The sequence below is a fragment of the Enterobacter wuhouensis genome (assembly GCF_004331265.1).
Lineage (GTDB): Bacteria > Pseudomonadota > Gammaproteobacteria > Enterobacterales > Enterobacteriaceae > Enterobacter > Enterobacter wuhouensis.
The window spans coordinates 1-55,822 of record NZ_SJOO01000009.1 but is presented as its reverse complement, the minus strand read 5'-3'; the positions used below and the strand labels follow the sequence as shown (position 1 = coordinate 55,822).

59 protein-coding genes (1 of these 59 cut by a window edge) are annotated in these 55,822 nt (G+C 57.1%); 40 read left to right on the top strand and 19 right to left on the bottom strand.

The window, feature by feature from the left end; genetic code table 11:
• From pckA to E0L20_RS17950, 5 genes are all read right to left on the bottom strand, one after another.
• On the bottom strand, positions 1-370 hold the 5' end (the start) of the coding sequence (pckA, locus tag E0L20_RS17970; RefSeq protein WP_131635140.1) for a phosphoenolpyruvate carboxykinase (ATP). It extends 1,247 nt beyond the left edge of the window; the window shows 370 of its 1,617 coding nt (coding positions 1-370); the start codon lies at positions 368-370; its stop codon lies off the left edge, out of view.
• Positions 371-762: 392 nt separating this feature from the next.
• Positions 763-1,641 (bottom strand): Hsp33 family molecular chaperone HslO, encoded by an 879-nt coding sequence (hslO, locus tag E0L20_RS17965; protein WP_131635139.1) that lies wholly within the window; start codon positions 1,639-1,641, stop codon positions 763-765.
• Between the two features lie 23 nt (positions 1,642-1,664).
• Entirely contained in the window at positions 1,665-2,066 is a 402-nt protein-coding gene (gene hslR / locus E0L20_RS17960) for a ribosome-associated heat shock protein Hsp15 (RefSeq protein WP_131635138.1), read from the bottom strand.
• Positions 2,063-2,749 carry a GMP/IMP nucleotidase gene (gene yrfG / locus E0L20_RS17955; RefSeq protein WP_131635137.1) on the bottom strand — a complete coding sequence of 229 codons (687 nt, stop codon included), beginning with the start codon at positions 2,747-2,749 and terminating at the stop codon, positions 2,063-2,065. The genes hslR and yrfG overlap by 4 nt, the downstream gene beginning before the upstream one ends.
• Positions 2,750-2,814: 65 nt before the next feature.
• Positions 2,815-4,953, bottom strand: a complete 2,139-nt coding sequence (locus tag E0L20_RS17950) for an intracellular growth attenuator family protein (RefSeq protein WP_131635136.1) — start codon at positions 4,951-4,953, stop codon at positions 2,815-2,817.
• A gap of 322 nt (positions 4,954-5,275) precedes the next feature.
• Between E0L20_RS17950 and nudE the strand changes: the two genes are divergently transcribed.
• Entirely contained in the window at positions 5,276-5,836 is a 561-nt protein-coding gene (nudE, locus tag E0L20_RS17940; RefSeq protein WP_131635134.1) for an ADP compounds hydrolase NudE, read from the top strand.
• Between the two features lie 79 nt (positions 5,837-5,915).
• Here nudE and mrcA read toward each other — a convergent pair whose 3' ends face one another.
• Complete coding sequence (gene mrcA / locus E0L20_RS17935) at positions 5,916-8,468, bottom strand: peptidoglycan glycosyltransferase/peptidoglycan DD-transpeptidase MrcA (protein ID WP_165500726.1); 2,553 nt, start codon at positions 8,466-8,468, stop codon at positions 5,916-5,918.
• 120 nt (positions 8,469-8,588) lie between these two features.
• Between mrcA and E0L20_RS17930 the strand changes: the two genes are divergently transcribed.
• From E0L20_RS17930 to trpS, 12 genes are all read left to right on the top strand, one after another.
• Positions 8,589-9,371: a type IV pilus biogenesis protein PilM gene (locus E0L20_RS17930; protein WP_131635132.1), complete on the top strand. Its 783-nt coding sequence runs from the start codon at positions 8,589-8,591 to the stop codon at positions 9,369-9,371.
• On the top strand, positions 9,362-9,856 hold the full coding sequence (locus E0L20_RS17925) for a PilN domain-containing protein (protein ID WP_131635131.1): 495 nt from the start codon (positions 9,362-9,364) through the stop codon (positions 9,854-9,856). The genes E0L20_RS17930 and E0L20_RS17925 overlap by 10 nt, the downstream gene beginning before the upstream one ends.
• A 3-nt stretch (positions 9,857-9,859) precedes the next feature.
• Positions 9,860-10,321, top strand: a complete 462-nt coding sequence (locus E0L20_RS17920; RefSeq protein WP_131635130.1) for a HofO family protein — start codon at positions 9,860-9,862, stop codon at positions 10,319-10,321.
• The gene (locus E0L20_RS17915; protein ID WP_131635129.1) at positions 10,311-10,712 is read left to right on the top strand and encodes a HofP DNA utilization family protein; all 402 of its coding nucleotides are present in this window, start codon (positions 10,311-10,313) and stop codon (positions 10,710-10,712) included. The genes E0L20_RS17920 and E0L20_RS17915 overlap by 11 nt, the downstream gene beginning before the upstream one ends.
• Positions 10,627-11,862, top strand: a complete 1,236-nt coding sequence (gene hofQ / locus E0L20_RS17910) for a DNA uptake porin HofQ (protein WP_131635128.1) — start codon at positions 10,627-10,629, stop codon at positions 11,860-11,862. The genes E0L20_RS17915 and hofQ overlap by 86 nt, the downstream gene beginning before the upstream one ends.
• A gap of 288 nt (positions 11,863-12,150) precedes the next feature.
• Complete coding sequence (gene aroK / locus E0L20_RS17900) at positions 12,151-12,672, top strand: shikimate kinase AroK (protein ID WP_010436374.1); 522 nt, start codon at positions 12,151-12,153, stop codon at positions 12,670-12,672.
• Positions 12,673-12,729: 57 nt separating this feature from the next.
• On the top strand, positions 12,730-13,818 hold the full coding sequence (gene aroB, locus E0L20_RS17895; RefSeq protein WP_131635127.1) for a 3-dehydroquinate synthase: 1,089 nt from the start codon (positions 12,730-12,732) through the stop codon (positions 13,816-13,818).
• A 91-nt stretch (positions 13,819-13,909) separates the two neighbouring features.
• Positions 13,910-15,208: a cell division protein DamX gene (damX, locus tag E0L20_RS17890; RefSeq protein ID WP_131635126.1), complete on the top strand. Its 1,299-nt coding sequence runs from the start codon at positions 13,910-13,912 to the stop codon at positions 15,206-15,208.
• Positions 15,209-15,274: 66 nt separating this feature from the next.
• The gene (gene dam, locus E0L20_RS17885; protein ID WP_131635125.1) at positions 15,275-16,087 is read left to right on the top strand and encodes an adenine-specific DNA-methyltransferase; all 813 of its coding nucleotides are present in this window, start codon (positions 15,275-15,277) and stop codon (positions 16,085-16,087) included.
• Positions 16,088-16,128: 41 nt separating this feature from the next.
• Positions 16,129-16,806: a ribulose-phosphate 3-epimerase gene (rpe, locus tag E0L20_RS17880; protein ID WP_131635124.1), complete on the top strand. Its 678-nt coding sequence runs from the start codon at positions 16,129-16,131 to the stop codon at positions 16,804-16,806.
• A complete protein-coding gene (gene gph, locus E0L20_RS17875) occupies positions 16,799-17,560 on the top strand; it encodes a phosphoglycolate phosphatase (protein WP_131635123.1) in 762 nt (253 codons plus the stop codon). Before rpe ends, gph begins: the two co-directional genes overlap by 8 nt.
• Entirely contained in the window at positions 17,553-18,557 is a 1,005-nt protein-coding gene (gene trpS / locus E0L20_RS17870; protein WP_131635122.1) for a tryptophan--tRNA ligase, read from the top strand. The genes gph and trpS overlap by 8 nt, the downstream gene beginning before the upstream one ends.
• 143 nt (positions 18,558-18,700) lie before the next feature.
• Here the strand turns inward: trpS and E0L20_RS17865 are convergent, their stop codons facing one another.
• From E0L20_RS17865 to nirB, 4 genes are all read right to left on the bottom strand, one after another.
• Positions 18,701-18,871: a YhfL family protein gene (locus E0L20_RS17865; protein WP_008503029.1), complete on the bottom strand. Its 171-nt coding sequence runs from the start codon at positions 18,869-18,871 to the stop codon at positions 18,701-18,703.
• Positions 18,872-19,013: 142 nt separating this feature from the next.
• Positions 19,014-20,387, bottom strand: coding sequence for a siroheme synthase CysG (gene cysG / locus E0L20_RS17860; RefSeq protein ID WP_131635121.1), 1,374 nt, complete (start codon positions 20,385-20,387; stop codon positions 19,014-19,016).
• A gap of 134 nt (positions 20,388-20,521) precedes the next feature.
• Positions 20,522-20,848: a nitrite reductase small subunit NirD gene (gene nirD, locus E0L20_RS17855; protein ID WP_131635120.1), complete on the bottom strand. Its 327-nt coding sequence runs from the start codon at positions 20,846-20,848 to the stop codon at positions 20,522-20,524.
• Positions 20,845-23,388 carry a nitrite reductase large subunit NirB gene (gene nirB, locus E0L20_RS17850; protein WP_131635119.1) on the bottom strand — a complete coding sequence of 848 codons (2,544 nt, stop codon included), beginning with the start codon at positions 23,386-23,388 and terminating at the stop codon, positions 20,845-20,847. The genes nirD and nirB overlap by 4 nt, the downstream gene beginning before the upstream one ends.
• 238 nt (positions 23,389-23,626) lie before the next feature.
• Between nirB and E0L20_RS17845 the strand changes: the two genes are divergently transcribed.
• On the top strand, positions 23,627-24,943 hold the full coding sequence (locus E0L20_RS17845) for a cytosine deaminase (protein ID WP_131635118.1): 1,317 nt from the start codon (positions 23,627-23,629) through the stop codon (positions 24,941-24,943).
• A gap of 3 nt (positions 24,944-24,946) precedes the next feature.
• On the opposite strand, the gene tsgA is transcribed toward E0L20_RS17845, so the two are convergent.
• The gene (tsgA, locus tag E0L20_RS17840; protein WP_131635117.1) at positions 24,947-26,131 is read right to left on the bottom strand and encodes an MFS transporter TsgA; all 1,185 of its coding nucleotides are present in this window, start codon (positions 26,129-26,131) and stop codon (positions 24,947-24,949) included.
• Positions 26,132-26,409: 278 nt separating this feature from the next.
• Between tsgA and ppiA the strand changes: the two genes are divergently transcribed.
• From ppiA to argD, 4 genes are all read left to right on the top strand, one after another.
• Complete coding sequence (gene ppiA, locus E0L20_RS17835; RefSeq protein WP_023309471.1) at positions 26,410-26,982, top strand: peptidylprolyl isomerase A; 573 nt, start codon at positions 26,410-26,412, stop codon at positions 26,980-26,982.
• Between the two features lie 107 nt (positions 26,983-27,089).
• Positions 27,090-27,674 (top strand): putative adenosine monophosphate-protein transferase Fic, encoded by a 585-nt coding sequence (locus E0L20_RS17830; RefSeq protein WP_131635116.1) that lies wholly within the window; start codon positions 27,090-27,092, stop codon positions 27,672-27,674.
• Between the two features lie 30 nt (positions 27,675-27,704).
• Positions 27,705-28,268 (top strand): aminodeoxychorismate synthase component 2, encoded by a 564-nt coding sequence (gene pabA / locus E0L20_RS17825; protein ID WP_131635115.1) that lies wholly within the window; start codon positions 27,705-27,707, stop codon positions 28,266-28,268.
• A gap of 87 nt (positions 28,269-28,355) precedes the next feature.
• Positions 28,356-29,576 carry a bifunctional acetylornithine/succinyldiaminopimelate transaminase gene (gene argD / locus E0L20_RS17820; protein WP_207389457.1) on the top strand — a complete coding sequence of 407 codons (1,221 nt, stop codon included), beginning with the start codon at positions 28,356-28,358 and terminating at the stop codon, positions 29,574-29,576.
• Here the strand turns inward: argD and E0L20_RS17815 are convergent.
• Complete coding sequence (locus tag E0L20_RS17815; RefSeq protein ID WP_131635237.1) at positions 29,573-31,660, bottom strand: YccS/YhfK family putative transporter; 2,088 nt, start codon at positions 31,658-31,660, stop codon at positions 29,573-29,575. The two genes, argD and E0L20_RS17815, sit on opposite strands and share 4 nt — an antisense overlap.
• A gap of 56 nt (positions 31,661-31,716) precedes the next feature.
• Positions 31,717-32,349, bottom strand: coding sequence for a cAMP-activated global transcriptional regulator CRP (gene crp, locus E0L20_RS17810; protein WP_000242758.1), 633 nt, complete (start codon positions 32,347-32,349; stop codon positions 31,717-31,719).
• Between the two features lie 310 nt (positions 32,350-32,659).
• Here crp and E0L20_RS17805 point away from each other — a divergent pair, with 310 nt between their 5' ends.
• Positions 32,660-33,064 carry an OsmC family protein gene (locus E0L20_RS17805; RefSeq protein WP_010436331.1) on the top strand — a complete coding sequence of 135 codons (405 nt, stop codon included), beginning with the start codon at positions 32,660-32,662 and terminating at the stop codon, positions 33,062-33,064.
• Positions 33,065-33,150: 86 nt separating this feature from the next.
• Here E0L20_RS17805 and E0L20_RS17800 read toward each other — a convergent pair whose 3' ends face one another.
• From E0L20_RS17800 to E0L20_RS17790, 3 genes are read right to left on the bottom strand one after another with little or no spacing between them, the layout of a single operon-like run.
• The gene (locus tag E0L20_RS17800; protein ID WP_131635113.1) at positions 33,151-34,020 is read right to left on the bottom strand and encodes a phosphoribulokinase; all 870 of its coding nucleotides are present in this window, start codon (positions 34,018-34,020) and stop codon (positions 33,151-33,153) included.
• A 30-nt stretch (positions 34,021-34,050) separates the two neighbouring features.
• A complete protein-coding gene (locus tag E0L20_RS17795; RefSeq protein ID WP_131635112.1) occupies positions 34,051-34,269 on the bottom strand; it encodes a YheU family protein in 219 nt (72 codons plus the stop codon).
• Positions 34,266-35,288, bottom strand: a complete 1,023-nt coding sequence (locus E0L20_RS17790; protein WP_131635111.1) for a hydrolase — start codon at positions 35,286-35,288, stop codon at positions 34,266-34,268. The genes E0L20_RS17795 and E0L20_RS17790 overlap by 4 nt, the downstream gene beginning before the upstream one ends.
• A 228-nt stretch (positions 35,289-35,516) precedes the next feature.
• Here E0L20_RS17790 and mdcA point away from each other — a divergent pair, with 228 nt between their 5' ends.
• From mdcA to mdcH, 8 genes are all read left to right on the top strand, one after another.
• Complete coding sequence (gene mdcA, locus E0L20_RS17785) at positions 35,517-37,172, top strand: malonate decarboxylase subunit alpha (protein WP_010436323.1); 1,656 nt, start codon at positions 35,517-35,519, stop codon at positions 37,170-37,172.
• The gene (locus E0L20_RS17780; protein WP_131635110.1) at positions 37,172-38,029 is read left to right on the top strand and encodes a triphosphoribosyl-dephospho-CoA synthase; all 858 of its coding nucleotides are present in this window, start codon (positions 37,172-37,174) and stop codon (positions 38,027-38,029) included. The genes mdcA and E0L20_RS17780 overlap by 1 nt, the downstream gene beginning before the upstream one ends.
• Before the next feature lie 9 nt (positions 38,030-38,038).
• Complete coding sequence (gene mdcC / locus E0L20_RS17775) at positions 38,039-38,338, top strand: malonate decarboxylase acyl carrier protein (protein ID WP_119937631.1); 300 nt, start codon at positions 38,039-38,041, stop codon at positions 38,336-38,338.
• Entirely contained in the window at positions 38,331-39,164 is an 834-nt protein-coding gene (locus tag E0L20_RS17770) for a biotin-independent malonate decarboxylase subunit beta (RefSeq protein ID WP_131635109.1), read from the top strand. The genes mdcC and E0L20_RS17770 overlap by 8 nt, the downstream gene beginning before the upstream one ends.
• Positions 39,164-39,964, top strand: coding sequence for a biotin-independent malonate decarboxylase subunit gamma (mdcE, locus tag E0L20_RS17765; RefSeq protein ID WP_131635236.1), 801 nt, complete (start codon positions 39,164-39,166; stop codon positions 39,962-39,964). Before E0L20_RS17770 ends, mdcE begins: the two co-directional genes overlap by 1 nt.
• A 125-nt stretch (positions 39,965-40,089) precedes the next feature.
• Positions 40,090-41,049 carry an AEC family transporter gene (locus tag E0L20_RS17760; RefSeq protein ID WP_006177842.1) on the top strand — a complete coding sequence of 320 codons (960 nt, stop codon included), beginning with the start codon at positions 40,090-40,092 and terminating at the stop codon, positions 41,047-41,049.
• Positions 41,050-41,051: 2 nt separating this feature from the next.
• Positions 41,052-41,669, top strand: a complete 618-nt coding sequence (locus E0L20_RS17755) for a malonate decarboxylase holo-ACP synthase (protein WP_131635108.1) — start codon at positions 41,052-41,054, stop codon at positions 41,667-41,669.
• Positions 41,669-42,565 carry a malonate decarboxylase subunit epsilon gene (gene mdcH, locus E0L20_RS17750; RefSeq protein WP_131635107.1) on the top strand — a complete coding sequence of 299 codons (897 nt, stop codon included), beginning with the start codon at positions 41,669-41,671 and terminating at the stop codon, positions 42,563-42,565. The genes E0L20_RS17755 and mdcH overlap by 1 nt, the downstream gene beginning before the upstream one ends.
• 61 nt (positions 42,566-42,626) lie before the next feature.
• On the opposite strand, the gene E0L20_RS17745 is transcribed toward mdcH, so the two are convergent.
• Both E0L20_RS17745 and E0L20_RS17740 read right to left on the bottom strand, forming a co-directional pair.
• Complete coding sequence (locus tag E0L20_RS17745; RefSeq protein ID WP_131635106.1) at positions 42,627-43,559, bottom strand: LysR substrate-binding domain-containing protein; 933 nt, start codon at positions 43,557-43,559, stop codon at positions 42,627-42,629.
• Positions 43,560-43,574: 15 nt separating this feature from the next.
• Positions 43,575-45,479 carry an ABC transporter ATP-binding protein gene (locus E0L20_RS17740; RefSeq protein ID WP_131635105.1) on the bottom strand — a complete coding sequence of 635 codons (1,905 nt, stop codon included), beginning with the start codon at positions 45,477-45,479 and terminating at the stop codon, positions 43,575-43,577.
• A 132-nt stretch (positions 45,480-45,611) separates the two neighbouring features.
• On the opposite strand from E0L20_RS17740, the gene kefG reads away from it, so the two are divergent.
• The 4 genes from kefG to slyD all read left to right on the top strand — a co-directional run bounded on the left by kefG (position 45,612) and on the right by slyD (position 48,867).
• A complete protein-coding gene (gene kefG, locus E0L20_RS17735) occupies positions 45,612-46,163 on the top strand; it encodes a glutathione-regulated potassium-efflux system ancillary protein KefG (protein WP_074160922.1) in 552 nt (183 codons plus the stop codon).
• Positions 46,163-47,968 carry a glutathione-regulated potassium-efflux system protein KefB gene (gene kefB / locus E0L20_RS17730; protein ID WP_131635104.1) on the top strand — a complete coding sequence of 602 codons (1,806 nt, stop codon included), beginning with the start codon at positions 46,163-46,165 and terminating at the stop codon, positions 47,966-47,968. The genes kefG and kefB overlap by 1 nt, the downstream gene beginning before the upstream one ends.
• 13 nt (positions 47,969-47,981) lie before the next feature.
• On the top strand, positions 47,982-48,182 hold the full coding sequence (locus E0L20_RS17725; protein ID WP_010436300.1) for a YheV family putative zinc ribbon protein: 201 nt from the start codon (positions 47,982-47,984) through the stop codon (positions 48,180-48,182).
• A gap of 94 nt (positions 48,183-48,276) precedes the next feature.
• Positions 48,277-48,867, top strand: a complete 591-nt coding sequence (gene slyD, locus E0L20_RS17720; protein WP_119937639.1) for a peptidylprolyl isomerase — start codon at positions 48,277-48,279, stop codon at positions 48,865-48,867.
• A gap of 124 nt (positions 48,868-48,991) precedes the next feature.
• Here the strand turns inward: slyD and E0L20_RS17715 are convergent, their stop codons facing one another.
• On the bottom strand, positions 48,992-49,210 hold the full coding sequence (locus E0L20_RS17715; protein ID WP_131635235.1) for a protein SlyX: 219 nt from the start codon (positions 49,208-49,210) through the stop codon (positions 48,992-48,994).
• 238 nt (positions 49,211-49,448) lie between these two features.
• On the opposite strand from E0L20_RS17715, the gene fkpA reads away from it, so the two are divergent.
• From fkpA to E0L20_RS17670, 9 genes are all read left to right on the top strand, one after another.
• Positions 49,449-50,267 carry an FKBP-type peptidyl-prolyl cis-trans isomerase gene (fkpA, locus tag E0L20_RS17710; protein ID WP_080329016.1) on the top strand — a complete coding sequence of 273 codons (819 nt, stop codon included), beginning with the start codon at positions 49,449-49,451 and terminating at the stop codon, positions 50,265-50,267.
• A gap of 167 nt (positions 50,268-50,434) precedes the next feature.
• Complete coding sequence (locus tag E0L20_RS17705; protein WP_014171909.1) at positions 50,435-51,157, top strand: helix-turn-helix transcriptional regulator; 723 nt, start codon at positions 50,435-50,437, stop codon at positions 51,155-51,157.
• Entirely contained in the window at positions 51,157-51,543 is a 387-nt protein-coding gene (tusD, locus tag E0L20_RS17700) for a sulfurtransferase complex subunit TusD (protein ID WP_131635103.1), read from the top strand. The genes E0L20_RS17705 and tusD overlap by 1 nt, the downstream gene beginning before the upstream one ends.
• A complete protein-coding gene (gene tusC, locus E0L20_RS17695; protein ID WP_131635102.1) occupies positions 51,543-51,902 on the top strand; it encodes a sulfurtransferase complex subunit TusC in 360 nt (119 codons plus the stop codon). Before tusD ends, tusC begins: the two co-directional genes overlap by 1 nt.
• A gap of 7 nt (positions 51,903-51,909) precedes the next feature.
• Positions 51,910-52,197, top strand: a complete 288-nt coding sequence (tusB, locus tag E0L20_RS17690) for a sulfurtransferase complex subunit TusB (protein ID WP_131635101.1) — start codon at positions 51,910-51,912, stop codon at positions 52,195-52,197.
• A gap of 124 nt (positions 52,198-52,321) precedes the next feature.
• Positions 52,322-52,696, top strand: coding sequence for a 30S ribosomal protein S12 (rpsL, locus tag E0L20_RS17685; RefSeq protein ID WP_000246815.1), 375 nt, complete (start codon positions 52,322-52,324; stop codon positions 52,694-52,696).
• 96 nt (positions 52,697-52,792) lie between these two features.
• A complete protein-coding gene (gene rpsG, locus E0L20_RS17680) occupies positions 52,793-53,263 on the top strand; it encodes a 30S ribosomal protein S7 (RefSeq protein WP_004106370.1) in 471 nt (156 codons plus the stop codon).
• Between the two features lie 96 nt (positions 53,264-53,359).
• Entirely contained in the window at positions 53,360-55,474 is a 2,115-nt protein-coding gene (gene fusA / locus E0L20_RS17675) for an elongation factor G (protein WP_131635100.1), read from the top strand.
• A 69-nt stretch (positions 55,475-55,543) separates the two neighbouring features.
• Positions 55,544-55,822, top strand: a 279-nt coding sequence (locus E0L20_RS17670; RefSeq protein ID WP_000031681.1) for a GTP-binding protein, incomplete at its 3' end; no start/stop codon positions are given.

The window sequence follows — 55,822 nt, the reverse complement described above, 5'->3', positions numbered from 1 at the left end:
AGAAAGCGTCGACAATGAACAGACGCTTGCCGGAAAGTTGATGGGTGACGAGCCCTTTCAGGTGCTGCCAGGTTTCCGGGGAGAGCGGTTTGTTGTCATTCTTCCCTTTGCCCTTGTCAGCCCACCACAGCGTATCGCGGGTGGTTTCGTCTCGGACGATATACTTATCTTTCGGCGAACGACCGGTAAAGATACCGGTATCGACGGCGATAGCACCAAGGTTCGTCAACACACCTCGCTCGTATCCTTCCAGTGCTGGATTGAGCTCTTCCTGATACAGCGTATCGTAATCGGGGTTGTAGACGACTTCCTGGACGTCGTGAATACCATAAGCCTTGAGATCTTGCGGGGTTAAACCAGTAACACGCATATCACTGCTCCTTAGCCAATATGTACTGCCTGAAATTGTAGGGTTTTTCTGAGGTTGTTAACCGCGACGGGGCTCATAGATTTACGTATCTGGACAAAACCCTTGCTAACGGAAAACGCTGCGACTCCAGTCACAGGGCAGGCGGATTATCGCAGGATTCGCTTTTTGGTTGGGGAAAATGTTCCGAAAAGGTTAAGGGCTGGTGAATTTAACCGAAGGAATGTGAATGTAATCGCATACACGTAAGAAAATTACGTAAGGGTTACATTATGAAAACGATTCAGCTTGGGGGGAGTTTTTTACCCCTCACCCCAGCCCTCTCCCCAAAGGGGAGAGGGGGTTCACGTTCCCTCTCCCCTTTGGGGAGAGGGTTAGGGTGAGGGGAAAGAAGTTTAGTGAACCTGCGGGTCCGCCGGAGAGGCGTTATTGCGGATCTCGGCGATATCCATCGAATTGAACACGTAGTGCGTACCGCAGTAGTCACAGTTCATATCGATTTCACCGTCTTCCGCCATGATGCTGTCGATCTCTTCATCCGGCAGGGTTTTCAGTGCGCCTGCGCAACGCTCGCGGGAGCAGGTGCACTTGAATTCCACCGCCTGCGGATCGTAGACCGTCACTTCTTCTTCATGGTACAGACGCCACAGCACGTCGGTTGCCGACAGGTTGAACAGCTCTTCCGCCTTGACGGTTTCCGTCAGCGTCGCCAGATGCTCGAAATCGTTGGTCTGCGCGTCCTGAGCTGGCAGAACCTGCAGCAGCATACCGCCCGCGGCAGGCTGACCGTCCACTTCACCGGTACGGATGAACAGACGCGTAGGCAGTTGCTCAGAGCGCATGAAGTAATCTTCCAGGCAGGCCGCCAGGGTATCGCCCTCCAGACCGACCACGCCCTGATAGCGCTCGCCCTCTTCCGGAGAAATGGTGATCACCAGGTAACCATTGCCCACCAGCGTTTTGAGATCTGCGTTTTCAGGCACGTCGCCCTGAACGCGCGCGACGCCGCGCATCTGCTGCTGGTTGTTGCCGTTGATCACCGCCAGCGTCATCGGACCGTCACCCTGCAGCTGCACGGTGATATCGCCAGCGAACTTCAGCGTGGCGGTCAGCAGGCTGGTGGCAACCAGCAGCTCGCCCAACAGGTTTTTCACCGGCAGCGGGTAGTTGTGGTTTTCCAGAATCTGTTTCCAGGTTTCGGATACGGTGACCAGCTCGCCGCGCACGGCGAATTGTTCAAACAGATAGCGGTGTAATTGGTCGTGTTGGGCCATTTTCATCTCTCGTGCGGGTGAGGTTACTCGGTCTCACCGTGTTTAAATTTCATCAGATCGCGGCGCTCTTTTTTATCCGGCCGCCGGTCCGGGTGTGGCATTGTCAGCGCATTCATTTTGCGCGCCAGCGCGGTCTTCTCGCGCTTTTCAATGCTTTCAGCCGTCTCTTCATAAAGCAAAACGGCTTCGGTTGCGGGCCGCCGCTGTTCGGTAATGGCTCTCACCACTACCGTTTTTTCATCGTTGCCCTGGCGCAGCGTGAGCGTGGCATTCAGCTCAACCAGCTTGCTCGGCTTGCTGCGCTGGCCGTTGTAATGCACCTTTCCGCCGTCAACCATTTCGCGGGCAAGGGCGCGCGTTTTATAAAAACGGGCGGCCCACAGCCATTTATCCAGTCTTACCCCATCAGCGGGTTTTTCTTTCATGGCGTCTCCTTCACGGTGGCGAGTGAGGGGATCATCCGGCGATAGTCGTTAAGCCCCGGATGGCGCAGATAGCTTTTTTCCGCCAGGCCAGAATCAGGGTTGGTCACGCCCAGGCAATAGCGAATGCCAAACGTCGCGGCGGAGTCCAGAATCGGTTCGCTGTCGTCGATAAACAGCGTGCGTTCCGGCTGCAGGCCGGTCTCTTCCGCCACCGCGTGCCACAACCGCTGATCTTCTTTCGGATAACCAAATGTGTGGGTGGAAAGTAATAAATCAAGGTGTGACGCCAGACCCGTATGTTCCAGCTTCACGGCCAGGTTATGCGGATGCGCGTTGGTCAGCAAAATACGGCGCTTGCCGCTGGCCTTCAGGGCATCCAGGAACGGCACCGTATCATCACGCAGCACGGCGCGTGGCCCCTGGGCGGTGGTCATGGCACAAATATCCAGCCCGAGTCGCTCGCTCCAGTAGTCGAGACAGTACCAGTTTAGCGTATGCTGCACCGCGCTATATTGCGAGCGAATGAATTCCTGCGCTTCTGCCGGGGAGATACCCTGTTGTTCACCATAGGTTTCTGGCACCAGTTTTTGCCAGAAATAGTTATCAAAGGCGAGATCGAGCAGCGTGCCGTCCATATCCAGCAGGACGGTATCAACCTCCTGCCAGGCGATATCAAGATGCATAAAGGGGGAACTCCAGCCAGAAGAAACGTGCGCGACAGGGTAGCACAACTTGTCGCGCAGTGAGGTTATCCGATCAGGCTTTCCGGGGCGGAGATCAGCTTAGGATTGAGACAGTTTTCGTAATACTGCTGGATGTCGGCCAGGCGCGTACGTGAACGCTGGTAGCGGCGCAGGGCCATAAATCCATTCCAGAAAATGCACGCCAGCATCGCAATCATCAGCAGGGAGGTGCCGATATAACGCCACAGCCCTGCGCTATCCGGCATCCGGTGCAGGTCGATATGGCGGGTGCCGTTGGCGTCGGTAAAGATCCCGGTCACAATCCCTTCTGCGCTGAATGGCGTTTGCATCAGCATCTGCGCCAGGCGCTGGAACTCTCCCCATTGCTCCTGAGCAGGGTAGTCATACAGCGCAACCTGCGGATAAGGCTGATCGACCAGATCGCTACCCTCATCGCTGACGATCACAAACCCGCCCGGTGCCGGGCTGTTCAGCGCCTGCGCCGCCCGCGTGGTTTCGCGCATCACGAACGGTGCGGTCGAGGTGGAGACCAGGTTATCCAGCGATTCGGCGCTCACCGGGCGCAGCAGCACGTTGACGCCGTCCAGCCGGCCCGCTTCCGCACGCTTAACCAGCGCTTCCCAGTCTTTACTGTTACCGAGATTCACCAGCGCGTTTTTAAGACGCACGCATTCATCCTGGGCAGAACACAGGTCCTGGGTCTTCATGACGATCTCGCCAAAGTCGTCCAGCAGGACCATGCCGGATTTCTGAATAGCCGAGCGCAGGGCAGGGCTGACGCGTGAATCATCGTCCGGTTTAGGGTGCAGCTGACGGTTGACCGTCTGGGTCAGCGCCGTGGCTTTGGCGACCACCTCTGATTCCGGTAGCGGCAGCGGTGGCGCATCGTTCCAGATGATTTGGGAACAGTCGAATGGCGTGAACGGTGAATTCTGGCGCGTGTTCCAGGCACCCGGCGTATGGATATTACACATCCCGGTTCCCTTCAGACGCAGCGTATCACCGACTCGCACACCGGCTTCGTCCAGCTGTTTGACGCTGGTAGCTTCCACGGTTTGCGCGCCCTTAATCCACGACAGGGTGAACTTGATTGGCATATCCAGCGGCACGAACAGCAGCAGCATGGCAAAGACCAGCGCGGCGCCGCCGGCGATAACCGTACTGCGCAACCAGTGCTGAAGCGGGAAGTTTTTCACTTCATCGTGGAGTGACAGATAGCGTCCCTGACGCACAACGTGGCGGTCAAGGTAGATATCGATATCGGTTTTATGCCCTAAGTCCTGCGCAATCCACGGCTGCCAGTGGCGCGGGTAAATAAGATCGATAATGCCCAGAGAGATATTGTTGAGATGTTCCTGATCGTTCTCACCGAACAAACCCCAGCGTTTGGGGGTGCCGCGCAGGCAGTGAATTTCACGCAGCGAGGTTTTCGCCGGCGGCGCAAACAGACCCCATAGCCCGGCCGCCAGCAGCAGAACGCCGCCGCCAGCCAGCCAGGGAACAAAGACGTCTGGCGTCAGGAGGCAGAAGAAAAAGAGCAGAAACGCGGCGACGATCAGCACGGCCTCGCGGATACCGTCCGGGCGGCTCAGGGCGTACTCTTCATGCGTCTCCTGACGGATATTCAGCAGCTCGATCTGCTCGGTCTCTTCACCGCGAATGGACGCCTGAGTAGAACTCGCACGTTCCAGCGCAAAACGCGGTGCTTCCTGAACGTATTCACTCAGGGTATGCCCGTTTAGGGAAATGACCAGCGGCAGGGAGTCGGTATGGATAAGCTCTACGCTGTTTTCATCATTGATGTACTGCTCCCAGAACGGCGGGAGATGGACCTCAACAGAATCAAGATAGTAGCGCCATTTGTTTGGATCGTCGGTGGTAATGCCGTAGCGGGTGATGGACCGCGTTACGCAGAGTACGGTGTCGCTCTGCGCATTCAAACTGAGTGAGACAGGGGCAGCGCTGGCTCCCGTTGGCCCAGGCGTGAGCTGAGAACGGTTTAAGGTGTCGAGATAGTGTTCAACCGCGCTCTGTTCTTCCGGCGTGAGCTTGCGCGTAGTCGCGCCAGCAAATGCATTCAAAAAGGGCAGCCGATATCGCCGCTGTACGCGACGCCTGTACGCCCACCCTGCAAGCAGCGCGGCGGCCAGCATAGCAGCGAGAACAATCAAAATGGTGCTCATGCTTTCCCCATCTTACTTATCTTTTCAGGTGTAGTCAGTTGCACCTTAAACATGAATGAGAGTCTGTGGTTGGCTATCGGCAAGTATGGAGTCGAACTTGAGCATTTTGAAGCGCATCCCAGTGACCGCTGATGATAGCAAAGCCTGACATGGCGCGATATCAGCAAATTCCTGGAAACATTTCAACCTCTTGACATTTGTTTTGAATTGATGATTGATTCCTGTTACGTTGCACAAATGTAAATACAGCGCAATTGACATTGCCGAAACCGTGCGGCATATCGCACAATAAAGCCAGTTCACACAGCAAAGACCCATCAAGATGAGCAAACCACTACAAAAACCCACCATTCTGAATGTTGAAACAGTCGCTAAATCGCGCCTGTTTAATGTCGAAAGCGTGGATCTGGAGTTCAGCAACGGTGTGCGTCGCGTTTATGAACGTATGCGCCCCTCTTCGCGCGAAGCGGTGATGATTGTTCCGATTGTCGATGAACATCTGATCCTGATCCGTGAATATGCCGTCGGCACGGAGTCTTATGAGCTTGGGTTCTCTAAAGGGCTGATTGACCCAGGTGAAACGGTGTTTGAAGCGGCCAACCGCGAGCTGAAGGAAGAGGTCGGGTTTGGTGCGAACGAACTGTCGTTCCTGAAAAAGCTGAGCATGGCGCCGTCCTATTTTTCCAGCAAAATGAACATTGTGGTGGCGGAAGACCTCTATCCTGAATGGCTGGAAGGGGACGAACCAGAGCCTTTGCCGCAGGTGCGCTGGCCGCTGGCACATCTGATGGATTTGCTGGAAGAGCCTGATTTTAACGAAGCGCGCAACGTCAGCGCGCTGTTCCTGGTCCGCGAGTGGCTGAAAGGGCAGGGGCGACTGTAGGCCATAAAAAAGCCGGGTGGCGGCTTCGCCTTACCCGGCCTGCAGTTCTTTGCCCGGTTTTTACCGGGCATTTTTATGCTTAAAACAGCTCGTGCGTCTCGCCGTTATCAATCAGCTCAGTACCCACCTCATGCACCGCCTGTGTGGTTGGCTGCGTGCCCTCGATGAAATACTCTTCACGGCTGTTTCCGCCGTTAGCGAGCTGCCCTGTGCTGCGGTCGATATTGACCGTCACCACGCCCGGCGGTGGCGTCAGCGGCTGCTCCGGCACGCCCTCCAGAACAGATTTCATATAGGCATCCCAGGCCGGTTGCGCACTCTTCGCGCCGCCTTCATAGCCGGAGATCTGATCCTTAATCGCGCCAGAAGCCGTCGTGCGGCCCAAATCACGGCGGTGATCGTCAAAGCCAATCCAGACCGACGTCACGACGCCCGGGCCGTAGCCGGAGAACCAGGCATCCTTCGAGCTGTTGGTTGTCCCGGTTTTACCGCCGATGTCATGGCGCTGTAAATCGCGACCCGCACGCCAGCCCGTACCCTGCCAGCCCGGCTCACCGAAGATATTGGTGTTCAGCGCGCTTTTGATCAGGAAGGAGAGCGGCGTGTTAATCACGTGTGGGGCATACTCCTGCGCGCCGCTCTGGGCTACCAGCGCCTGGTTCGCCTGCTCGAGCTGAGGCTGAGGAGCCACGGTGTTCGGCTGCTCCTGAGATATCGCCACGTCTTCCATATCCTTGTTCTCAAGGACGTTGGATTTCTGCGTATCGCCGTAAATCACCGGAATATCGCAGTCAGGACAGGCAATTTTTGGCTTCGCTTCAAACAGCACGCCGCCCTGGTCATTCTCGATTTTACTGATGTAGTACGGATCGATCAGGAACCCGCCGTTGGCCATGACCGAGTACCCACGCGCGACCTGCAGCGGCGTGAATGACGCGGATCCAAGCGCCAGCGACTCCGTGTGAACAATATTCTGCGCCGGGAAACCGAAACGCTGCAGGTACTCTGCCGCATAGTCGACGCCCATCGCACGCATCGCACGCACCATCACGACGTTTTTCGACTGTCCAAGACCCTGACGAAGACGGATCGGACCGGCATATTGCGCAGGGGAGTTCTTCGGCTGCCAGTCTGAGCCCGCGCCGGCATCCCAGCGAGAAATCGGGACGTCGTTAAGAATACTGGCGAGCGTCAAACCCTTATCCATCGCGGCGGTGTAGAGGAACGGCTTGATGTTCGAGCCAACCTGACGAAGCGCCTGGGTGGCACGGTTAAATTTGCTCTGGTTGAAATCGAACCCGCCAACCAGCGCCATCACCGCGCCGTTTTGCGGATTGATAGACACCAGCGCAGAGTTAACGTCCGGCACCTGCGCGAGCCACCAGGCATCGCCCACTTTGCGCACCCAGATTTGTTGTCCGGTCTGCACGGCATCGGTCACTTTGCGCGGCGTTGGACCTTGCAGCGTATCCGAGCGATAAGGACGCGCCCAGCGGATACCGTCCATGCGCAGAGATACCGACGTGCCATCGGCCATCATCACCACGGCTTCCTGGGGATCGGCCTGGGTCACGACGGCAGGCAGCAGCGGGCCATAGGTTGGCAGCGACTTCAGCGAGCCGGTGATTTTTTTGCTGTCCCATGCGCTTTCGCCCACTTTCCACAGCACGTTTGACGGGCCGCGATAGCCGTGACGCATGTCGTAGTCCATCACGTTATTGCGCACCGCGTCCTGCGCCGCCTGCTGCACCTTGCGGGTCACGGTGGTGTAAACGCGGTAGCCATCTTCATAGGCCTTTTCACCGTAGCGGCTCACCATGTCCTGGCGAACCATTTCCGTGAGGTACGGTGCAGAGAAGGCGATCTCAGGCGCATGGTAGTTCGCGTCAATGACAGCGTTACGCGCCTGGTCGTACTCGGTCTGGCTGATGTAGCCTTCGCTGAGCATGCGTGACAGGACAACGTTACGACGCGCGGTGGCGCGATCGAGCGAGTAGAGCGGGTTAAACGTGGATGGCGCTTTTGGCAGACCGGCGATGGTTGCCATTTCGCTGAGCGTCAGCTGTTCAACGGGCTTACCAAAGTACACCTGGGCAGCAGCCCCCACGCCATAGGCGCGGTAGCCGAGATAAATCTTGTTGAGATAAAGCTCGAGGATCTCGTCTTTGCTCAGCAGCTGCTCGATGCGGATCGCGAGGAACACCTCTTTGATCTTACGCATCAGCGTCTTTTCAGGACTGAGGAAGAAGTTACGCGCCAGCTGCTGCGTAATGGTACTCGCCCCCTGAGAAGCATGGCCAGAGAACAGCGCAACGCTTGCGGCACGGAAAATCCCCACCGGGTCGACACCGTGATGTTCGTAGAAACGACTATCCTCGGTAGCGATAAAGGCTTTCACCATAACGGGTGGAATTTGATTTAAGGTCAAGGGGATACGACGTTTTTCGCCGTATTGCGCCATCAATTCACCATCGGCGCTGTAGACCTGCATAGGGATCTGAAGCCGCACATCACGAAGCGTGGCGACATCGGGTAGCTGTGGCTCAATGAATTTGTACAAACCATAAATCGAGCCTGCTCCCAGCAGAATGCAACAGACTGCAAGGATTAATAAATACTTTACGAACTTCACCGGAGATTTCCCATTTGGTTTCACTTGGGCAGTTTCTAAACAATCGCGCGGTAGTATAAAGGCAAGCCTGATTCATTGATATAGCCGTCACCGTGACGGGCGATAAGGAGATCGTGAAGCATGGCTTTCAAAACATGGCAAACGGGCGTTCATATTCAACAAGATAGGGTGCTGGCCGTTTCGCTAACGCGCGAGAAATCGGCCTGGTGCCTGCGCCGGTGGTGGGCTATTCCGCTGGCTGACGGTATCATCCGTGACGGTAAGATTTGTCAACCAGAACAGCTGGTTAACGCCCTGCGCGACTGGCGAAGAACGTTACCCCATCATCACCGCGTCTTCCTCTCTTTCCCGGCGGCACGCACGCTGCAACGTTCGCTCCCGCGCCCGGCAATCGCGCTGCGCGACAGCGAACAGCTCTCCTGGCTGGGTGCCGCCCTCTCGCGTGAGCTGGAAATGCCTGCGAACGCACTGTGCTTCGATTACGCACAAGATACGTTTAGCAACACATTTCACGTCACCGCCGCGCAAAACAAAGAGGTTGAAACGCTTTTGCTGCTGGCTGAAACGCTACGTTTGCGGCTGGTGGCCATCACCCCGGATGCCGGCGCGCTGGCGAACCTGCTTCCCGCGGTAAAGCCCGCGCAGTGTGTGGCCTGGCGGGATGAGAACCAGTGGCTGTGGGCGATGCGTCATCAGTGGGGAAGGCGTTTCACCACCGAGGCGGAGAGTGTCGGGGAACTGGCCGCCCTGCTTGCCCTGGCGCCGGATGAGATTGCCCTGTTTGATTCCCGGCGCGATCTGTGGGAAATCCTACATCGCTGCCAGCCACCGCTGCCTGAATGCGGGGCTGACTATACCGTCGCGCTGGCACTGGCGATGAGCGAGGTGGGGGAATGCGTATGATTAATCTTCTCCCCTGGCGTCAGCAACGACGCGCGCGATGCCTGCGTTTCTGGGGAACGCTGTCTCTTGCTGCGTGGATGCTGGTCATCATCACGGCGTACGCGCTCAGGATAAACAATGCGGTGATGTTGCCGGGCCTTCAAACCCAGCTGTCGGGAATACAGTCCGTGCGGCAGGTTCTCGCGGCTCGCCAGAGACCGGCCACGCCTGCAGAGATGCCCGCGCCTGCGCCTCAACGACGCGCATGGCAACCCCTGCTGGAATCGCTTTCGAGGATCATTCCCGCGCAGGCCTGGCTGACAGAGCTGCGCTATCAGCCCCCTTCGTTAGTATTTATCGGATATGCAACTGCGCTTCCGGCCCTCTCGTCATTGCGCGATGCGCTGAAGGAGATTGCCGGTTTTACGCCTGGCCCCGCGGGCGAATTACAGCAGGACCCTCAGGGGCGATGGATGTTCACTTTACAGCTTAAAAGCCAGGGGTAACGCGTGGATACCGTGTTTGAACGTTGGTGCGAATGCCGAAGCGGGTATCGGGTGCTGTGCTGGTTTCAGAGCATTGTCCTTGTGGTGGGGATTGCGTGGGGCGTGCTGCTCCGGCCGATAAATACGCAGCTGGCTGGTTTGCAGCGGGAGATAGCCCATGCCACGCGGACGAATGCATCGCTATGGCCCTCCGCCAGGCGCCTGCCGGGCCAGGTAATTACGCCAGACGAACGCGTCGTCACACCCTTTTCGCCGCTGGATTTTCAGGGTAACGGCAGCAGGCTGGTTCACTGGAAACCACTTCAGCGCGGTGGAGAGCTGGCGCTGGACGCCGACTGGCAGGCCGTCCCGTCCGTCTTTTCCATGCTGCTTGAGCGGGACGTGTTGATTACTGCGTTTTCCCTTACTCCGCAGGGGACAACGTTACGCCTGCGCGTGCAGCTGGAGCATGAGTATGCGAAATAGCGCGCGATACCTGCTGGTGTGCTCCGCGCTGCTGTTGACGGGAATGCGCGATCCGTTTCAGCCGCCGGTAGATCCCTGCGCCATCGGCGAGCTGGCGCAGTGGCACTACCGCGGGATAGTGGAAGGCACTCTGAATGTGGGCATGTTACAGGACGGGCAAAAGCGCTGGCATCGCCTGAAAGCGGAGGATCGTTTCCCGGCGGGCTGGCGAGTGATAACCCTGAATGAAAGCGAATTGGTTGTTGAGCTGGGCGAAGTGTGTGAGCCCAAACAATGGACATGGCAACGAGAAGGAACGAATAAACATGAAAACAGGGATAGCGCTGCTGCTGTTGATTTGCAGCACCCAACCGATCGCCGGGATGAAACCCGTCACGCTGATGGTGGATGATGTACCGGTGGTACAGGTGCTGCAGGCGCTGATGAGTCAGGAAAATCGAAATCTGGTGGTATCGCCTGATGTCAGCGGTTCGCTGTCGCTCAACCTTACGCGCGTCCCCTGGCGCCAGGCGCTACAGACCGTCGTGACCAGTGCAGGACTCATTCTGCGAGAGGAGCGTGGCATTTTTTATGTTCATACGGCTGCCTGGCAGCAAGCGCAGCAGACGCGCAAGGATCAGGAGCTGGCGCGTCGGCAGCTTGACGCTCCCCTGATATCGCACAGCATTCCCTTTTCGTACGCCGATGCCGGGGAGCTGCAAAAGGCGGCGGAAAAACTGCTTAGCCCGAAGGGCAGTTTATCCGTCGATAAGCGCACCAACCGCCTGCTGATCCGCGATAGCCAGGCGGTACTGGATGCCTTACAGCACTGGGCGGCGCAAATGGACATCCCTGTAGAGCAGGTTGAGCTGGCTGCGCACATCGTAACCATTAATGAAAAAAGCCTGCGCGAGCTGGGCGTGAAATGGAACCTTGCCGACGCGACGCAGGCTGGGAAGGTCGGGCAGGTGACGACGCTGGGTAGCGACCTTTCCGTTGCCAGCGCCACCACGCATGTGGGTTTTAACATTGGGCGTATCAACGGCAGGCTGCTCGATCTGGAGCTGTCGGCGCTGGAGCAAAAGCAGAAGGTGGATATTATCGCCAGCCCCCGTTTGTTGGCCTCGCACATGCAGCCCGCCAGCATCAAGCAGGGCAGCGAAATCCCATATCAGGTCTCCAGCGGAGAGAGCGGGGCAACATCGGTAGAGTTTAAAGAGGCGGTGCTTGGGATGGAGGTTACGCCGGTGGTACTGCCGGGTGGGCGCGTGCGCCTGAAATTACATATCAGCGAAAATATGCCAGGCCAGGTCCTGCAGCAGGCCGACGGTGAAACGCTGGCGATCGATAAGCAAGAAATAGAAACGCAGGTGGAGGTTAAAAGCGGAGAAACGCTGGCATTAGGCGGTATTTTCTCGCAAAAGAATAAAACGGGTAGCGATGGCGTCCCAGGGCTCGGCAATATTCCCTGGCTTGGACAACTGTTTCGCCATGACGGGAAAGACAACGAACGACGCGAGCTGGTGGTATTTATCACGCCAAGGCTGGTGGGTATTCACTAATGGGGTCACGATCCCCGCAATGATTTTGCATTCAGTTTGTTGCAGATGTTTGACGTGGGGCATGAATTAGCATACAAGGAGTACCGATTCGAGTTGGACTTACGCTCTTGTTGTCTTATGCGCCTGTAACGGTGATTTAATCAGTTGCCAAACAAGCTCGAGTATTGAGATAATTTTTAGTCTGACTCTCGCTCTATTGCATATGAGGTTTCAGTTCATGTCCTGCCACGCTGGGTGTCTGCGTAGCGGGGATTACCATTAACGAATAGTCTTAGTAGTACCGAAAAAATGGCAGAGAAACGCAATATCTTTCTGGTTGGGCCTATGGGTGCCGGCAAAAGCACTATTGGGCGTCAGTTAGCTCAACAACTCAATATGGAATTTTACGATTCTGATCAAGAGATTGAGAAACGAACCGGAGCTGATGTGGGCTGGGTCTTCGACGTAGAAGGCGAAGAAGGTTTCCGTGACCGAGAAGAAAAAGTGATCAACGAACTCACGGAAAAACAGGGCATTGTGCTGGCAACTGGCGGCGGCTCTGTGAAATCTCGCGAAACCCGCAACCGTCTCTCCGCCCGTGGCGTAGTGGTCTATCTTGAGACGACCATCGAGAAACAGCTGGCACGTACGCAGCGCGATAAAAAGCGCCCGCTGCTGCAGGTTGAAACGCCGCCGCGCGAAGTTCTGGAAGCCCTGGCCGGTGAACGCAATCCTCTGTACGAAGAGATTGCAGATGTGACCATTCGTACTGACGATCAGAGCGCTAAGGTGGTTGCAAACCAGATTATTCATATGCTGGAAAGCAACTGATTCTGGCTTTATATACACTCGCCTGCGGGTAAAAGCATTTAAGGTGGATGTCGCGTCATGGAGAGGATTACAGTTACTCTCGGGGAACGTAGTTACCCTATCACCATCGCGGCTGGTTTGTTTAACGATCCAGCTTCCTTCTTACCACTGAAAGCGGGTGATCAGGCGATGCTGGTCACCAATGAGACGCTGGCTCCGCTTTATCTCGACCGCGTGCGTCACCTGCTTGAGCAGGCTGGCGTGAAAGTCGACAGTGTGATTCTGCCCGATGGCGAGCAGTACAAAAGCCTGACGGTGCTCGACACCGTCTTTACCGCATTACTGCAAAAACCGCATGGTCGCGATACGACGCTGCTCGCCCTGGGCGGCGGTGTTGTGGGCGATCTGACGGGGTTTGCCGCCGCCAGCTACCAGCGTGGCGTGCGCTTTATTCAAATTCCTACGACGTTGCTGTCACAGGTCGACTCTTCCGTCGGCGGCAAAACGGCAGTCAACCATCCGCTCGGCAAAAACATGATTGGCGCGTTCTACCAGCCCGCATCGGTGGTGGTGGATCTCGACTGTCTGAAAACCCTGCCAAAACGCGAGCTGGCCTCCGGCCTTGCTGAAGTGATCAAATACGGCATTATCCTCGACGGTGAGTTCTTTACCTGGCTGGAAGAGAATATGGATGCCCTGCTGCGCCTCGATGGCCCGGCACTGGCGTACTGTATTCGTCGTTGCTGTGAGCTGAAGGCGGAAGTTGTCGCCGCAGACGAGCGTGAAACCGGCTTACGTGCTTTACTGAATCTGGGGCATACGTTCGGTCACGCCATTGAAGCCGAAATGGGCTACGGCAACTGGCTGCACGGTGAAGCCGTTGCTGCCGGTATGGTCATGGCAGCGCGTGCGTCTGAACGTTTGGGTCAGTTCAACGCGGAAGACACCGCGCGCATCATTGCGCTGCTGGAACGTGCGGGCCTCCCGGTAACAGGACCGCAGGCGATGTCTGCCCAGGCGTATCTCCCCCACATGTTGCGCGATAAAAAAGTATTGGCAGGTGAGATGCGTCTTGTACTCCCGCTTGCAATAGGGAAGAGTGAAGTGCGCGGTGGAGTACCGCACGATATTGTTCTTGGCGCTATCGCTGACTGTCAGCAGGCGTAACAACTAGAAAGGTCAGGCCACTTTAACGGGTGGTCGTTTAGCTTCAGGCAAAATGCAAGTCGTTGGCATGAGCCTTTGAGTGGGGTGTTAAATGGATGAATTCAAACCAGAAGACGAGCTGAAACCCGATCCCAGCGATCGTCGCACTGGTCGTTCTCGTCAATCTTCAGAACGTGATAACGAGCCGCAGATCAACTTTGACGATGTTGATCTGGATGCAGACGATCGTCGCCCTTCACGCAGCCGCAGCGCGCGAGAAGAGCGAGAAGAAGAAGAGAGTTATGAGTCCGAAGAAGATTCAATGGACGAAGAGCCTGTAGAACGTCGCCCGCGTAAACGTAAAAAAGCGGCCGCGCAAAAACCCGCTTCCCGACAGTACATAATGATGGGGCTTGGCGTTCTGGTGCTGGTGCTGCTGATTGTCGGCATTGGCTCTGCGCTGAAAGCACCGTCAACGACCTCAACTGAGCAAACTGCCTCCACCGAGAAGAGCATCAACCTTTCCGGCACTGATGCATCCGATCAGGCGAATGGCGCGCAGCCAGCGCCGGGAACCACTTCTGCAGAGCAGACTGCTGGAAACACAACGACGCCGCAGGATGTGTCTCTGCCGCCCGTTTCCTCATATCCGGATCAGGGCCAGGCACCTGCTACGCCAGAAGGCCAGCAGCGCGTTGAGGTTCAGGGCGACCTGAACAATGCGCTGACGCAGCCGCAAAATCAGGAACAGGTGAACAACGTTGTTGTTAACTCTACGCTGCCTACAGAGCCTGCAACCGTCGCGCCGATTCGCGGTGGCAATGCTCAGCAGCAAACCGCTGCAACGGAAACCAAACCGCGCCAGACGCAGACTGCTCCCCGTCCGGAACGCAAGCAGGCGGTGATTGAACCTAAGCGTGAAACCAAACCTCAGGCAGTCGTCAAAGCGCCTGAAGCGAAGGCGACGGCTCAGCCAAAACGCACTGAAACGGCTGCGGTAAGCGAACCTGCCAAAGCGCCAGTCACGCAGACTGCACCGAAAGCCACGGCGACCACGGCTGCGCCCGCCGCAACAGCAGCACCTGCTGCAGCTGCGACTGCATCCAGCGCCGCAGGCAAAACGGCCGGTAACGTAGGTTCTCTGAAATCTGCGCCATCCAGCAACTACACCCTGCAGCTGAGCAGCTCGTCTAACTACGACAACCTCAACGGTTGGGCGAAAAAATCGAATCTGAAAAACTACGTGGTTTATCAGACGACCCGTAACGGGCAGCCGTGGTACGTGCTGGTGAGCGGTGTGTATGCTTCCAAAGATGAAGCGAAACGCGCCGTAGCAACACTGCCAGCCGATGTTCAGGCGAAAAACCCGTGGGCGAAGCCGATTCATCAGGTGCAGGCCGATCTGAAGTAATGTTAAAGCGCAGGATGCTGTCGGAGCTTTCTCCACAGCCGGAGAAGGTGTAATCAGTTAGTCAGCATGAAAAAAAATCGCGCTTTTCTGAAATGGGCAGGGGGCAAATACCCCCTGCTCGACGATATAAAAAAACACCTGCCGAAAGGCGAGTGTCTTATCGAGCCCTTTGTGGGTGCTGGATCGGTGTTCCTGAATACCGATTTTTCTCGTTATATCCTGGCGGATATTAACAGCGACCTCATCAGCCTCTATAACATCGTAAAATCGCGTACCGACGAGTACGTGGATGAGGCGCGCAAGCTGTTTACGCCAGAAAACAACAACCCGGACGTTTACTATCAGTTCCGCGCTGAGTTCAATCAGAGCCGGGACCCGTTCCGTCGTGCGCTGTTGTTCCTTTACCTCAACCGCCACGGCTACAACGGCCTGTGTCGCTATAATCTGCGCGGGGAGTTTAACGTGCCGTTTGGTCGCTACAAGCGCCCTTACTTCCCCCAGGCTGAGCTGTATCACTTTGCTGAAAAAGCGCAGAATGCAGAGTTCCACTGCCTCTCATATGAAGAGTGCATGGAGCAGGCAGACGCAAATTCGGTGGTCTACTGCGATCCGCCATACGCGCCGCTGTCTGCAACAGCGAACTTCACCGCTTATCACACCAACAGCTTCAGCCCGGCCGAGCAGGCCCGTCTGGCAGAGATGGCGGAAAAGCTGGTCAGCAAAAGAATTCCAGTGTTAATTTCGAATCACGATACGCCTGATACGCGCGAATGGTATAAAGCCGCGAAGCATTTTCAGGTCAAAGTGCGGCGTAGCATTAGCAGCAACGGCGGCACACGTAAAAAGGTGGACGAACTCCTGGCTCTCTATCGCCCCTGAGCCGTTTTGCCCGCCGGTAAACACATTTCAAGGAGATGCGGATGAAACAGTTTTTGATTGCTCCCTCAATTCTGTCGGCCGATTTTGCCCGCCTGGGCGAGGACACCGCCAATGCACTCGCGGCTGGTGCGGATGTCGTCCATTTCGACGTTATGGATAACCACTACGTTCCCAATCTGACCATCGGTCCGATGGTGCTCAAGGCGCTGCGCAATTATGGTATTACCGCGCCGATCGACGTCCATCTGATGGTGAAGCCTGTCGATCGCCTGGTCCCAGATTTTGCCGCAGCGGGCGCCAGCATCATCACCTTCCATCCGGAAGCCTCCGAACACGTTGACCGCACGCTGCAGCTGATCAAAGAGAACGGCTGTAAGGCGGGTCTGGTGTTTAACCCGGCCACGCCGCTGAGCTATCTCGACTACGTGATGGATAAGCTGGACGTGATCCTGCTGATGTCCGTAAACCCGGGCTTTGGCGGTCAGTCGTTCATTCCTCACACTCTTGATAAGCTGCGAGAAGTACGCCGCCGTATCGATGAGTCTGGCTACGACATTCGCCTGGAAGTGGACGGTGGCGTGAAGGTGAATAACATCGGTGAGATTGCCGCAGCGGGCGCGGATATGTTCGTTGCAGGTTCGGCCATCTTTGACCAGCCGGACTACAAAAAAGTGATTGATGAAATGCGCAGTGAACTGGCAAAGGTAAGTCATGGATAAATTGCAGGCAACCCGGGGTATCGCATTTGACCTCGACGGCACGCTGGTCGACAGCGCGCCAGGCTTAACGAGCGCGGTCGACCAGGCGCTGTACGCGCTTGAACTTCCCGTTGCGGGAGAAGAACGCGTGGTGACGTGGATTGGCAACGGTGCCGACGTGCTGATGGAGCGCGCCCTGAGCTGGGCTCGCCAGGAGCGCGCATCGCAGCGCTCCGCACAGGGTAAACCGAGCGTCGATCACGCCGACATTCCGCAGGATGAGCAGCTGCGCGTACTGCGCAAACTGTTCGACCGCTTCTACGAACAAACCGTTGAAGAAGGCAGCTTCCTGTTCCCGGACGTGGCGGAAACGCTGAGCGCACTTCACGCCAAAGGCATCCCGCTGGGGCTGGTGACCAATAAGCCGACGCCGTTCGTCGCACCTCTGCTGGAAGCGCTGGATATCGCAAAGTACTTCTCGGTGATTGTTGGCGGCGATGACGTGCAGAACAAAAAGCCGCACCCGGAACCGCTTCTGCTGGTGGCAGGAAAATTATCCTTAACGCCTGCGGAGCTGCTCTTTGTTGGTGATTCCCGCAATGATATTCTGGCTGCCAGAGCGGCGGGCTGTCCTTCCGTGGGATTAACCTATGGCTACAACTACGGTGAGGCCATCACGCTGAGTGAGCCGGACGTCGTGTTCGACCACTTCAAAGATTTGTTGCCCGCACTCGGGCTTTCGCACAGTGAACATCAGGAATTGAAAAATGACTAAGCCCATCGTTTTTAGTGGCGCACAGCCCTCAGGTGAATTGACCATTGGTAACTACATGGGTGCGTTACGTCAGTGGGTTAGCATGCAGGATGACTACCATTGCATTTACTGCATCGTGGATCTGCACGCTATTACCGCACGTCAGGATCCTGAGAAGCTGCGCAAAGCCACCCTTGATACGCTGGCGCTGTATCTGGCCTGCGGCATCGACCCGGAAAAGAGCACCATCTTCGTTCAGTCTCACGTGCCGGAGCACGCGCAGCTGGGCTGGGCGCTGAACTGCTATACCTATTTCGGCGAGCTAAGCCGCATGACCCAGTTCAAGGATAAATCCGCGCGCTACTCTGAGAACATCAACGCCGGTCTGTTCGACTATCCGGTACTGATGGCGGCTGACATCCTGCTGTACCAAACCAACCAGGTACCGGTGGGAGAAGACCAGAAGCAGCACCTGGAGCTGAGCCGCGATATCGCCCAGCGCTTCAATGCGATCTATGGCGACGTGTTCAAGGTGCCAGAGCCGTTCATTCCGAAATCCGGCGCGCGCGTGATGTCGCTGCTGGAGCCGACCAAGAAGATGTCCAAGTCTGACGATAACCGCAACAACGTTATCGGCCTGCTGGAAGATCCGAAATCGGTGGTTAAAAAGCTCAAGCGTGCTGTGACCGACTCCGACGAGCCGCCAGTCGTGCGCTACGACGTGCAGAACAAAGCGGGCGTGTCTAACCTGCTGGATATCCTCTCCGGCGTAACGGGCCAGAGCATTCCTGAGCTGGAAAAACACTTCGAAGGCAAGATGTACGGCCACCTGAAAGGTGAAGTGGCAGACGCCGTTTCCGGCATGCTGACCGAGCTGCAGGAGCGCTATAACCGCTACCGTAACGACGAAGCTTTCCTGCAGAAGGTGATGAAAGACGGCGCGGAAAAAGCCAGCGCGCGCGCGTCCGAGACTCTGAAAGCGGTGTACGAAGCGATTGGGTTTGTCGCGAAACCTTAGGTAAAAGCAAAACGGTAACCACGTTACTGTTTTTAGGGTTTATTCCCTCTCCCCGTGGGAGAGGGCCAGGGTGAGGGCATCAGGCCGCACCACCCAAACAAAAAAACCGGGAAATTCCCGGTTTTTTTACGCCTGAAAAACGCTTACTGCTGTGCCGCCGGGCCGCAGCCACCGATGATCTTCGAAATGGAGATCGCCGGGTGCAGCAGGTAATCGTAGCTGCAGTTATTTTTCGTGTTTTGCACGTGACCGGTGCAGGCGGTCAGGGTCGATAACAGGCCAACCAGAACGGCGGCTTTTGCCAGTTTGAACATACGCATTCCTTGTCTTAAAACGAAAATTGGATGTAACTCAAGGGAATAAATGGAAAAGTTCCATTTCAGGGCGGTATGTTATCGACAGCGGTAAGAGGGGAGTAGTCCGGTTAAGGACTACTCGAAATTTGGAGAATATGCGTCAGTGGTTGGAGAACCAGTTCAGTTTCTCGCGTAGCTCAACCACGCGGCCAACAATAATCAGCGCCGGACTTTCTACCTGCTGCGCCAGTTCGCCGAGCTGCGTCAGCACGCCATCCACCACGCGCTGCGTAATGGCGGTACCGTTTTCCACCAGCGCGACCGGCATATTTGCCTCCATACCGTGTTCCAGCAGTTTTGCCTGGATTGTCGCGGCCTGGTTCAGCCCCATGTAGAACACCAGCGTCTGCTTTTCAGCGGCCAGGTTGTGCCAGTCCAGCTCGCTGCCGGTTTTCAGATGGCCCGTCACCAGGCGCACGCTCTGAGCGTAATCACGGTGGGTCAGCGGAATACCGGAGTAGGCTGAACACCCGGACGCCGCCGTAATGCCCGGCACCACGGAGAACGGAATGCCCGCGTTGCACAGCGTTTCCAGCTCCTCGCCGCCGCGGCCAAAGATAAACGGATCGCCACCCTTAAGGCGCACCACGCGCTTACCTTTCTGCGCCTCGCGCAGCAGGATCTGGTTAATCTCCTCCTGCGGCACGCAGTGGTAGCCCGCTCGCTTGCCGACGAATACGCGGTCGGCGTCGCGGCGCACCAGGTTCATGATGTCATCGGAGACCAGGCGATCGTACACCACGATATCGGCCTGCTGGATCTGCTGTAGCCCTTTTAGGGTCAGCAAGCCCGCGTCGCCGGGACCAGCCCCGACCAGCACCACTTCACCGCGGTGATCCAGCGGTTCGATGAACAGCTGCTCGGTCGTCTCTTCAACGGCTTTCGCATCCTGATTCGCCAGCGACTGCGCCAGCCGGTCGTTAACAAAGAATTTTTCCCAGAAGCGGCGACGTTCACCGACGGTCGAGAAGGTTTGCTTCACGCGGGAACGAAGCTGCCCGGCGTACTGCGCAATCTGACCAAGGTGCTGGGGCAGCACGGCCTCCAGCTTTTCCCGCAGCAGGCGGGCCAGAACCGGCGAGCGCCCACCGGACGACACCGCGATCATCAGCGGCGAGCGGTCGATGATCGACGGCATGATAAAGCTGGCCTCTTTCGGCGCATCCACCACGTTGCAGAAGATGCGGCGCGCTTCGCAGGCGTCGCTGACGCGCTGGTTCACTTCATCGTTATCCGTCGCGGCGATGGTCAGCCAGCAGGTATCCAGCAGGGATTCATTAAATTCCCCCTGTTCCAGCGTGAGCATCCCTTCCTGGGCCCAGACGTTAAACTGCGGGGCGAAGTCGAGGGCGTTGACGGTCAGTCGAGCGCCCGCTTCCAGCAGCAGGCGCGCTTTGCGCTCAGCCACGTCGCCGCCGCCCACGAGCAGGCAGTCGCGGTTGCGTAATTGACAAAAAATCGGCAGGTGATCCACGACGTTACCTCGCAGCATTCATGGAGGGGTAAGAGTTGACGTCAGGATAACAGCAGGATTCGTACAGAACATACGGTTTTTCCTGCCGTTACCCATAAGGGGTCATAAGCCTTTCCTATTGAAAAGGCTGGGGGTTACGCCTTCAGCTGCACCTTGCCGTCCTTCACGCGGGCGTCGTAGTGCTTCACGGAGTGGCTTTCATCTTCCATGCAGTGCCCGTCGGTCAGGCGGAAACGCTGCTTTTTGAGCGGGCTGGCAACCCACAGCTCGCCCTGGTGCTCCGCAATCAGCCCGCGAGAGAGCACGCTGGCGTCGAAGAACGGGTCGATATTGCTGATGGCAAAAACCTGTTCGTCATGACGAGGGCGGAAAATCGCGACCTGCTCGTTACCCAGCAGCGCACAGACGCCGGTGGCAGGCAGAATATCGTTAATGTTGCAGATGTTTACCCACTGGCTCATGCGTTTTCCTCCACCAGAGTCACCGGAATACGTTCATACGGCGTCGCCGGACGATGCTGTTCGCGCTCTGCCACGACCTGCACGTTAGGGTCGCGCTGGGTGCTGTTGATAAAGTGTTTGAAGCGCGTCTGCGCCGCCGGGGTGTTCACCGTTTCGGTCCATTCGCAAATCACCGCGTCGCGCAGGCGAGCCATCTCGGCTTCCAGCTGTTCGTTCAGGCCCAGCTTGTCGTCAATGATGACCGACTTCAGGTAGTCGATGCCGCCTTCCAGATTATCCAGCCACGAGGCGGTACGGGTCAGCTTATCGGCGGTACGGATGTAGAACATCATAAAGCGGTCGAGATACTGAATCAGCGTGTCGCGATCGAGGTCCGCGGCCAGCAGGTCCGCGTGGCGTGGCTTCATCCCGCCGTTGCCGCACACGTACAGGTTCCAGCCTTTCTCGGTGGCGATGATCCCCACGTCTTTACCCTGCGCCTCTGCACATTCACGGGTACAGCCGGAGACGCCGAACTTCATTTTGTGCGGGGTACGAATACCTTTGTAGCGGTTCTCCAGCTCCACGCCGAAGCCCACGCTGTCGCCCACGCCGTAGCGGCACCAGGTGCTGCCCACGCAGGTTTTTGCCATGCGCAGCGCTTTGGCATAGGCGTGACCGGTTTCAAAGCCCGCTTCAATCAGCTGACGCCAGATTTCCGGCAGGTCGTCCTTCTGCGCACCAAACAGGCCGATACGCTGGGAGCCGGTGATTTTGGTGTACAGGTTGAATTCACGGGCAATACGGCCCACGGCGACCAGCCCTTCCGGCGTGATTTCGCCACCGGCTGAGCGTGGAATGACGGAGTAGGTACCGTCTTTCTGGATGTTGGCCAGGAAGTTGTCGTTGGTGTCCTGCAGCGGCGTGTGTTCCGGCTTGAGCACGTACTCGTTCCAGCAGGAGGCCAGCAGGGAGCCGACGGTCGGTTTACACACTTCGCAGCCGTAGCCCTGGCCGTGCTTCGCCAGCAGTTCGTCGAAGGACTTAATGCCCTCCACGCGGATCAGGTGGTACAGCTCCTGGCGAGAGTAGGAGAAGTGCTCGCACAGGTTGTTGTTCACTTCGATGCCCTGTTTCGCCAGCTCGGCGTTCAGCACCTGCGTGACCAGCGGAATACAGCCGCCGCAGCCGGTACCGGCTTTGGTTTCCGCTTTCAGCGCCGCCACGGTATGGCAGCCTTTGTTGATGGCCGAGATCAGCATGCCTTTGGTGACGTCGAAGCAGGAGCAAATCTGCGCGCTGTCCGGCAGTTTGTCCACGCCGATAGACGGCTTGCCGCTGGAGGCGTGGGCCGGGAGGATCAGCGCGTCCGGATTTTCCGGCAGCTCGATGGCGTTCAGCACCAGCTGGAGCAGGTTGCCGAAGTCGCTGGTGTCACCCACCAGTACCGCACCGAGCAGGGTTTTGTTGTCCTGGCTGACGATCAGGCGTTTATAGACTTCTTTGCTTTCGTCGAGGTAGACGTAGCTGCGTGAGTTCGGGGTACGACCGTGCGCATCGCCGATGCCGCCCACGTCCACGCCCAGCAGCTTCAGCTTGGCGCTCATGTCTGCGCCGGTGAAGGCGTTTTCGGTGCCGAGAATGTGGTCAACGGCAACCTGCGCCATTTTGTAGCCCGGCGCCACCAGGCCGTAGACGCGGTTGTTCCAGCTGGCGCACTCGCCGATAGCGTAGATATCCGGGTCGGAGGTCTGGCAGGAATCGTTAATCATGATCCCGCCGCGCTGCGCCACGGCCAGACCGCACTGGGTGGCCATTTTGTCGCGCGGGCGAATACCGGTGGAGAAGACGATGAAGTCCACTTCCAGCTCGCTGCCGTCGGCAAAGCGCATGGTTTTACGCGCTTCGGTACCTTCCTGAACGATCTCTTTTGTATTCTTGCTGGTGTGAACCTTCACGCCCATGCTTTCGATTTTACGGCGCAGCTGGTCACCGCCCATGTGGTCCAGCTGTTCGGCCATTAGCATCGGGGCAAATTCGATGACGTGGGTTTCAACGCCGAGGTTTTTCAGCGCGCCTGCCGCTTCCAGACCCAGCAGGCCGCCGCCGACGACCGCACCGCATTTGCTTCGACGGGCGCAATTTTCGATGGCTTTCAGGTCTTCAATGGTACGATAAACGAAGCAATCCTGCGTTTCCGAGCCTTTGATCGGCGGGATCCACGGGTATGAGCCAGTCGCCATGATCAGCTTGTCGTAAAAAACCGTACGTCCGGCGCTGGAGTGGATCACTTTTTCCTGACGGTTGATGGTGATAGCGCGTTCGCCCACCAGCACTTTTACGCCGTGCTTCTCGTAGAAACCTTCACGCACCAGAGAAAGCTCTTCGGCGGTATGATGGGAGAAGTAGGAAGACAAGTGCACACGGTCGTACGCCTTGCGGGGTTCTTCGCAGAACACGGTAATGTCGAAACGGTCGGCGTCGGCTTTATCGAGAAGATCCTCAATAAAGCGGTGGCCGACCATGCCGTTACCGATGATAGCGAGTCTGACTTTGCTCATTTTTGCCTCGATTTCTTTTCTATTACTGCCTACCTTAACGATTCAGCAGGGGCACTTATTGATGCAAATCAAATACGCCTTAACCTACCCCCTAAGTGGTATATGCCTGATTTGTCAGGATTTTTATAAGTAATGGAATTTGCTGGCTTTTCGCATTCGCTGATTTTGTGTACAAAATAGGGCGCATTTTTAAAAATGCGTACTCCTAAATTTCAGACGCGTTTTTCGGGAGAAAGGTATGTCTACAACACCGCTTTGGCTTGTCCAGAATGTTCGCTTACCGGGTCGGGAAGGGCTGTGGCAAATTGCCATTGAGAACGGTCGTTTTGGCGGCATTACGCCGATGGACGATACCCATGCCGAAAGTTACGAAATCCTCAACGCGCGCGGCGGGCTGGCGATCCCACCGTTCATCGAGCCGCATATCCACCTGGATACCACGCAGACGGCGGGTGAGCCGAGCTGGAACCAGTCCGGCACGCTGTTTGAAGGCATCGAGCGCTGGGCCGAGCGCAAGGCGCTGCTCAGCCATGAGGACGTAAAGGCCCGCGCCTGGAAAACGCTGAAGTGGCAAATCGCCAACGGCATCCAGTTTGTGCGTACTCATGTGGATGTCTCTGATCCGACGCTCACCGCCCTTAAGGCGATGCTGGAGGTGAAGCAGGAGGTCGCCCCGTGGGTGACGCTGCAGATCGTCGCGTTCCCGCAGGAGGGCATTCTCTCTTACCCGAACGGCGCGGCGCTGCTGGAAGAGGCGTTAAGGCTGGGGGCCGACGTGGTGGGGGCGATCCCGCACTTCGAGTTCACCCGCGAGTACGGCGTGCAGTCGCTGCATATCGCTTTTGATCTGGCGAAGAAGTACGACCGACCGCTGGATATCCACTGCGATGAAATTGACGACGAACAGTCCCGGTTTGTCGAAACCGTCGCCACGCTGGCGTACGAGGCCGGCATCGGCCCGCGCGTGACCGCCAGCCACACCACCGCCATGCACTCCTACAACGGCGCGTACACCTCGCGCCTGTTCCGCCTGCTGAAGATGTCGGGCATCAACTTTGTCGCTAACCCGCTGGTGAACATCCATCTGCAGGGGCGCTTTGACGACTATCCGAAGCGTCGCGGCATCACGCGCGTGAAAGAGCTGCAGGAGGCGGGCATTAACGTCTGCTTTGGCCACGATGACGTTTTTGACCCGTGGTATCCGCTCGGCACCGGCAACATGCTGCAGGTGCTGCACATGGGGCTGCACGTCTGTCAGATGATGGGCTATCCGCAAATCGACAGCGGCCTGAACCTGATAACCCATAACAGCGCCCGAACCTTTGGCCTGAGCGATTACGGCATTGAGGAGGGCAACCCGGCGAACCTGATTATTCTGCCTGCGGAGAGCGGATTTGAAGCCGTGCGCTGCCAGGTGCCGGTGCGCTGGTCGATTCGTCAGGGACGCGTGATTGCCACGACGCAGCTGGCGCAGACGTGGATCCAGACGGACGTCGGAGGAGAAGAGGTGAGCTTTGCCAGAAACAGCCCCTCTGCAGAGCGCAAAGGGGCGTAGGGTTTAGTGGGACGCTGCTGCCGCGTTGTGCTGGCGGTGGCGGGTCACGAAGCCCAGAATGAAGCACATGATGAACACCACGGCGTACAGACCGTTGGCGGTGTGCAGCGCCGCCAGCGGGCCGCTGTGGGCGACGATTGGGCCAGTCACCACGAAGGTCAGCATGGTGCCAATGGTGCCGCAGGTCAGAACGAAGTTAACCAGCTTCGGCGAGGCCACTTTGGTCTGCAGGGAGCCCAGGGTGATGATTGAGGTATAAATCGCGCTGGAGAAGAAGCCCAGGGTCAGAATGAACCACGGCATATGCTCCGGGGAACCGTTGATGAACAGATACATCAGCACGGTTGCCAGGCCTGCCAGCACGGTGAGAATGCGCTGCAGGTCGAAGAAGCGCAGGATGAAGCTAAACGCCCACATGCCGAACATGTAAGACATCCAGAAATCGCTCACCAGTTTGCCCGCGTCGTTCAGGCTCATGCCCAGCCCTTTTGCGTATTCCGGTACCCAGGAGATAAAGCCCAGCTGGCCGAGGATGTAGCACAGCGCGGCGACGGAGAGGAACAGCACGCCGATGCCCCATTTCTCTTTTGCGACAGGTTCAGACGTGGTTTGCGCTTTCTTGCCCAGCACCGGGAAGTCGCAGCCGAAGGTCAGAATAAAGATCGCCACGTAGACCAGACCGATGCAGGCATACACCCAGTACCACTCGATGCTGCGCGCCAGCAGAACGGCGGCGACCATCGGGAAAATCATCCCGGCCATGCTGAAGAAGGAGTCGGTAAACAGCAGGCGCGCGCCGCGCTGGCGGCCTTCATACATGTGCGTAATCAGGAACGTACCGATCGACATGGTGATCCCGCTGACCAGACCGAGCACGAACATGGCGGCGGAGAACAGGGCGATGCTGTGGCTCAGCATCAGGCCCGCCACGGCGGCGACCATCAGCACAAAGCCAAAGCGCAGCTGGGTTTTCAGCGGGACAATTTCCATCAGCCAGGCATTCAGGAAGATAGAGATCAGGATCCCCGCGTTGAGGAAGGTGAAGGTGTTACTCATGCTGGAAACGGGCAGCTGGAAGTAGTCTGCGATATTTCCCATCACCATCCCGGTGACGATCACCAACGCGCCGGTCAGGGCGTAGGAGAAGAAGCTGATCCATGTGAGCTTGATGCGATTGCTGTTAGTCATGTCTGGCCTGTTCAAAGTAAAGTAAAACGCATTAATCGCGTTTGAGCGGGCAGATTTTAGACGGGAAAGTGATCTAATTAAATCTTTTAGGAAACTTTCGATCTTAATTGCAAGGTTTAGTGTGATCCTGATCACACTAAAAGGCGTTATAACCAATCGTTTGCGCGGTTACAACTGTTTCAATTTCGTAAAATTAGGTAAAAGGCTGGTCTACGTTCATACTGCTCTTTAGAATCAAGCCATTCGCTTTTTATACTGCGCTTTGTTAAGGAATTCTCATGCTCAAATCAACACTGGCGGCTGTCGCAGCTGTGTTTGCTCTTTCTGCCGTTTCCCCTGCTGCGCTGGCAGCCAAGGGTGACCCTCACGTCCTGCTAACGACCTCTGCCGGGAATATTGAGCTGGAACTGAACAGCCAGAAAGCCCCTGTTTCTGTTAAAAACTTCCTCGACTACGTGAACAGTGGTTTCTATAACAACACCACCTTCCACCGCGTAATCCCTGGCTTCATGGTGCAGGGCGGCGGCTTCAACGAGCAGATGCAGCAGAAGCAGCCTAACCCGCCAATCAAAAACGAAGCGGACAACGGCCTGCTGAACAAGCGCGGCACCATCTCCATGGCGCGTACAGCGGATAAAGACAGCGCGACCAGCCAGTTCTTCCTGAACGTGGCGGATAACGCCTTCCTCGACCACGGCCAGCGCGACTTTGGCTATGCCGTTTTCGGTAAGATTGTGAAAGGTATGGACGTGGCCGACAAGATTTCTCAGGTGCCGACCCACGACGTCGGTCCGTACCAGAATGTGCCGTCAAAACCGGTGGTTATCCTCTCCGCAAAAGTTCTGCCGTAACTCTTCTGAACGCGGGCTTCTCCTGCCCGCGTTTTGTCTCCCTCCCTGCGAAAGCGCGTTTTGCTGCTTATACTTGTGGCAAACGGACTCAATCAGGGAGGCGTTAAGTGAAAAAACTCACCGACAAGCAAAAATCCCGTCTCTGGGAACAGCAGCGTAACGTCAATTTTCAGGCCAGCTGCCAGCTCGAAAAAGGCAATGGTCCTTCAGATCCTCAAATTGAGTCGCTGGCGCTGGGGCCTTCTGCACCCGGCTTGCCCCACCTGTGCCTCATTCACCGCCACCTGTACCGCAGAGAGATGAAGCAGGCTGGCGAGTTCCGCACCGCCGATATCGCTAAGGGCGACATTCCTTTTTGTCATTTCGAGTACATCGAGAAGATGGGGAACGACCTGATGGACGCGCTGGAATACGACAACTATCTGGTCGGCCTTAGCAAAGAGGAATTTACAGACCGGGTTAGCCATTACTACTGTGAAATCAATATGCTGCACCCTTTTATGCGCGGTAACGGCATTTCCCAGAGGATCTTCTTTGAGCAGCTGGCACTCCACGCGGGCTACGCGCTGGACTGGCGTGATATCGATCCCGCGCAGTGGGTAGCGGCCAACCAGAGTGGTGCGATGGGGGATTTAACGGCCCTGAACGCCATCTTTGCCAAAGTAGTGAGCGAAGCGCGGGAATCTGAGTAAAATAGGGCGGCATTTTTTTCTGGAGCCGCCATGATTCTGCTGATTGATAACTACGATTCCTTCACCTGGAACCTTTACCAGTATTTCTGCGAGCTGGGTGCCGAGGTGGTCGTTCGCCGTAACGACGAGATAACCCTGGCAGATATCGAGAAGTTGGCTCCGCAGAAAATTGTTATCTCACCGGGCCCCTGCACGCCGTCGGAATCCGGCATTTCGCTTGATGCGATACGCCGTTATGCAGGCAAGCTGCCGATTCTGGGCGTCTGCCTCGGCCATCAGGCCATTGCTCAGGCGTTTGGCGCGACCATCGTGCGCGCAGCGAAGGTGATGCATGGCAAAACGTCACCCGTCACGCACGCCAGCACGGGCGTATTCACCGGGTTGAATAATCCCCTAACCGTAACGCGCTACCATTCTCTGGTAATCGACCCGCCAACCTTACCCGCGTGCTTTGACGTGACCGCCTGGAGCGAGTCGCAGGAGATCATGGGGATTCGCCACCGCGAGTGGGATCTCGAAGGCGTGCAGTTCCACCCGGAAAGCATCCTCAGCGAACAGGGCCACCAGCTGCTGGCGAATTTCCTTAATCGCTGAATATCTATTGCCTTGCTCTGATTTTTTATGCATATTTTGTGATTATATTTTCACAACCACTGTGACATAAAAATGGATGGTCATGACATGGCAACTGAACAACCAGCAATTACCCGCGCGACATTCGATGAAGTCATTCTGCCGATTTATGCACCGGCCGAGTTTATCCCTGTAAAAGGGAAAGGCAGCCGCGTCTGGGATCAGGAAGGCAAAGAGTACGTAGATTTCGCGGGCGGCATTGCGGTGACGGCGCTGGGTCATTGCCATCCTGCGCTGGTGGAGGCGCTGAAAACCCAGGGCGAAACCCTGTGGCACACCAGCAACGTGTTCACCAACGAACCGGCGCTGCGCCTGGGGCGTAAGATCATCGATGCCACCTTCGCCGAGCGCGTGCTGTTCATGAACTCCGGCACTGAAGCCAACGAAACCGCCTTTAAGCTGGCGCGCTACTACGCAACCACGCGCCACAGCCCGTACAAAACCAAAATCATCGCCTTCCATAACGCTTTCCACGGACGCTCGTTCTTTACCGTTTCCGTTGGTGGTCAGCCGAAATACTCAGACGGATTTGGTCCGAAGCCAGCCGACATCGTTCACGTGCCCTTTAACGATCTGCACGCGGTAAAAGCGGTAATGGATGACCATACCTGCGCGGTCGTCGTTGAGCCGATTCAGGGCGAAGGCGGCGTGACGGCGGCGACGCCGGAGTTCCTGAAAGGGCTGCGCGAACTGTGCGACGAGCATCAGGCGCTGCTGGTGTTTGATGAAGTGCAGTGCGGGATGGGGCGCACCGGGGATCTGTTCGCCTATATGCACTACGGCGTGACGCCGGACATTTTGACCAGCGCAAAAGCCCTCGGCGGCGGTTTCCCGGTGAGTGCGGTACTGACGACGCAGGAGATCGCCTCCGCGTTCCACGTCGGTTCTCACGGCTCCACCTACGGCGGTAACCCGCTGGCGAGCGCCGTGGCGGGCGCGGCGTTTGATATCATCAACACGCCGGAGGTGTTGAACGGCGTCAACGCGAAGCGGGAGCTGTTTGTGCAGCACCTGCAGCAGATTGATGAGCAGTACGACGTGTTCAGCGAGATCCGCGGCATGGGGCTATTGATTGGCGCCGAGCTGAAGCCGCAGTACAAAGGACGCGCGCGCGATTTCCTGCACGCCGCCGCGCACGAAGGGGTGATGGTGCTCAACGCCGGACCGGACGTGATGCGCTTTGCGCCGTCGCTGGTGGTGGAAGAGAAGGATATTGAAGACGGGTTAAGCCGTTTTGCCGCGGCGGTCGCGAAGATCGTTAAGGGTTAATACTCGGTTCGCTTTAACCGACGCGTTAACCAAATCCCGTGATGCGGACGCTGACGCCATGCCACCGATGAAATGGTGTGCATGGTGTTCAAATGTCCCAGAACGCGCTGCAAATGCTGCTCCAGGGTGCTCATCGGACCGTGGGTCAGCGTTTCAGGCGCTTCGAGAATATTCGAATCTCCCGACTCGCCCGGCGCGTCATACTCCAGACGCTGCTGACATCTCTGCAACGCAATTTCACACGACTGCAAATAGCGCTGCGCCAGATCCGGCGTGAGCATGGTGTGCTCGCGCGCCAGCGTGGTCATGGCGTTAATGTGCTCGACGATAAACTGGCTGTGCGTGACCCACAGCTTCATGTCCGCCAGATAGTGCGAGTTAAAGCCCGGCTCCTGCATCGCCTGGTTGAGCGAGTTGAACAGGGCGTTGTGCGCCTGGTTGACCCTCATGCGCTGGTAGGCCAGCGGGGAGGGCTGCGGATCGTCGCTCAGGATCAGGCGGATGGCCTGCTGATCGGCCTCCAGCGCGTCGTGGGCGTTCTGCCGGAGCAATCCGCTCTGCCACTGCGGCCACAGCCAGACCATGCCGCCGAAGGCAATCAGGCAGCCAATCAGGGTATCGACCAGGCGGGCAATAATGAATTGATCGCCGTTGAGCGTGAGCAGCTGCAGGGTGTACACCGCCGTAACCGTAAAGCCCACCGTCGCCCAGCCGTAGTTTTTGCGGATGATGAGATAGCTCACCATCGTAATCGCCAGCATCCCGACCAGCGTATACCCTTCCGGCACGTGGAAATGCAGCGTCGCCCCCGCAATAATCAGCCCGGCCATCGTGCCGCCAGCCCGGTGGAAAATACGCACGCGCGTGGCGCCATAGCCGTTCTGCGTCACGAACAGCACGGTCATTAAGATCCAATAGGGTTTCGGCAGATGCAGCGCCATGCCCATCAGGCTGGCGATGCTGAGCATGACGCTTATCCGCGCGGCGTTGCGCAGGGCGGCGGATTTCAGCGACAGGTAGCTTTTGAGGGCGGGCAGCAGCGGCAGACGCTTCTGTTTATCCGCCATCAGGTCGCGAGGATAAAGCGGGCGCTGGGTACGCAACACGCGGGCGATGCGGCTGAAGTGCCAGGCGGCAAACTGGCCGACCGGGTTATCCGGGTGCTGACGCGCAATTTTTTCCAGCGCGCCGAGCGGTTTGTCCATGTTAAAGCGCGTCGGGTAGCGGTGATAGAGAATATCGTCGGCCAGCACCCGCAGGCGTGCCGATACGGTCTGGGCATTCCAGCGGATCACCGCTTCGGCGTGGCTGCGCTCGACCAGCTTTTGCACCTCCTGCGGATGGTGCAGGCTCACGGAGATATGCTCCTGCAGATCCAGCCCCACCTGGAAGGTGCGCAGCAGCCGCTTGTACTCGTGGTTTTTATTGGCGGCGAGCATGTGCAGCTGCTGATAGCACTGGCTGATCAGGTCGACCACCTTTTGCTGGCGCGCCAGCAGCGGCGGAAGGGATTTCTCCGGATCGGTGTGCTGGGTCAGCAGGGTATATTTGGCTTCACAGTAATCCGCCAGCTGCACGTAGAGCAGGCTCAGGGATTCACGCAGCGGCTGCTCCCGCCACAGCCAGAACCAGAACCAGTTAAACAGCCCGTACCACAGCGTGCCGAGGGCGTAAATGAGCAGCGGTTCCCATATCGGCATATTCCCCGCGAGGCTCAGGGTGAATATGGCGGCAATCAGCGAGGCGGGCAGCAGGCGCGCGTGAAGCGAACTGATCTCCGCCGTTACGCCGAGCGTCATCGCCAGCACGGTCAGGATCAGCGGGAGCGGAATATCACGGGCGAGCAGGAGCTGTACGGCAAGGCTACAGCCGGCAAACAGGCAGCCGCCGATAATCAGGCGCTTGAAAAAGCGTTTATGCGGCGTGTCCAGACCGGCGATGTTGCAGCAGGCGGGCACGAGGGAAAACAGCAGGCCTTGCTGAAGATGTCCGAGGATCAGGCCCACGGCCACGGGAAGGCACAACACCAACGTTTGTCGCAGTGCGTAGTTAACTTCCGGGTGATAAATCAGCCTGCGCCACATGGGGAATAGAGACAAAAACGGCGCGCCACCCTGAGATGGCACGCCGTTTGACCGAATTAACGGGTTCCGTAAACCACGATGGTTTTACCGTGCGCGGAGATCAGGTTTTGATCTTCCAGCATTTTCAGAATACGGCCTACTGTTTCACGGGAGCAACCGACGATCTGACCGATTTCCTGACGGGTAATTTTAATTTGCATGCCGTCCGGGTGGGTCATTGCGTCTGGCTGTTTCGCCAGGTTCAGCAGGGTCTGTGCGATACGACCGGTCACGTCCAGGAACGCCAGGTTACCGACTTTTTCAGAGGTGACCTGCAGGCGACGCGCCATCTGGGAAGAGAGACGCATCAGGATGTCAGGATTAACCTGAATCAGCTGACGGAACTTCTTGTAAGAAATTTCAGCCACTTCACATGCTGTCTTTGCACGAACCCAGGCGCTACGTTCCTGGCCTTCTTCAAACAGGCCCAGTTCGCCGATGAAATCGCCCTGGTTCAGATAAGAAAGGATCATCTCTTTCCCTTCTTCATCTTTGATCAGCACTGCCACCGAGCCTTTAACGATGTAATACAACGTCTCGGCTTTTTCACCCTGGTGAATCAGAGTGCTTTTCGATGGGTACTTATGAATGTGGCAATGAGACAAGAACCATTCGAGAGTCGGGTCTGTTTGCGGTTTGCCAAGCACCATGCGCTGTTATCCTCTGTTATAAGCTGTCACCAGAGTCATAAGATGCATCCGGACTCTGGGGTTGCAATCGAATTCTTACCCATACCCTGGGAAGTCGGCTGTCGTAATTTTCGCAGCCAGTAAAGTTTGATGTCCTCTGCATACATGTGTAACGTCAATGTATTACTGTAGCATCCAGAGTGTTTTAGCATAGCTTTTGCCGCGTGTCTCCTGGTGTCTCGCTTCAGCATGATGCAGGTCGCCTTCCGTTGCGAGAAATGTAACGCGCGCGTAATCTGTCACCAAAAATGCAACGTTGGAGTTAATGAATATGCAAGCGCGTGTGAAATGGGTTGAAGGTTTAACGTTCCTGGGCGAATCCGCTTCCGGGCACCAGATTTTGATGGACGGTAACTCCGGCGACAAGGCCCCAAGCCCGATGGAGATGGTGCTGATGGCGGCGGGTGGATGCAGCGCGATTGACGTGGTGTCGATTCTGCAAAAAGGCCGTCACGATGTGACCGACTGCGAAGTGAAGCTCACGTCAGAACGTCGCGAAGAGGCGCCACGCCTGTTCACGCATATTAATCTGCACTTTATCGTGACCGGTAAAGAGCTGAAAGATGCCGCGGTATCACGCGCCGTAGACCTTTCTGCGGAAAAATACTGCTCTGTGGCGTTAATGCTGGAGAAAGCGGTAAAAATCACCCATTCGTATGAAGTGATCGAGGCTTAATCTTTTGGCGGGTGGCGCTTCGCTGACCCGCCCTACAAAAGCACGACCGTAGGCCCGGTAAGCGCAGCGCCACCGGGCAAAACAACTCACGCGATCTGCTTCCCTTCCATCAGTCGCTGGACCAGCGGCGTCATAATTAACTCCATCGCCAGCCCCATTTTTCCGCCCGGCACCACCAGCGTATTCATGTGGGAAATGAACGAGCCCTGCAGCATCGCCAGCAGCCAGGGATAATCGATGCCTTCCAGATTGCGGAAGTGGATCACCACAAAACTCTCATCCAGAGACGGGATGGTTTTCGCCGCAAACGGGTTGGAGGTGTCCACCGTCGGCACGCGCTGGAAGTTGATATGGGTACGCGAGAACTGTGGCGTCAGGAAGTTGATGTAATCTTCCATAGATCGCACCACCGAATCCATCACCGCCTCGCGCGAATGGCCGCGCTCGCTGATGTCGCGCGTCAGCTTCTGGATCCATTCCAGGTTAACGATCGGCACCACGCCCACCAGCAGATCCACGTGGCGCGCCACGTCGTGCTGGGTGGTCACCACGCCGCCGTGCAGCCCTTCGTAAAACAGCACGTCGGTGGGTTCCGGCAGCGGCTGCCACGGGGTAAACGTCCCCGGCACCTGGTTCCAGGGAACCGCTTCGTCGTAGGTGTGCAGGTATTTGCGGGATTGTCCTTTGCCGGTCTGACCGTATTCTCTGAAGGTCTGCTCTAGCAGGCCGAAATCATTGGCATCGGGGCCAAAGTAGCTGATGTGTTTACCGAGATCCCGCGCTTTACGGATGGCCATGTCCATTTCAGGGCGCGTGTAGCGGTGAAAGCTGTCGCCCTCAACCTCTGCCGCCTGTAAGTTCAGCTGTGCGAAAATTTTGCGAAAGGCAAGGCTGGTGGTGGTGGTTCCCGCCCCGCTCGAACCCGTGACGGCAATAACCGGATGTCTGGCAGACATAGCAACTCCCTGACTGGAAAGGTTTACAGATCAGCCGTGAAACGCGTTGCGGGGCATGATATTGACCGTCTCATGCAGTTCAGACCATACCAGCACCACGTCGCCGCTTTTAAGCTGGCGTTTTACATCGCTGACCTTTTGTTCAAGAGAACGTTCATGTTCACCATAATCGGTGCCCTCTCGTAATACAAAGCTTTCAATCAGATTATCGAGCGTTTCGGGAGGCAGATCCTGCCAGGGAATAATCATTTTTTACCGTCCAGAAATGAGGTGAGCCAGTCAGGAATGCGGGTTTCCAGCCACATTTTCGGGCGTCGCAGCGTACCGCCGACAAATCCCACGTGGCCGCCATGCTCGGTCAGCTGATAGTGAACGTTTTCAGGCAAAAATTCCTGGGCCGGAATGGAGTGGTGGTCCATAAACGGATCGTCTTTGGCATGAATGATCAGCGTCGGCTGGGTGATTTTGCTGAGCAGCGGCATTGCGCTGCACTGGCGATAATAGTCAATCGCATCGGCAAATCCGTGAATTTTAGCGGTGATCAGATCGTCGAATTCACGAATGCGGCGCACCTTTTTCAGCTGGCGAAGGCTAACGGGTAAGGTGTCCGGGTAGGCCTTGAGCTTGCGCGCCGCGTTGGCCTTCAGCAGGTTGAGCAGGTAGCGCTGATAAACCCGTGAAAAGCCTTTTTCCATATGGTAGCTGCACTGCTCCAGCATGAAAGGCGCAGAGACGATAACGGCGGCATCCAGCGGCACCGTTTCACCCTCTTTCGCCAGCAGGCAGGCCAGCATATTGCCGCCCAGCGAATAGCCCACCGCCGCCGTCGGCACCGTTCCATAGTTCTCTCTCAGCCAGTGTAAGAACCAGGTGCCATCTTCGGTTTCACCCGAATGATAAATGCGTTTCTGGCGATTCGGCTCGCCGCTGCAGCCGCGAAAATGCATCACCACGCCAAGCCAGCCGCGCGCCTTTGCCGCCTTGATGAGGCCATGCGCGTAAGGGCTGTGCAGGCTGCCTTCCAGACCGTGAAACACCACCAGCCGGGGCTTATGCCTGGCCAGCTCCGGCGCTTCGCTCCAGGCGAGATCCAAAAAGTCACCGTCCGGCAAATCCAGGCGCTGCCAGTGTGGGGTGAACTGAAGCTTGCGGCGGATCAGGCGCGGCAGCATGGTTTGCAGATGGCAGTTAGCCAGGCCGCGCATGGGCACGAATTCTGCGCTGTCGTCGGCAGCAATCTCAAAGTCTGACGGGATGATTTGGGTCATAACGGCGATGCTAATTATTGTCTGTTATTTACGATACCTTCCGAATTGTACCCCGTTTAGCCTGGATTTCCGAAACATGAACTGATCCCGATCACAAATCTTTACCTTGATTATTACTCTCAGGCTAATGATTGCGCTCTATGCTTAATTGATGCCTTTCTCACCAGAGCGCACACTTTACTCAACGTTAAGCAAATCAAAATGATTAGCTGAATCAGGAGGTTAATAATGTTATCTGGGCAAACACCCACCCGGCAATGGAACACTCGACGCAGCGAAAAAGCGCGTCGTCTGGCGTCCGTACCGGTGCAGGGCAAGGTACTGCCAACCGGCGATCTTGTCGCTATGCTGGAAAAACTGATCGCACCGGGCGACAAGGTCGTTCTGGAAGGTAACAACCAGAAGCAGGCCGATTTCCTTTCCCGCTCGCTCGCCGAGGTGAATCCGCAAATCGTTCACGATCTGCATATGATCATGCCGAGCGTGGGCCGCAGCGAGCATCTGGATATCTTCGAAAAAGGCATCGCCCGCAAGCTGGACTTCTCCTTCTCCGGCACGCAAAGTCTGCGCATTTCGCAGCTGCTGGAAGACGGTCAGCTCGAAATCGGTGCGATCCACACCTACATCGAACTTTACTCACGCCTCTACGTCGACCTCTCGCCCAACGTGGCGCTGATTGCCGGTTTTAAAGCGGACCGCAAAGGTAACCTCTACACCGGGGCAAGTACCGAAGATACCCCGGCGCTGGTGGAAGCCGCCGCGTTCCACGACGGCATCGTCATCGCGCAGGTGAACGAGCTGGTGGATGACGAATGCGATCTGCCGCGCGTCGATATTCCGGGCTCCTGGATCGACTACGTGGTCGTTGCGGATAAGCCGTTCTTTATCGAACCGCTGTTCACCCGAGATCCGCGTCTGATCAAGCAGGAGCATATCCTGATGGCGATGATGGCGATCAAGGGCATCTACGCGGAGCACCAGGTGCAGTCTCTGAACCACGGTATCGGCTTTAACACCGCGGCGATTGAGCTGCTGCTGCCTACCTACGGCGAACAGCTCGGCCTGAAGGGCAAAATCTGTAAACACTGGACGCTGAACCCGCATCCAACGCTGATCCCCGCCATCGAAAGCGGCTGGGTGGAAAGCGTGCACTGCTTCGGCGGCGAGCTGGGGATGGAAGAGTACATCCGCGCCCGTCCTGATGTCTTCTTTACCGGTGCCGACGGTTCCATGCGCTCCAACCGCGCCTTCTGCCAGCTGGCAGGCCAGTACGCGGTGGATATGTTCATCGGCTCTACGCTGCAGGTTGACGGCTACGCCAACTCCTCCACCGTGACCCGCGGTCGTCTTTCCGGCTTCGGCGGTGCGCCAAACATGGGCCACGATCCGCACGGTCGTCGTCATGCGACCCCGGCCTGGCTGAACATGATCACCGAGCCGGACCCAATGCAGCGCGGTAAAAAACTGGTCGTGCAGATGGTCGAAACCTTCCAGGCTGGCGTGAAGCCGACCTTCGTGGAAAAACTCGATGCCGTTGACGTGGCGAAAGCCTCCGGCATGCCGCTGGCACCGGTGATGATTTACGGCGATGACGTGACGCACGTGCTGACGGAAGAGGGGATTGCTTACCTCTATCGCGCCAAAGATCTGGAAGAGCGTCGGGCCATGGTTGCCGCCGTCGCGGGGATCACCGATATCGGCCTGGGCGTTGACGCCAAACGCGTGGCGGAACTGCGCCAGAGCGGCAAGGTGGTCTATCCGGAAGATATGGGCATCCGCCGTACCGACGCTACCCGCTCTCTGCTGGCAGCCGGCAGCGTGTCTGACCTCGTTGAGTGGTCCGGCGGTCTGTACAACCCACCTGCGAAATTCCGGAGCTGGTAATGAAACTTCTGCCCCAGATTCAGGTTGAAGGCGGTGCCGAATGGCTGGCGCGAACCGCCACGCAGTGTCTGATTGACGAAGCACGTTTAAGCCCGAAACCCGGTCTGGTGGACAGTCGGGGGAACGGCGCGCACCACGATTTATCCCTTGCGCTCATGGAGCGCTCCGCGCACAGCCTGACCTCCACGTTTCAGGCGCTGGCGCAGCAGAGCTGGCAGCGTCCGGCGGATATTGCCCTCAGGCAAACCGTTGGCCGTCTTGGCCGCGAAGGCGAACGGCAGATGATGGCCGCTACCGACGGCGTGAACACTCACCGCGGCGCGATTTGGGCGCTGGGGCTGTTGGTCAGCGCGGTGGCGATGCTGGGCGGGGATGCGGCTGCGCAAGCCGTCGCAAACACCGCCGCCCAGCTGGCGAAACTGCCGGACGATGCGGCGCCGAAAGTGTTCAGCAAAGGGCTGCGCGCCACGCACCGCTACCGCGTGCCGGGCGCCAGAGAAGAAGCGCAGCAGGCGTTTCCGCACGTTATGCAGCGCGCGCTGCCGCAGCTTCGCCTGAGCCGTCTCAACGGCAGCAGCGAAACGCAGGCCAGGCTCGACGCGCTGATGGCGATCATGACCTCCCTCACCGACACCTGCGTGCTGTCGCGCGCCGGAATGGAGGGGCTGGACGCCATGCAGAGCGGTGCCCGTGCGGTACTGAACGCCGGAGGCTGTGCAACGCTCGCGGGCCAGCGGGCATTGGCGAGCTTAGATCGTCAGATGCTCACGCTCAACGCCTCGCCGGGCGGCGCAGCCGACCTGCTTGCCGCCACGCTGTTTCTCGACCGCGTCGAAACGCCTTATTCAAAGCATTAAGAGGATGTTATGGAAAAAATTACATTGACCGTGCCAGCCAGCCGCGCGTTAAGCGGCAGGGCGCTGGCAGGGGTAGTCGGCTCCGGGGATATGGAGGTGTTGTTCGCCGCCGAACCGGGCCAGACCTTAACCATCGATATCACCACCTCCGTCGACAACAGCCGTGGTCGCTGGGAGGCCCTGTTCAACCGCCTGCAGACCGTCAGCAGCCTGCCCGCCGGGAAGCTGACCATCCACGACTTCGGCGCGACGCCGGGCGTGGCGCGCATTCGCATCGAACAGGTCTTTGAGGGGGTAAGCCATGCGTAATGACAGCAGCTTTATCGAACTAAAAGCGCGCCAGCGCGCGCAGGCTCTGCTGGATGACGGCAGCTACCGCGAACTGCTGGACCCTTTTGAAGGCATTATCTCTCCGTGGCTTGGGCCGCAGGGGATTGTTCCGCAGGCCGATGACGGTATGGTCGTCGCAAAAGGCACCATTAACGGCCAGCCTGCGGTCGTCGTCGCGATTGAAGGCGCGTTCCAGGGCGGCAGCATGGGCGAAGTGTCCGGCGCCAAAATGGCGGCGGCGCTGGAGCTGGCGGCGGAAGATAACCGCAACGGTATTCCGACTCAGGCGGTGCTGTGCCTCGAAACCGGCGGCGTGCGTCTTCAGGAAGCCAACCTGGGCCTGGCGGCGATTGCCGATATCCACGCGGCGATCGTTGACCTGCGCCGCTATACGCCGGTGGTCGGGATTGTTGCCGGGACCGTGGGCTGCTTCGGCGGGATGTCCATCGCCGCGGCGCTCTGCAGCTACCTGATCGTGACCCGCGAAGCGCGTCTTGGCCTCAACGGTCCGCAGGTTATCGAGCAGGAGGCGGGCATTGAAGAGTATGACTCCCGCGACCGTCCGTTTATCTGGAGCATGACCGGCGGCGAAGTGCGCTATCAAAGCGGTCTGGTAGACGCGCTGGTAGGCGACGGCGTAAACGCGGTGAAAGCGGCGATGAACGACGCGATTGCGAAAGGCGTACCGGCGAAACACCGCACCGATAATTACGACGATTACCTGAACCGTCTGACGAATTTCGACACCCGCAAACAGGCCGATGCCGAACAGATTAACGCGCTTTTTGCCCGGGAGGTGAAATGATGAGTAATTCAATAAGCCGTGGCGAACTCTGGCTGGAAACCCTCGCCCCGAACGCCAAACGTATCGAAGGGCTTTGCCCGTCCGTGCAGGCGGCAGACGGCGAGCTGAACGGCGAGGCGGTGCGCTTTGTGGCCGTGGTGCCGGATGCCAACAACCACTTCCCGCGGGCGGCGAAAGGTGAGGTCGGCCTGCTGGAAGGCTGGACGCTGGCGAAGGTGGTCAGCGAAACCGTCGCGGCGGATGCCGATAAAGCCGTGAAGCGCCCGATTGTGGCGGTGATCGACGTCCCAAGCCAGGCCTATGGCCGTCGCGAAGAGGCGTTTGGTATCCACCAGGCGCTGGCGGGAGCCGCTGCCGCGTATGCAAACGCGCGTCTGGCCGGCCACCCGGTGATTGGTCTTATCGTCGGCAAGGCGATGTCCGGCGCGTTTCTGGCGCACGGCTACCAGGCCAACCGCCTGATCGCCTTTAACGACAAAGGCGTGCTGATCCACGCGATGGGTAAAGAGTCTGCGGCGCGTATTACGCTGCGCACCGTGGAGGCGCTGGAAAAACTGGCGGCGACCATTCCGCCGATGGCGTACGACATCAGCAACTACGCCACGCTGGGGCTGCTCTCTAACCTGCTGGATATCAGCAACCCGGATGCCCCATCCGATAACGATCTGGCGCAGGTGAAAACCACCCTGCAGCAGGCCATCAGTGACGCACGTCAGGACACCACGTTGAAAAACCGTCTGGGTGCTGACAACCGCCGCAGCTCGGCGCTCGTACGCGAACGTATGCGAGCCAGCTGGTAAGTAAAAAGAGACCTGCCAGAGATGTACAACCCCGTGGGCGCGCCCGCTGCGCCCGCGCGGGAACCTGCATCCTGAAAATAATAAACATCGCGCCAGTGCTAAAACTTTTTTACTACAGGTGATTTATGACTTACGTAATTGTTCATGCTCTTGCACCGATTTTCGTCATCATGCTGCTGGGATTCTGGGCCGGTAAGGCAAAGATGGTCGATAACAAAAATGTTTCCCTGCTCAATATTTTCGTGATGGATTTTGCACTGCCTGCCGCGCTGTTCAGCGCCACCGTGCAAACCCCGTGGACCGGCATCGTGGCCCAGTCGCCGCTGATCCTGGTGCTTACCCTGGCGATGTGGATCACCTATGCGGCAATCTACTTCCTCGCCACTAAAGTCTTTAAAAAATCCCCGCAGGACGCGGCGGTGCTGACGCTTACCGTTGCCCTGCCAAACTACGCGGCGCTCGGTCTGCCGATTCTGGGCAGCGTGCTGGGTGAAAGTTCTTCCACGTCGCTCTCCGTGGCGGTTTCTATCGCCTGCGGTTCGGTGCTGATGACCCCGTTCTGCCTGCTGATTCTGGAGCGTGAGAAAGCGCGCGCCGAAGGGAATAATTCCGGCTCAACGCTCTCCATGCTGCCGGTGCTGATGTGGCGTTCCATTAAGAAACCGATCGTGATGGGCCCGCTGCTGGGGGTGATCCTTTCCGCCATCGGCATCAAAATGCCGGAACTGGTGCTTGCGGCGATTAAACCGCTGGGGCTGTCCGCCACCGCTGCCGCGCTGTTCCTGACCGGGGTGATCCTCTCTGCCCGCAAGCTGCAGATCAATACCATGGTGATCACCTCCACCATCGCCAAGCTGCTGATTCAGCCAGCGATTGCCTGGGGTATCGTTTTGATCTTCGGCCTGCACGGCTCCGTGGCGATCACCGCTATCCTGATGATTGCGCTCTCCGCAGGCTTCTTCGGCGTGGTGTTCGGTAACCGCTTTGGCGTGCAGTCGCCGGATGCTGAAGCCGTGCTGCTGTTAAGCTCCGTACTGTGTATCCTGTCGCTGCCGCTGTTTATCTCGCTGACTTCAGGAATGTAATCATGACCACAACATTACGACCGCACGACCTCATCTGGCTTACCGCGCGCGACGCGCTGGAAGGCATCACCGAATCCTGGGTGGAGGCGGCCTGGCACACTGGACTGCCTGTGGTGGTGCGGCGTGATGTTGATAGTGAAGGCCGCATTCCCGTTGGCGTGCGTGGATTGCGCCGCGACCAGCGGGCGGCCGGATGGGTGAAGCCGGAAAACGTGCTGCGCGTGGTTTCACCTGAAGACCTGAGCGTTACAGCCGATCTGCTGCGCTCGCCCTTTGTGACTCAGCCACCGGTTCAGGTGGCGCTGCAGCTTGCTCAGCAGCCGTGGCCCTGGACGTGGGGCATTACCGGCAGCACCGGCTATGCGCTGGCGACCGGTATTCCGGTGATTCATGCCGACAGCGATCTGGACCTGCTGATCCGCGCCCCGCAGCCCGTTTCTCCTGACGCGTTTACAGCCTGGCAGTCTCAGCTTGGCCGCGCGCTGTGTCGGGCGGATACGCAGGTGGATACGTCCGAGGGCGGATTCGCGCTGGCGGAGTGGCTGCGCGACGGCAAAACGCTGTTAAAAACGCAATGTGGGCCGCGCCTGGTGGCGGACCCGTGGCGCAGGGAGGAGTGATGAAAATACTGTTTACCTTTCCGGGGCAGGGCACGCAGCACGAAGGCATGCTGCAAAACCTGCCGGGAACGGAGTTGGCTCAGGCGCGCGAGGTGCTTGGGGATGAAGTCGATAATCTCGACAGTGCCGCCTCGTTAACCCATACCCGCGCGGTTCAGCTTTCGCTGCTGATTGCCGGCGTGGCCTGGGCGCGCGAGCTGGAGCGTCGCGGCGTGTCGCCGGATATCGTCAGCGGGCTGTCCATCGGCGCTTATCCGGCGGCGGTTATCGCGGGTGCGCTGGACTTTTCGGACGCGCTGAGGCTGGTGGCGCTGCGCGGTGACCTCATGGAGCAGGCGTACCCGCACGGCTACGGCCTGACGGCCATCATGGGCTTAACCCTGCCGCAGGTGGAAACGCTGATCCAAGGCACCGGAACCTACATCGCCAACCTGAACGCCGAAACGCAGATCGTGATCGCCGGAAGCGATGACGGGATGGCGCAGGCGGCAGAACGCGCGCTGGCGAAAGGGGCGAGCAAGGCCAGGCGGCTGGCGGTGAGCGTGCCGTCGCACTGCGAACTGCTGGCGGAACCGGCACAAAAGCTGGCGTCGGCGTTTGAATCGGTCAGCCTTTCCCGCCCGCGCTGCGCGTACCTGAGCGGCAGCACCGGGCGCGTGCTCTGGCAGCCGGAAAAGATTGCCGACGATCTGGCGATGAACATGGCGCGCACCGTGCGCTGGCAGGAGGCGGTGATTTCCGCTAACGAGCGTGAAGCGCGGCTGGCAATTGAGATGCCGCCGGGCGGCATCTTAACCTGCCTGACGCGTCAGGCAGCGTGGGAAGGGGAGACCCTTTCTCTGGAGCGCAGCGGGGTGGACGTGGCGGTACATCTGGCGAAGCGGCTTCGTGCGTGATTTTTTGCCGGGTGGCGGCTTCGCCTTACCCGGCATACGGGTTCGGTTGTCTTGTTTTGTATCACACACTTTCCTGCAGGCTGCGCGCATACATCCGCCCCTCGGCGGCTAATGCCCGCAGGCTCGGGTCCTGCTCGCGGTTACGGGCAAAGACGATCGCGATAAGCTGCTGCATCTGGTACGGCTGCGCCAGCTTCAACAGCTGCACCGAATTCTCATACACTTTCTTCATCCTGCCCGGCATCAGCGTAAACCCAACGCCCGCCTGCACCAGGCTCAGCATCGAGAAAATATCATTCACGCGGGTGACGATTTCCGGCTCGAACCCGGCGATATGAAACGCTTCCTGAAACCCTGCATACGTGGCGAACCCTTCCGCCAGGGCGACAAATTTCTGGTCTTTGTAATCACGCAGATCGGCGGGCCCGCTGGTATTCAGCGTGGCGGAGGCGGGGGCGGCAAGGAAAATGTCGTCGTGGAAGAGGGGCAGCACTTCGAGGCTGTTACGGTCGATGTCGCTTTCGGAGATAGAGATCAGGATCGCGTCCAGCGACCCCTCATCCAGCATGTGCAGCAGGGTGTCGTTGGAGCCCATCGTCAGATCCATCTCCAGATCCGGACGGCGGAGCTTCATGCCCATAATCAGGCGCGGCACGGTTTCCAGCGTCAGGGAGTAGAGCGTGCCCACGCGCAGCCGCCCCTGGCCGATACCGGCGATTTTGCGGGATTCCTCGAGCCCGCGCTCCATCACCTGCATCACCTCCTGGCAATACTCCAGCAGCGTCCACGCGGAGGGGAGCGCAATCAGGTTACGCCCTTTGTGGGTAAAGAGCGGACAGCGCACGTTCTCTTCCAGCGTGTGCAGCGCGCGGTGAACGCTGACGCCGCTCAGGCCAAGCGTTTCGGCGGTGCGCGCGATATTGCCCTTCTCCATGAAGGTCATGAAGATGCTGAGCTTGCGGAACGTAATCTCGCTCGTGATATCGAAACCCATAACCCTCCCGGCGTGTTAGTCGGCCTGCAGCATCGCTTCCAGCTGCTCCTGCGCGTCCAGCCACGCCATTTCACACTCCTCGAGGCTGGATTTGGTTTTTGCCTGGGTTTGCAGGCAGTCGGTCAGCTCAGCCTTGCGGCTCTGATCGTACAGCCCGCTGTCGCCCAGCTTCTCTTCAACGGCGGCAAGCGTGGCGTTGAGCTTTTCCATCTCTTTTTCAAGACGGGCGATTTCCTTGCGCAGCGGCTGCGTCTGGGTGCGCAGCTCCGCCTCGCGGCGCTTCTGGTCTTTACGCGACTGCGCGCTGTTGGCGTTGTCCTTCGCTGACTCTTCCGGCTGGTTTTCCTGCTTCTGCACGTCCGTCAGCCACTGCTGATAGTCTTCAAGGTCGCCGTCGAACGGTTCGACTTTGCCGCCGTGGACTAAATAGAGATCGTCCGTGGTGGAGCGGATCAGGTGGCGGTCGTGCGAGACGACAACCAGCGCGCCTTCGAACTCAATCAGCGCTTCGGTCAGCGCCTGGCGCATGTCGAGATCCAGGTGGTTGGTCGGTTCATCGAGCAGCAGCAGGTTCGGGCGCTGCCAGACGATCAGCGCAAGCACCAGACGGGCTTTTTCGCCCCCGGAGAAACGCTCGGTGTTTTCGGTGACCTTATCCCCCTGGAAGCCGAAGCCGCCGAGGTAGTCGCGCAGCTTTTGCTCCATCTCCTGCGGCGCCAGACGCGCCAGGTGCTGAATCGGCGATTCATCCGCGCGTAAAAATTCCAGCTGATGCTGGGCGAAGTAGCCCAGCTTGATGCCTTTCGCCAGGCCGATTTCACCGCTGACCGGGTTAAGCTCGCCCGCCAGCAGTTTGATCAGCGTTGATTTACCGGCACCGTTACGCCCCAGCAGGCCGATACGTGAACCCGGGACCAGGTTGAGCTTGATGGAGTCGAGAATAATGCGGTCGGCATAGCCCGCGCTCACTTTTTCCATCTTCAGGAGCGGGTTTGGCAGGCTTTCCGGCGCGCGGAAGCTGAAGTGGAACGGGTTATCCACGTGCGCCGGGGCAATCATCTCCATGCGCTCCAGCATCTTGATGCGGCTCTGGGCCTGCTTCGCTTTTGAGGCCTTGGCCTTAAAGCGATCCACGAAGCTCTGCAGGTGCGCCACGCGCTGCTGCTGGCTTTCGTACATGGACTGCTGCTGGGCAAGACGCGTCGCGCGCTGGCGCTCGAAGGAGCTGTAGTTGCCGGTGTACTCGAACATCGTTTGCTGTTCGATATGGATGATTTTATCCACCACCGGGTCGAGGAAGTCGCGGTCGTGGGAGATCAGAATCAGAGTGCCCTGATAGCTCTTGAGCCACTTCTCCAGCCAAATAACGGCATCAAGATCGAGGTGGTTGGTGGGTTCATCGAGCAGCAAAAGGTCGGAGCGGCAGATCAGCGCCTGGGCCAGGTTAAGGCGCATGCGCCAGCCGCCGGAGAAGTCGCTGACCGGGCGTTCAAGCTGTTCGTTGCTAAAGCCCAGACCGTGCAGCAGGCTGGAGGCGCGGGAGCGAATGGTCCAGGCGTCGATGGCGTCCAGCTTGCCATGAACGGTGGCAATGGCGTGGCCGTCGTTGCGCTCGTTGGCGGCGTTGAGTTCCGCCTCAAGCCTGCGGTATTCGCGGTCGCCGTCGATAACATAGTCGAGCGCCGGTTCGCTCAGCGCAGGCGTCTCCTGGTTAACCCAGGCCAGCTGCCAGTTCCCCGGATAGGTAAAGTTACCGCCATCAGCGCTAATCTCGTTTTTCAGCAGGGCGAGCAGGGTCGATTTACCGCAGCCGTTTTTGCCGACCAGACCCACCTTTTGGCCCGGGTTGATGGTAGCGGTCGCGTTATCCAGCAGGACGCGCACGCCGCGACGAATTTGTAACGAGGAGAAAACAATCATAGAAGCGCCGTATGTTCCGACTATGTTAATTTGTCATTATGATAATGTAAGGTGTGGGCCACTTTCCCCACCGGGCCGCCATGGTAGCCCAAAACGACAACAATACACAAAAACAGAACCGGGAGGGGAGTGATGTCTCAGACAGCGAAAGTGCTGCTGCTGTATGCCCATCCGGAATCTCAGGACTCGGTGGCGAACCGGGTGCTGCTTAAGCCGGCCACACAGCTCAGCAACGTAACGGTGCACGATCTCTACGCGCACTATCCTGATTTCTTTATCGATATTCCTTACGAGCAGGAACTGCTGCGTCAGCATGACGTGATCGTGTTCCAGCATCCGCTTTATACCTATAGCTGTCCGGCGCTGCTCAAAGAGTGGCTGGACCGCGTGCTGAGCCGGGGCTTTTCCAGCGGGGTGGGGGGCAACCAGCTCGCGGGAAAGTACTGGCGTAGCGTTATCACTACCGGCGAGCCGGAGAGCGCCTACCGCCACGACGGGCTGAACCGCTATCCGATGAGCGATATTCTGCGGCCGTTCGAGCTGACGGCGGCGATGTGCCGCATGCACTGGATGAGCCCGATTATCGTTTACTGGGCACGGCGACAGGAGCCGAAAGCGCTGGCGAGCCATGCCAGAGCCTACGGTGAATGGCTGGCGTCACCCATTCCGGCAGGAGGTCGCTGATGGAAGGATCAAATCTCCTGCTTGCCGGGGTGCTGTTTCTGTTCGCGGCGGTGGTCGCGGTGCCGCTGGCCGCCCGTATCGGCATCGGCGCGGTGCTGGGCTATCTGTTAGCCGGTATTGCCATTGGCCCCTGGGGGCTGGGATTCATCAGCGATGTGGATGAGATCCTCCACTTCTCCGAGCTGGGCGTCGTCTTCCTGATGTTTATCATCGGCCTGGAGCTGAACCCGTCCAAGCTGTGGCAGCTCCGTCGCTCTATCTTCGGCGTGGGCGCGGCGCAGGTGTTGTTCAGCGCGGCGATCCTTGCCGGACTGCTGATGATGACGGACTTCTCGTGGCAGGCGGCGACAATCGGCGGGATTGGCCTGGCGATGTCCTCCACCGCAATGGCGCTGCAGCTGATGCGCGACAAAGGCATGAACCGTAACGAAGCCGGACAGCTGGGCTTTTCGGTGCTGCTGTTCCAGGATTTGGCGGTGATCCCGGCGCTGGCGCTGGTGCCGCTGCTGGCCGGTTCCGGTGACGATCATTTCGACTGGGTGAAAGTCTCCATGAAGGTGCTGGCCTTCGCGGGGATGCTGATTGGCGGACGTTTCCTGCTGCGCCCGGTGTTCCGCTTTATTGCCGCCTCGGGGGTGCGCGAAGTCTTTACCGCCGCGACGCTGCTGCTGGTGCTCGGGTCTGCGCTGTTTATGGACGCGCTGGGGCTGTCTATGGCGCTCGGTACGTTCATCGCCGGGGTACTGCTCGCCGAGAGTGAATATCGACACGAGCTGGAAACAGCCATCGATCCCTTTAAGGGGCTGCTGTTAGGGCTGTTCTTTATTTCGGTGGGCATGGCGCTGAATCTGGGCGTGCTCTATACCCATCTGCTGTGGGTGATTGCGAGCGTCGCCGTGCTGGTCGCGGTGAAGACGCTGGTGCTCTACGTCCTGGCACGCGTTTACGGGCTGCGCAGCTCGGAAAGAATGCAGTTCGCCAGCGTGTTAAGCCAGGGGGGAGAGTTCGCGTTTGTGCTGTTCTCTACCGCATCTTCCCAGAAACTGTTTAAAGACGACCAGATGGCGCTGCTGCTGGTAACGGTGACGCTGTCGATGATGACCACGCCGCTGCTGATGAAGCTGGTGGATAAAATGCTCTCCCGCCGCCTGAACCCGGTGGATGATGAGGATGAGGCCCCGTGGGTGGAAGACGATAAGCCGCAGGTGATTGTTGTGGGGTTTGGCCGTTTCGGACAGGTCATTGGTCGCCTGCTGATGGCGAACAAAATGCGCATCACGGTGCTGGAGCGCGATATCAGCGCGGTCAACCTGATGCGCAAATATGGCTATAAGGTTTACTACGGCGACGCGACCCAGCTTGAACTGCTGCGCTCGGCCGGGGCGGAAGCGGCAGAGTCTATCGTCATCACCTGTAACGATCCGGAAGATACGATGAAGCTGGTGGAGCTATGCCAGCAACATTTCCCGCATCTGCATATTCTGGCGCGTGCGCGCGGACGTGTTGAAGCTCACGAACTTTTGCAGGCGGGTGTGAAACACTTCTCCCGCGAGACGTTCTCGAGCGCGCTGGAGCTGGGGCGCAAGGCGCTGGTGTCGCTGGGCATGCATCCCCATCAGGCCCAGCGTGCCCAGATGCACTTCCGCAGGCTGGATATGCGGATGCTGCGCGAGCTGATGCCTGTGCACAGCGACACGGCGCAGATCTCCCGCGTGCGGGAAGCACGTCGCGAGCTGGAGGAGATCTTCCAGCGCGAGATGCAGCAGGAACGACGCCAGCTCGACGGCTGGGATGAATTTGAATAAAGGGTAACGAAAGATGGCTGTACGTAAACGCTTTATCGCGGGAGCAAAATGCCCGACCTGCCAGGCGCAAGATACTTTGGCCATGTGGCGGGAGAATAATATTGATGTGGTTGAGTGTGTTAAGTGCGGTCACCAGATGCGCGAGGCCGATAAAGAGGCCCGCGATCACGTTCGCAAAGAAGAGCAAGTGATCGGCATTTTTCATCCAGACTAGCGATATGCTCTGAGTTTTTTTAAGCTTAAGGGTACACGGGTGCAGATTTCCGCTACAATCTGCGCCAGCAATTTTCCCACGCTCAGGAGATATCATGAAAGTAGCAAAAGACCTGGTGGTCAGCCTGGCCTATCAGGTACGTACAGAAGACGGTGTGTTGGTTGATGAGTCTCCGGTGAGTGCGCCGCTTGACTACCTGCATGGTCACGGTTCCCTGATTTCTGGCCTGGAAACAGCGCTGGAAGGTCATGACGTTGGCGACAAATTTGACGTTGCTGTAGGCGCGAACGACGCTTACGGTCAGTATGACGACAACCTGGTTCAGCGCGTGCCTAAAGACGTGTTCATGGGCGTTGACGAGCTGCAGGTTGGCATGCGCTTCTTGGCTGAAACTGACCAGGGCCCGGTGCCGGTTGAAATCACCGAAGTTGAAGACGACCACGTTGTGGTTGACGGCAACCACATGCTGGCTGGCCAGAACCTGAAGTTCAACGTAGAAGTTGTTGCGATCCGTGAAGCAACCGAAGAAGAACTGGCTCACGGCCACGTTCACGGTGCGAACGGTCACGACCATGACCACGACCACGGCCACGATGGCTGCTGCGGTGGTCACGGCCACGATCACGACCATGGTCACGACCACGGTAAAGGTGGTTGCGGCAACGGCGGCTGCGGCTGCCACTAATACCCGTCGTCTTTCAAGCCGGCTTCCAGCGACTCGAAATCCATAGGGTATTTGACATGTTGGCCCGGTAAGCTTCGCGCCACCGGGCACAAAAAAAGCGGGGATATCCCGCTTTTTTTACGCCTCAATAATGAGGTGGTGGCGTCTCTTCTGACTGAGAGGCAATGTGCGATGACTGGGTTGCCTTCACTTTTTCAGTGAGGAGCCGCATTAAATCGCGCAGTTTTGCCATTTCAAGCTCATGGGCGGTCACCGTCTGGTTTAGCTCTTCGATGGTGATGTCCTGAAAAGCCAGGCGGCTTTCCAGCTCAGCCAGTCTCGCTTCTATCAATGTGTCCTGCATCATTCACCTCGTCTATTTCTGGTTTGCCACGATGGGCTCGCGGCGGCGAATTTTAACCGAGTTTATGCCTAAGTACAGTATCCATCTCATTGGCAAGAAACTTATTTAAACAAAAATAGTCTGAAAAGAGGCGAGAATCAGGGGAGTCTGTCTGTAGATTTCTTCCGCAACGATTTATAGTACGTTACTCATTTACGTTTAATGCTGGGGTGAGAGTCCCCAGGCCCTGGAGATATGGATGAAATCACTGTTTAAAGTAACGCTGCTGGCGACGACGATGGCTGTTGCACTGAATGCGCCGCTGTCTTTCGCAGCTGACACTGCTGCGAAGCCTGCTGCGACTGCAGACAGCAAAGCGGCGTTCAAAAATGACGACCAGAAATCCGCCTACGCACTTGGCGCATCTCTGGGTCGTTACATGGAAAACTCTCTGAAAGAACAAGAGAAACTGGGCATCAAACTGGACAAAGCGCAGCTGATCGCGGGTGTTCAGGATGCATTTGCAGACAAGAGCAAACTGTCTGACCAGGAAATCGAGCAGACTCTGCAGGCGTTTGAAGCGCGCGTGAAAGGCGCCGCTCAGACCAAGATGGAAGCAGATGCCAAAGACAACGAAGCGAAAGGCAAAGCCTATCGTGACACCTTTGCTAAAGAGAAGGGCGTAAAAACTTCCTCTACCGGTCTGGTGTATAAAGTTGAGAAAGAAGGTACCGGCGATGCGCCTAAAGACAGCGACACCGTTGTGGTTAACTACAAAGGTACGCTGATCGACGGTAAAGAGTTCGACAACTCCTATACCCGCGGTGAGCCTCTCTCCTTCCGTCTGGACGGTGTTATCCCAGGCTGGACTGAAGGCCTGAAGAACATCAAGAAAGGCGGCAAGATCAAACTGGTTATCCCACCGGATCTGGCTTACGGCAAAACCGGCGTTCCGGGTATCCCTGCGAACTCTACCCTGGTATTCGACGTAGAGCTGTTGGATATCAAACCGGCTCCGAAAGCGGATGCGAAAGCAGACGCACCGGCTGACGATAAAGCCGCTGCAGCGAAGAAGTAATCTCGCAAAAAACCGCCGCCTTTTAGGCGGCGGTTTTTTTTATTGTGGGGCAGATAGAATTAACACTGGAAAGCGTTATACACGCTGTATTAATTTAGTTGTCCGTGTAGATAATGAGCCTGCCCTGAAAACGTAACGACAGGCTCCTGAAAAGGAGTGTTTTTTTCATGTCCAGGTCGCTTTTAACCAACGAAACCAGTGAGCTTGATTTGCTGGATCAACGTCCTTTCGATCAGACCGACTTCGATATTCTGAAATCCTACGAAGCGGTGGTGGACGGGTTAGCGATGCTCATTGGGTCCCACTGCGAAATCGTATTGCACTCCCTGCAGGATCTGAAGTGTTCCGCCATCCGCATTGCGAATGGTGAACATACTGGCCGTAAAATTGGTTCGCCAATCACCGACCTTGCATTGCGTATGCTGCATGACATGACCGGCGCGGACAGTAGCGTCTCCAAATGTTATTTCACCCGCGCCAAAAGCGGCGTGCTGATGAAATCAGAAACCATCGCAATTCGAAACCGCGAGCACCGCGTGATCGGGCTGCTGTGCATCAACATGAACCTTGATGTGCCATTCTCGCAAATTATGAGCACCTTCATTCCACCAGAAACGCCGGACGTGGGCTCTTCGGTTAACTTTGCCTCCTCTGTGGAAGACCTGGTGACGCAGACGCTTGAGTTCACCATTGAAGAAGTGAATGCCGATCGCAACGTATCAAACAACGCCAAGAATCGTCAGATCGTGCTGAACCTCTACGAGAAAGGCATTTTTGATATCAAAGATGCCATCAACCAGGTGGCCGACCGTCTCAATATCTCCAAGCACACCGTCTACCTCTACATTCGCCAGTTCAAAAGCGGTGATTTCCAGGGGCAAGACAAGTAATGCGTTTTGCATTAATGGTAACAGGTCCGGCGTATGGGACTCAGCAGGCCAGCAGCGCGCTGCAGTTTGCTTATGCGCTGCTTGATGCGGGACACGAGCTGGCGAGCGTCTTCTTCTATCGTGAAGGGGTGTATAACGCGAACCAGTTTACCTCACCGGCGAGCGATGAATTTGATCTCGTGCGCGCGTGGCAGGCATTAAACGAAAAGCAGGGCGTTGAGCTGCACATCTGCGTGGCAGCGGCATTGCGCCGTGGCGTGACCGATGCAACCGAAGCCGCGCGTCTTGGATTATCGGGTTCTAACCTGCAGCCCGGTTTTTCGTTGAGTGGTCTGGGTGCACTGGCACAGGCGGCATTAACCTGCGACAGAGTGGTGCAATTCTGATGAAGCGCGTAGCATTTGTTTTTACGTCTGCGCCGCACGGCAGCGCTTCTGGCCGAGAAGGGCTGGATGCGTTACTTGCGACTTCCGCGCTGACCGAAGATATCGGTGTCTTCTTTTTGGGCGACGGCGTATTTCAGCTTCTGGCGGGGCAACAGCCTCAGGCCATTCTGGCGCGTGATTATATCGCGACGTTCAAAGTGTTACCGCTTTACGATATCGAAACCTTCTTTGTTTGTGCTGACTCTTTGGCCGCGCGTGGTTTAAACGAGGCAACGCCTTTCGTGCTGGATGCGACAGTCCTGCCTTCTGCTGCATTGCGCGAACACCTTTCCCACTACGACACTGTTCTGACTTTCTGAGGCCGTCATGCTCCATACCCTGAGCCGTTCACCGTGGCAATGTGATATCGACGCGTTAATGCGTATGCTGCGCGAGGGCGATGCTCTGCTGCTGATGCAGGATGGCGTGCTGGCTGCGCTTGAAGGCAGCCGTTTCGTTGAAATCCTCAATAGTGCCCCCATATCGGTCTCTGCGCTGAAAGACGATCTTGATGCGCGGGGCCTGTCTGGTCAAATTTCAGCCAAAATTGACGTGATTGGCTATACTGAGTTCGTCAATCTAACGGTGAAACATGCCAGTCAAATGAACTGGTGATTTGAGATCGCTGTATATTTCTTGACACCTTTTCGACGTAGCCCTAAAATTTCGCGTCCTCATATTGTATGAGGTCGATTTATTACGTGTTTACGAAGCAAAAGCTAAAACCAGGAGCTATTTAATGGCAACAGTTAACCAGCTGGTACGCAAACCACGTGCACGCAAAGTTGCAAAAAGCAACGTGCCTGCACTGGAAGCCTGCCCGCAGAAACGTGGCGTATGTACCCGTGTATATACCACCACTCCTAAAAAACCAAACTCCGCACTGCGTAAAGTATGCCGTGTGCGTTTGACTAACGGTTTCGAAGTGACTTCCTACATCGGTGGTGAAGGTCACAACCTGCAGGAACACTCCGTGATCCTGATCCGTGGCGGTCGTGTTAAAGACCTTCCGGGTGTTCGTTACCACACCGTTCGTGGTGCGCTCGACTGCTCAGGTGTTAAAGACCGTAAGCAGGCTCGCTCCAAGTACGGCGTGAAGCGTCCTAAGGCTTAATGGTTCTCCGTTAAGTAAGGCCAAACTGATTTATCTTAATGTCACACTAAACTCTTTGAGTTTTGGACAATCCTGAATTAACAACGGAGTATTCCCATGCCACGTCGTCGCGTCATTGGTCAGCGTAAAATCCTTCCAGATCCGAAATTCGGATCAGAACTGCTGGCAAAATTTGTAAATATCCTGATGGTAGATGGTAAAAAATCTACTGCAGAAGCAATCGTATACAGCGCGCTTGAGACCCTGGCTCAGCGTTCTGGTAAAAATGAACTGGAAGCTTTCGAAGTCGCTCTCGACAACGTTCGCCCAACTGTAGAAGTTAAGTCCCGCCGCGTTGGTGGTTCTACTTATCAGGTTCCAGTTGAAGTTCGTCCGGTTCGTCGTAATGCTCTGGCAATGCGTTGGATCGTTGAAGCTGCTCGTAAACGCGGTGATAAATCCATGGCTCTGCGTCTGGCGAACGAACTTTCTGATGCTGCAGACAACAAAGGTACTGCAGTTAAGAAACGTGAAGACGTTCACCGTATGGCAGAAGCCAACAAGGCGTTCGCACACTACCGTTGGTAATCCCTTCGGAGTATTAGTCACCAGGCGGGCGCTTCAGAGAAGCCGCCCGCTCTGGGTAACTTAACTGAACGCCTAAAGAAACAAACGAGGAATCAAATGGCTCGTACAACACCCATCGCACGCTACCGTAACATCGGTATCAGTGCGCACATCGACGCCGGTAAGACCACTACTACCGAACGTATTCTGTTCTACACCGGTGTAAACCATAAAATCGGTGAAGTTCATGACGGCGCTGCCACCATGGACTGGATGGAGCAGGAGCAGGAGCGTGGTATTACTATCACCTCCGCAGCGACTACTGCATTCTGGTCAGGTATGGCTAAGCAGTACGAACCGCATCGCGTAAACATCATCGACACCCCGGGCCACGTTGACTTCACCATCGAAGTAGAACGTTCCATGCGTGTTCTTGACGGCGCGGTAATGGTTTATTGCGCAGTTGGTGGTGTTCAGCCACAGTCTGAAACCGTATGGCGTCAGGCGAACAAATATAAAGTTCCACGCATCGCGTTCGTTAACAAAATGGACCGTATGGGTGCTAACTTCCTGAAAGTTGTTGGTCAGATCAAAACCCGTCTGGGCGCGAACCCTGTTCCGCTGCAGCTGGCAATTGGTGCTGAAGAAGGTTTCACCGGCGTTATCGACCTGGTGAAAATGAAAGCCATCAACTGGAACGAAGAAGACGCAGGCGTTACCTTCACTTACGAAGATATCCCGGCAGAGATGCAGGACCTGGCTGACGAATGGCACCAGAACCTGATCGAATCCGCGGCAGAAGCTTCTGAAGAGCTGATGGAAAAATACCTGGGTGGTGAAGAACTGACTGAAGAAGAGATTAAAAAAGCTCTGCGTCAGCGTGTTCTGAACAACGAAATCATCCTGGTAACCTGTGGTTCTGCGTTCAAGAACAAAGGTGTTCAGGCGATGCTGGATGCGGTAATTGATTACCTGCCATCCCCGGTTGACGTTCCTGCGATCAACGGCATCCTGGACGACGGTAAAGATACTCCGGCTGAGCGTCACGCAAGTGATGACGAGCCGTTCTCTGCACTGGCGTTCAAAATTGCTACCGACCCATTCGTGGGTAACCTGACCTTCTTCCGCGTTTACTCTGGTGTGGTTAACTCCGGTGACACCATCCTGAACTCCGTGAAAGCGGCGCGTGAACGTTTTGGCCGTATCGTACAGATGCACGCTAACAAACGTGAAGAGATCAAAGAAGTTCGTGCGGGCGACATCGCTGCAGCTATCGGTCTGAAAGACGTGACGACTGGTGACACCCTGTGTAACCCAGATCACCCGATCATTCTGGAGCGTATGGAATTCCCTGAGCCGGTAATCTCCATCGCAGTTGAACCAAAAACCAAAGCTGACCAGGAAAAAATGGGTCTGGCTCTGGGCCGTCTGGCTAAAGAAGACCCATCATTCCGCGTATGGACTGATGAAGAATCTAACCAGACCATCATCGCTGGTATGGGTGAACTGCACCTGGACATCATCGTTGACCGTATGAAGCGTGAATTCAACGTTGAAGCGAACGTGGGTAAACCTCAGGTTGCTTACCGCGAAGCAATTCGCTCTAAAGTTACCGATGTTGAAGGTAAACACGCTAAGCAGTCTGGTGGTCGCGGTCAGTACGGTCACGTTGTGATCGACATGTACCCACTGGAGCCGGGCTCTAACCCTAAAGGTTACGAGTTCATCAACGACATCAAAGGTGGTGTAATTCCTGGTGAATACATCCCTGCCGTTGATAAAGGCATCCAGGAGCAGCTGAAAGCGGGTCCTCTGGCTGGTTACCCGGTTGTTGACATGGGTGTTCGTCTGCACTTCGGTTCTTACCACGACGTTGACTCCTCAGAACTGGCGTTTAAACTGGCTGCTTCTATCGCCTTTAAAGAAGGCTTTAAGAGAGCGAAACCAGTTCTGCTTGAGCCAATCATGAAGGTTGAAGTAGAAACTCCTGAAGAGAACACCGGTGACGTTATCGGTGACTTGAGCCGTCGTCGCGGTATGCTGCGTGGTCAGGAATCTGAAGTAACTGGCGTTAAGATCCACGCTGAAGTTCCACTGTCTGAAATGTTCGGATATGCAACTCAGCTGCGTTCTCTGACCAAAGGTCGTGCATCATACACCATGGAATTCCTGAAGTATGATGATGCGCCAAACAACGTTGCTCAGGCCGTTATTGAAGCCCGTGGTAAGTAATCCACAGGATTAAAACCTAAGTCCCGTGCTCTCTCCGAAGGGGAGAGCACTATAGTAAGGAATATAGCCGTGTCTAAAGAAAAATTTGAACGTACAAAACCGCACGTCAACGTTGGTACTATCGGCCACGTTGACCATGGTAAAACTACCCTGACTGCTGCAATCACTACCGTACTGGCTAAAACCTACGGCGGTGCTGCTCGTGCATTCGACCAGATCGATAACGCACCAGAAGAAAAAGCTCGTGGTATCACCATCAACACTTCCCACGTTGAATATGACACCCCGACTCGCCACTACGCACACGTAGACTGCCCAGGCCACGCCGACTATGTTAAAAACATGATT

Coding starts and splice junctions, on each gene's coding strand:
- hslO (WP_131635139.1), bottom strand. CDS start 1,641: ATGGCCCAACACGACCAATTACACCGCTATCTGTTTGAACAATTCGCC.
- hslR (WP_131635138.1), bottom strand. CDS start 2,066: ATGAAAGAAAAACCCGCTGATGGGGTAAGACTGGATAAATGGCTGTGG.
- yrfG (WP_131635137.1), bottom strand. CDS start 2,749: ATGCATCTTGATATCGCCTGGCAGGAGGTTGATACCGTCCTGCTGGAT.
- E0L20_RS17950 (WP_131635136.1), bottom strand. CDS start 4,953: ATGAGCACCATTTTGATTGTTCTCGCTGCTATGCTGGCCGCCGCGCTG.
- nudE (WP_131635134.1), top strand. CDS start 5,276: ATGAGCAAACCACTACAAAAACCCACCATTCTGAATGTTGAAACAGTC.
- E0L20_RS17930 (WP_131635132.1), top strand. CDS start 8,589: ATGGCTTTCAAAACATGGCAAACGGGCGTTCATATTCAACAAGATAGG.
- E0L20_RS17925 (WP_131635131.1), top strand. CDS start 9,362: ATGCGTATGATTAATCTTCTCCCCTGGCGTCAGCAACGACGCGCGCGA.
- E0L20_RS17915 (WP_131635129.1), top strand. CDS start 10,311: ATGCGAAATAGCGCGCGATACCTGCTGGTGTGCTCCGCGCTGCTGTTG.
- hofQ (WP_131635128.1), top strand. CDS start 10,627: ATGAAAACAGGGATAGCGCTGCTGCTGTTGATTTGCAGCACCCAACCG.
- aroK (WP_010436374.1), top strand. CDS start 12,151: ATGGCAGAGAAACGCAATATCTTTCTGGTTGGGCCTATGGGTGCCGGC.
- aroB (WP_131635127.1), top strand. CDS start 12,730: ATGGAGAGGATTACAGTTACTCTCGGGGAACGTAGTTACCCTATCACC.
- damX (WP_131635126.1), top strand. CDS start 13,910: ATGGATGAATTCAAACCAGAAGACGAGCTGAAACCCGATCCCAGCGAT.
- dam (WP_131635125.1), top strand. CDS start 15,275: ATGAAAAAAAATCGCGCTTTTCTGAAATGGGCAGGGGGCAAATACCCC.
- rpe (WP_131635124.1), top strand. CDS start 16,129: ATGAAACAGTTTTTGATTGCTCCCTCAATTCTGTCGGCCGATTTTGCC.
- gph (WP_131635123.1), top strand. CDS start 16,799: ATGGATAAATTGCAGGCAACCCGGGGTATCGCATTTGACCTCGACGGC.
- trpS (WP_131635122.1), top strand. CDS start 17,553: ATGACTAAGCCCATCGTTTTTAGTGGCGCACAGCCCTCAGGTGAATTG.
- E0L20_RS17865 (WP_008503029.1), bottom strand. CDS start 18,871: ATGTTCAAACTGGCAAAAGCCGCCGTTCTGGTTGGCCTGTTATCGACC.
- nirD (WP_131635120.1), bottom strand. CDS start 20,848: ATGAGCCAGTGGGTAAACATCTGCAACATTAACGATATTCTGCCTGCC.
- nirB (WP_131635119.1), bottom strand. CDS start 23,388: ATGAGCAAAGTCAGACTCGCTATCATCGGTAACGGCATGGTCGGCCAC.
- E0L20_RS17845 (WP_131635118.1), top strand. CDS start 23,627: ATGTCTACAACACCGCTTTGGCTTGTCCAGAATGTTCGCTTACCGGGT.
- tsgA (WP_131635117.1), bottom strand. CDS start 26,131: ATGACTAACAGCAATCGCATCAAGCTCACATGGATCAGCTTCTTCTCC.
- ppiA (WP_023309471.1), top strand. CDS start 26,410: ATGCTCAAATCAACACTGGCGGCTGTCGCAGCTGTGTTTGCTCTTTCT.
- pabA (WP_131635115.1), top strand. CDS start 27,705: ATGATTCTGCTGATTGATAACTACGATTCCTTCACCTGGAACCTTTAC.
- argD (WP_207389457.1), top strand. CDS start 28,356: ATGGCAACTGAACAACCAGCAATTACCCGCGCGACATTCGATGAAGTC.
- E0L20_RS17815 (WP_131635237.1), bottom strand. CDS start 31,660: ATGTGGCGCAGGCTGATTTATCACCCGGAAGTTAACTACGCACTGCGA.
- crp (WP_000242758.1), bottom strand. CDS start 32,349: ATGGTGCTTGGCAAACCGCAAACAGACCCGACTCTCGAATGGTTCTTG.
- E0L20_RS17805 (WP_010436331.1), top strand. CDS start 32,660: ATGCAAGCGCGTGTGAAATGGGTTGAAGGTTTAACGTTCCTGGGCGAA.
- E0L20_RS17800 (WP_131635113.1), bottom strand. CDS start 34,020: ATGTCTGCCAGACATCCGGTTATTGCCGTCACGGGTTCGAGCGGGGCG.
- E0L20_RS17795 (WP_131635112.1), bottom strand. CDS start 34,269: ATGATTATTCCCTGGCAGGATCTGCCTCCCGAAACGCTCGATAATCTG.
- E0L20_RS17790 (WP_131635111.1), bottom strand. CDS start 35,288: ATGACCCAAATCATCCCGTCAGACTTTGAGATTGCTGCCGACGACAGC.
- mdcA (WP_010436323.1), top strand. CDS start 35,517: ATGTTATCTGGGCAAACACCCACCCGGCAATGGAACACTCGACGCAGC.
- E0L20_RS17780 (WP_131635110.1), top strand. CDS start 37,172: ATGAAACTTCTGCCCCAGATTCAGGTTGAAGGCGGTGCCGAATGGCTG.
- mdcC (WP_119937631.1), top strand. CDS start 38,039: ATGGAAAAAATTACATTGACCGTGCCAGCCAGCCGCGCGTTAAGCGGC.
- E0L20_RS17770 (WP_131635109.1), top strand. CDS start 38,331: ATGCGTAATGACAGCAGCTTTATCGAACTAAAAGCGCGCCAGCGCGCG.
- mdcE (WP_131635236.1), top strand. CDS start 39,164: ATGAGTAATTCAATAAGCCGTGGCGAACTCTGGCTGGAAACCCTCGCC.
- E0L20_RS17760 (WP_006177842.1), top strand. CDS start 40,090: ATGACTTACGTAATTGTTCATGCTCTTGCACCGATTTTCGTCATCATG.
- E0L20_RS17755 (WP_131635108.1), top strand. CDS start 41,052: ATGACCACAACATTACGACCGCACGACCTCATCTGGCTTACCGCGCGC.
- mdcH (WP_131635107.1), top strand. CDS start 41,669: ATGAAAATACTGTTTACCTTTCCGGGGCAGGGCACGCAGCACGAAGGC.
- E0L20_RS17745 (WP_131635106.1), bottom strand. CDS start 43,559: ATGGGTTTCGATATCACGAGCGAGATTACGTTCCGCAAGCTCAGCATC.
- E0L20_RS17740 (WP_131635105.1), bottom strand. CDS start 45,479: ATGATTGTTTTCTCCTCGTTACAAATTCGTCGCGGCGTGCGCGTCCTG.
- kefG (WP_074160922.1), top strand. CDS start 45,612: ATGTCTCAGACAGCGAAAGTGCTGCTGCTGTATGCCCATCCGGAATCT.
- kefB (WP_131635104.1), top strand. CDS start 46,163: ATGGAAGGATCAAATCTCCTGCTTGCCGGGGTGCTGTTTCTGTTCGCG.
- E0L20_RS17725 (WP_010436300.1), top strand. CDS start 47,982: ATGGCTGTACGTAAACGCTTTATCGCGGGAGCAAAATGCCCGACCTGC.
- slyD (WP_119937639.1), top strand. CDS start 48,277: ATGAAAGTAGCAAAAGACCTGGTGGTCAGCCTGGCCTATCAGGTACGT.
- E0L20_RS17715 (WP_131635235.1), bottom strand. CDS start 49,210: ATGCAGGACACATTGATAGAAGCGAGACTGGCTGAGCTGGAAAGCCGC.
- fkpA (WP_080329016.1), top strand. CDS start 49,449: ATGAAATCACTGTTTAAAGTAACGCTGCTGGCGACGACGATGGCTGTT.
- E0L20_RS17705 (WP_014171909.1), top strand. CDS start 50,435: ATGTCCAGGTCGCTTTTAACCAACGAAACCAGTGAGCTTGATTTGCTG.
- tusD (WP_131635103.1), top strand. CDS start 51,157: ATGCGTTTTGCATTAATGGTAACAGGTCCGGCGTATGGGACTCAGCAG.
- tusC (WP_131635102.1), top strand. CDS start 51,543: ATGAAGCGCGTAGCATTTGTTTTTACGTCTGCGCCGCACGGCAGCGCT.
- tusB (WP_131635101.1), top strand. CDS start 51,910: ATGCTCCATACCCTGAGCCGTTCACCGTGGCAATGTGATATCGACGCG.
- rpsL (WP_000246815.1), top strand. CDS start 52,322: ATGGCAACAGTTAACCAGCTGGTACGCAAACCACGTGCACGCAAAGTT.
- rpsG (WP_004106370.1), top strand. CDS start 52,793: ATGCCACGTCGTCGCGTCATTGGTCAGCGTAAAATCCTTCCAGATCCG.
- fusA (WP_131635100.1), top strand. CDS start 53,360: ATGGCTCGTACAACACCCATCGCACGCTACCGTAACATCGGTATCAGT.